Raw genomic sequence first — 57,149 nt, 5'->3', positions numbered from 1 at the left:
AGGTGCTCGGCGCACTGCGCGAGCAGGCGGTCGAGATACATCTCGTCGATCCGCTCCGGCGAGAACACCGCCTCCGCGATGCCCTGAGCCGGGTCCTGGTCGAAATTGATGTTGGCGGTGCCGAAGGCCAGGTCGAGGTCGGCGACGATCACCTCGGAGGTGAACAGCGACGACATTGCCCAGCCGACATTGTGGGCGATCGTCGAGGACCCGACGCCGCCCTTGGCGCCGACGAAGGCGATCGCCTTGCCGATGGGATCCGCGTCCGGGCCGACGAAGATGCCGGAAATGACCGAGAGGATGTCGACCAGCGTGATCGGCGCGACGACATATTCCGAGATGCCGAAGCGGATCAGTTCGCGGTAGAGCCACACGTCGTTGTAGTGGCCGATGACGATCACCCGGGTCGAGGCATCGCACACCTCGGCGAGCTGGCCGAGGGATGCCAGCAGCTGCCGCGGCTCCTCGCGAGACTCGATGATGATCAGGTTCGGCGTCTGCGCGTGCTGGTAGAACTCGATGGCGGTGGCGATGCCGCCCATGTGCACCTTGAGGTGCGCCTTTGCCATGCGCCGGTCGAGTGCGGCGCGCTCGATCGGTGCCGCCACGCCTTCCGTCTCGCAGAACGCCTGGATCGAAATGCGCGGAATTGGCCGCAGGTCGTTCAGAGCCGCCGAGTTTTCCTCGCGTGCGCCCTTCACGTCAAAGGCTAGACTGTTCATCGCTGCCCCCCACTACCGTCAGTATTCGACTTCGGAGTCCCAGCCCGACAGCCGGTCACGATAATCGTCGATCGTGACACCGCGGCGGGCCGCATCGATCTCGCCGGGCTGGCGCGGCCCGAGAAGGTCGGCCGGATTGGCGATCTGCGCTGCCAGGTTGTTCTGGTAGGAGCAGCCGAAATTCGCCCAGTGCTTGTTGTCGGAAGTGTCCATCAGGTCCTTTGGCCAGCGGCCGCACGGGCCGGTCGATGCCGCCATCTCGGAGTAAACGAGCCGGATCGGTGCCGATGCGCCGTATTGCGAAGCATCATAGGGCTGGTGGACGATGTGGCCCTCCGGCACGCCGCGCTTGCGCAGGCGCTTGACAATGCCCTCGGCGACGAGACGGGCTGCTGCCTGGTTGCCCGATCCGTGCGGCACCATCACCGACACTGCCGGTGCGGCCTTGCGGTCGTAGCCAGCGATGAAGCCGTCGACGATCGTGCTCTGCACGCGGGTGAGACCGCGATCCATGCTGCCCACCGGAATATCGACCTTCTTGTCGCGCTCACCGATCACGATCGGGTGGTTGGTGCGGTAGTCGTCCGGCACCGAGCCGACGGTGATGCTGTCGCGGTTGGCGCAGCCCACCACCAGAGCGGCGGCCGCGATAGCGGCAAGTGCCGACACGCGCTTGATGCGCAGTGCTGTCGTGAAAGCCCCTTCAGACATCTGTCCGTCCCCGATCACTTGTAAATGTAGCCAACCACGCCGTGGTAGCGCCCGGCAGGCTTGTCGGTTTTCATGCTTCCGTAGACGCGGTTGACGCGGTTCAGGAACATGCCGGCGCCATCGCTCGCCGGGTTGAAATTGTCGTCCGGCTTGGCGAGTGCGGTGCGCGCAACCGGCTTCGAGAGATAAGGCGTGACGATGATGACCAGCTCGGTCTCATTGCGTACGAAGTCGCGGCTGCGGAACAGCGTGCCGAGAACCGGCACCTTCGACAGGCCAGGCAGGCCGTTCGCCACCTGGCGCACGTCGTCGCGCACGAGGCCAGCGATCATCATGGAGCCGCCCGAGGGAAGCTCGATCGTCGTATCGGCAAGGCGCTTGCGCAGCGAAATCGTGTTGTAGGCCTCGCCGCGTCTACCAGAGCCGAATCCGGGCGACTCGTTGGTCGGCTCGGAGACCTGCGTGCGAACCTTCAGGCTAATGCGGCCGGGCGACAGCACGACAGGCATGAACTCTAGGCCGATGCCATACTCGATCTTGTTGTAGCTCAGCTTGACGTCGCCATTCTGGTTTTCGTCGTTGCGCAGCGAGTCGACGCCATTGAGGATGTTGAACTCGCCACCGACGCGGAAGGTCGCCTTTTCGCCGGACACCGCCGTCAGGGTCGGCTCGGCGAGCGTCTTCATCACGCCGGCCTGTTCCATCGCCTTGATGTAGCCGTCGATGAGACCGTTGCTCCAGCTGCGCGACAGGCTGACGCTTGAACCCGCGACGTTACCGAGGCCCATCGCCTGCTCGCTGATTGCGCCCCAGGTGATTCCATTTGAGTTACCCTCGGCCAACAATCCCACGCCCAGCTGCTTCATCACGTTGCGGCTGACTTCAGCGACGGTGACCTTCAGCGTCACCTGATCCTCGCCGACGATCTTCAGCATGTTGACGATGCGGCTGGTACGACGCTCGCTGTCCGGGTTGTTGATGTCGACACCGCCGGCTGCGTTGCCGCCGGCCGCGGTCATCGCGTACTGGCCGGTCGTCGCTTCACCGCCGGAGACGAAGATCCGCGCCAGTTCTTCGGCGCGCTTGGCGTCGAGCGGCGTCTGGACGGTGCCCGTCAGCACAACGTTGTCGTTGATCAGTTCGACGCTGATCTCGGATTCGGGAAGGAACTTCTTGAGGTGGCCCTCGAGCCCCGCGACATCGCGCTCGACCTGGATCTCCAGGCTCGCCACCTGCTCGCCGTTCGGGCCGAACACGAAGATGTTCGTCTCGCCGACCGTCTTGCCGAACAGGTAGATGCGTCGCGCCGTCCGAGTCACCGCGTCGGCGACTGCCGGGTTGGCGACCAGAATGTCATAGGCGTCGCGCGGCAGCTCGATCACCCGCGACTTGTTGAGGCCGAGCTTGATCCGCTGGTGCGCCGACTGCGGCGAGACCGTCACCGTACCCTGGGCAAACGATGCGGTCGGAAATGCAGTCAAAGCACTGCCTACTGCTAGCCATGTTGCGACTGCTGCCCCACCCAGCCGCAGAAACGTCATCCTTGCGGTCATTTGCCCGCCCCCACTTCCGTTACCTCGCCCGAACGGATCAGGCGCACCGTTCCGCGCCGCCCGCTGCCGGACAGCAAGTGATCTGCTTCTTCGTCGACTTTCTCGGTCGCATCCGCCACCGAACGCAGCGCAAGCGTGAGGCGATCAGCCATCTGTTGCGCCACCGTAATGATTTCCGCTTGCTGCGGTGTGAGCTCGAGCGTCGCGGTGTCGCCGACCCGGACTAGTTTGCCCTCCTCGTCCTCCTGCATGTTCTGGTCGATCGCCAGGACGCGGATGTTCTTCAGGATTGTTTCGGTGACGTAACCGCTCGCGCTGCCGCTGCCCTCTGGCGCCCGGCGCGTCATGATCACATCGACATTGTCGTTCGGCAGGATAAAGCCGCCGGCCGAGGTATCGGCCGCGATCTGCGTCGCCACCGCCCGTTTGCCTGCAGGCAGCACCGCGGACATGAAGCTGTGGCCCTCGCCGATCAGCTTGGAGCGTCTCAGCGGCTCGCCCGAGTAAAGCGGAACGCGTGCCAGCGCCCCGGTCAGTTCCTCAAGGGCGTTGGGATCCTGTTCTTTGGTGATGAAGGCATCATTGATGCCGTCGGACGGCCATGCCTGCCAGGTGATGTTCCCGCCGAGCGGCGCGCCCATCGGCACATCCGCGCTCAGCACCAAGACTTCCGTCAGGCTGATCGCTGGTTCTTGCTGTACGGATTCGGGAGTCGCTTCAGCCGGAGCCGGCGTCGCCATGTTCTTTGCGACATAGCCAGCCCCCACAGCTGTCGCTACAGCGACTCCGAGTATAATCACACGGGATGGTGCCATTCGTCCGGACCTCGTACTCGGCGCTCCACTAAGCCGATCCGGACATTGACCTCGCAATCGTCAAATTATGGTTAATTGAAACCTTACGGGGATGCTTAATTTTGTTTTTATCGCATCCTAGCCAGTAACAAGGCGCGCGACTGCCCAGTGCATCAGTTGTGTTGACGGATAAACCATCAAGCCAGCAGCACCCAATGCAATACCATATGGTACTCCAACGTGCTTATTCGCCAGATTGCGTGTAAAAACGTTATCCCCTGTAAATACGGCAGCCACAGAACCCCGGTAAAGAAGTATTCCCAAGGTGAGAATACCACCCAGTATCGCCGCCTGGACAAGATACTGCAGCAGCTCGAGCGAAAAGCCCATCCAGAGGGAAGTAGCGGCCAGCAGCTTCGCGTCGCCGCCGCCCATCGCGCGCAGCGCGAACAGCACAAAGGTCACGCACAGAACCAGCGCCCCTGCCCCGAAGTGCATCGCATAGGCCGACATGTCCATGCCGGTCAGCGGCGCGACTATGGCGAAGGTTGCTGCCAGAATCACCGGCACACGGTTCGCAATCGTCATCGACAGGATGTCCGACACCATCGCGTAGACCATGCAGAATGGAAAGACGACGAATATCAGCGCTTCAAGCATGACGACTCCTGGAAATCTCCGCGACGCGGATCTTTCCGCAAACAGCTTAACCTTTGGTGAGGGCTGAAACAAAAAAGGCCACCGCTGGGTGGCCTTTGCAAAACTGGATATTAGCGAATTAGCTGGTCTTCAGCTTGCCAGCGATATGATTGAACTGAGCGCTCAGGTTCTCACCAAGCGTCGTAGCACCGGCAACGATGGCGAGTGCGATAAGGGCGGCGATAAGGCCATACTCGATGGCAGTCGCGCCGGATTCATCCTTGATGAAGCGTGCGATAATCTTCGACATTAGAGGTCTCCTAGCTCCATGTGTTTACAGCACTTCCGTCAACGTTCTGCCGTGTCGATCGGATGCCCGGACATTACAGAGGAGCTGTTGCCACCTGCTTAAGAAACAGGATTACCGAAGTCTTTATTTCCGCGACTATTCGATTTGGTTAAATGGCAATGAAGTATTCGTACTGCTTTTAAAGCATTCGCGCACGTCCCGCGCAACTCTGCGCAATTTCCATTCGCAAGAACGCTTAACCGTTGATTCACCAATCTGATTCATCTTCCGGCAGGTGGTGGAGCGGGAGATCGCTGATAATGCGTCACGTGATGGCTAAGGCGGCTGCAGCCGCGCTGGGGTTTGTGGGATCGGCTCTTCTGGCGGGACACGCCAGCGCGGAGGCGATCGAGGTACAGATGAACCAGGCCAGGATCGTTAAGCTGGCGCGACCGGCTGACACCATCATTATCGGCAACCCGCAGATCGCCGACGCGTCCGTCCAGGATCCGTCGACCATCGTGCTCACCGGCAAGGGTTTTGGCGTGACCAACCTCGTCGTCATGGATGACAGAGGCAATGTCGTCGTCGACGAGCAGGTCGTGGTTTCGCGCAGCTTCGCCAATTCGGTGCGCATCTACCGGCGCTCGCAGGTGCAGACGCTGTCTTGCTCGCCGTTCTGCGAGAGCGCGTTCAAGAATGATGAAGAGCAGCGCTCGGAAGCTGCAATGAACGCGGGTTTCTGAGCCTCAGCAATCATCATCTGCCGCAAGCCAGTCTTTACACGCGCATTATTATAAAGAGTACGGGCGTTGCTTTAACCGCATCGCGGCCGCGGCCTTTAACGAAGTGTTGCTGCGGACGTCACAATTCTAATTGCGCTCAAAACGGGACATCAACACGGCTGGTGTAACGTCCTTCGAGATGTACGGTGGCGGGGGACAGCATGGTACACCTCAGGAACGGGCGGCCGTCGAAGTCGCGCTCGATGAAGATACGCAACTGGCTGCAGCGCTTCGCGCGCAACCGCGATGGCGCCATCGCGATCGAATTTGCGGCGCTGGCGCTGCCCTTCTCGCTCCTCGTTTTTGCGATCCTTGAGAGCTGCATCTCCTTTGCGGGGCAGCAGCTGCTGATGAACGCAACCGACAACGTCGCCCGCCAGTTCCGCACCGGCCAGATCAGGCCCGCCGACGTCGAGGCAAACAAGAACCTCGTCCGCAACAAGATCTGCGAGCAGATCCAGATCGTGGTGACCACGGGCTGCCCTGGCCTTCTCGTCGACCTCAAGAACTACACGACCTTCTCGCAGGCCGCCGCGGTCAAGATCAAGTACACGAGCGACGACGACATCGACGACACCGGCTTCGACATCAAGCCGGGCAAATCCGGCACGATCAACCAGCTGCGCGCCTTCTACCGCTGGCCGGTGATGACCGACCTCCTGCGCAAGTCAATGTCGAACCTCAAGGGCGGCAACACGCTCCATTTCGCCAGCGTCACCTGGCAGAACGAACCATTCGAAGACTGAGCGGCGGGGAACGGACAATGAGCATATTTGCCTTCTACTCCAAGCGTCTCGCCGGCAGGATAACGGCCGCAGTGTCATCGATGGTCCGCGACCGTCGCGGCGTCGCAGCCGTCGAGTTCGCGATGATCGCGCCGCTGCTGCTCGTGCTCTACTTCATGACCATGGAAGTGACACTGGCGCTGGAGACGAACAAGAAGGTCAGCCGTATTTCCTCGATGGTTGCCGACCTCGTTACGCAGCAGACATGCGTCAATCCAACTAAACTGGACAATATCATCGATATTGGCCAAGCGACGATCTATCCCTATGATCGCACGGTTCCCTCAATAGAAATTACCGGCATCAAGATCAGCGACGAAACCAACCCCAAGGCAACCGTCGACTGGTCCCGCAAGTCCGTCAACAACACCTCCTCTGCAGGAGCTCCGATCGGCAGCGAAGTATCTATTCCGGCCGCTCTTAAGATCAGGGGAACATATCTTGTTCGCGTCCAAACAAGCCTCGATTACCGCCCCATAATCGCCTGGGCTGCAGACGAGAAGGCGTCCCTCGGACTCATGTCGGCGTTCGATAACATCCCCATGGCGGAGACATATTACCTGCGCGGTCGCCTGAGTTCGGAAGTCAAATGGGATACGTCCACCTGCCCGAGCGCGTGAATGGCAATTTAATCTTCCGCGACTGCTGGCAGGAGTTCAATGCGGATTGCCAAGGCGGGACGGCGGTCATATCTCTGGTTGAACCTTCACCAGCAAGAGAAGCCGGATGTCCCGCGCAATCCTCGTCGTTCTGGACTCCTTCGGCATCGGCAACGCGCCCGATGCCGCCGCATTCGGCGATGACGGAGCTGATACCTACGGCCATATCGAAGCCGGCTGCGCCGCAGGCAAAGGCGATGCGGAAGGGTTGCGCTCCGGCCCGCTGAACCTCCCGCACATGACATCGCTGGGCCTTGCCCACGCGGCGGCGCTCGCCCACGGACGCGACCTTCCGGCCGCAACGACCTCGGGCTTCTTCGGCGCCGCCACCGAAACCTCGAGCGGCAAGGATACGCCGTCCGGCCACTGGGAGATCGCCGGCCTGCCGGTCCGCTTCGACTGGGGCTATTTCCCGGATACCCATCCGGCCTTCCCCGCTTCCTTCACCGAGGCGCTGATCCGCGAAGCGAGCCTTCCCGGCATTCTGGCCGACAAGCACGCCGCCGGGACGACCGTCATCGAGGAATATGGCGAAGAGCACCTGCGCACCGGCAAGCCGATCATCTACACATCGGTCGACTCCGTCATCCAGATCGCCGCGCACGAGGAGCGCTTCGGCCTCGAGCGGCTCTACGAGGTGTGCCGCATCGCCCGCCGGCTGGCGGACGAGCTCAAGATCGGCCGGGTGATCGCCCGCCCCTTCGTCGGCGAAACGCGCGAGACCTTCGTGCGCACCCCCAACCGCAAGGACTTTGCCACTCCGCCGCCGGAGCCCACCCTACTCGACCGAGTGGTCGAGGGCGGCCGCAAGACCCATGCCGTCGGCAAGATCGGCGACATCTTTGCCCATCGCGGCGTGTCAACGCTGCGCAAGGCGCCGAACAACATGCGCATGTTCGATGCGCTCCTGGAGGCGATGGACGAGGCCGGTGACGGCGACTTCATCTTCGCCAACTTCGTCGACTTCGACACCAATTTCGGTCACCGCCGCGACGTGCCGGGCTATGCCGCCGCGCTGGAAGCTTTCGACGCGCGCCTGCCCGAGGCTCTTTCGCGGCTGCGCGACGGCGACATGCTGATCCTTACGGCCGACCACGGCTGCGACCCGACCTGGCGCGGCACCGACCACACCCGCGAGCGCGTGCCGATTCTCGGCACCGGGCCGAAGCTGAAGGCGGGCTCCGTTGGCGTGCGACCGACCTATGCCGACATCGGCGAGACGGTTGCCGCCCATCTCGGCATCGCACCCGGCCGCCACGGCACTTCCTTCCTGGACCTCATTTCGTCAAATGCCTGAACTTCCCGAAGTCGAAACCGTCCGGCGCGGGCTGCAACCGGTGATGGAAGGCGCGCTCATCCGCAAGGTCGAGCAGCGCCGCCCGGACCTGCGCTTCCCCTTCCCGGAAAACTTCGTCGAGGCGCTGACGGGCCGGCGGATCGTCTCGCTCGGCCGGCGCGCCAAATACCTTATTATACATGTCGACCGCGACCCGGTGCTGATCTGCCACCTTGGCATGTCCGGCTCGTTTCGGATCCGTTCCGGTGAGAACGACGACGTCGTCGGCGACTTTCACCATGAGCGCTCGAAGAACGAGGCGCACGACCACGTCGTCTTCCACCTTGAGGACAGAGCGGGCGCGTACCAGCGCGTGATCTTCAACGACCCGCGCCGCTTCGGCTTCATGCTGTTCACCGATGCCGGTTCGCTCGACAGCCATCCCTCGCTTGCGGGCCTTGGCGTTGAGCCGACGGGCAATGCGCTGGATGGCCAGTTGCTCAGCCAGTTGCTCGGGGCTAAGCGCACGCCGATCAAGGCCGCCCTCCTCGACCAGCGGCTGATCGCCGGGCTTGGCAACATCTACGTCTGCGAGGCGCTCTGGCGCACCGGCATCAACCCGACGCGCGAGGCCGGCAGCATCGCCGCCGACGCATCGCTCTGCGAGCAGCTCTCCAGCGCCATCCGCGAGGTCATTGCTGAGGCGATCGAGGCCGGCGGCTCGTCGCTGCGCGATCACGTGCAGACCGACGGGTCGATGGGCTATTTCCAGCACTCGTTCCGGGTCTATGATCGCACCGGCCAGCCCTGCCTGCGGCCCGGTTGCGAGGGCACGATCGGCCGCATGGTCCAGGGCGGGCGCTCGACCTTCTACTGCACCTCATGCCAGAATTGAGTTTTCCAGGGAGACCACGCATGGCCTACGAAACAATCCTCGTCGAAACCCGCGGCAAAGTCGGCCTGATCACCCTGAACCGGCCGCAGGCGCTCAACGCGCTCAACACGAAGGTCATGGAAGAGGTGGTCGCGGCGACCCTGGCCTTCGACGCAGACGAGGGCGTCAGCGCGATCGTGCTGACGGGTTCGGAAAAAGCCTTTGCCGCCGGCGCCGACATCAAGGAGATGCAGTCGAAGACCTATGCCGATGTCTTCAGCGCCGACCTCTTCGCGGGCTGGGATGCCCTCCAGCGCATCCGCAAGCCGATCATCGCCGCGGTTGCCGGTTATGCGCTTGGCGGCGGCTGCGAGCTTGCGATGATGTGCGACTTCATCATCGCCGCCGACAACGCCAAGTTCGGCCAGCCGGAGATCACGCTCGGCGTCATGCCGGGCATGGGCGGTTCGCAGCGGCTCACCCGCTTCGTCGGCAAGTCGAAGGCGATGGACATGTGCCTGACCGGCCGCATGATGGATGCCGCCGAGGCCGAGCGCTCGGGACTCGTCTCGCGCGTCGTGCCGGTGGCCGATCTCCTCAACGAGGCAATTACTGCCGCCGAGAAGATCGCCAGCATGTCGCTGCCCGCGATCATGATGAACAAGGAAGCGGTCAACCGCGCCTACGAAACCACCCTTTCAGAGGGCCTGCGTTTCGAGCACCGGCTGTTCCACTCGATGTTTGCGCTCGATGATCAGAAGGAGGGCATGACCGCCTTCGTGGAGAAGCGGAAGCCCAATTTCACGAACCGCTGAGGCGGCGGATTCAAGCGTTGACGGATCGGGAAAGCTCCTCTATAAGCCAGCCCAACTGAGGCGGCCCACGGCCGCCCCTTGTGTTATAAAGTGTGCTCGTGTCGGTGCTTAACTGGTACGGACTTGCGAGCATAGACATCAGTTTCGAGAGAGAGGCACCATGGCCAACACGTCTTCGGCCAAGAAGGCTACGCGAAAAATCGCCCGCCGCACTGCGGTCAACAAGAACCGCCGCTCGCGCGTTCGCACCTTCCTTCGCAAGGTCGAGGAAGCGCTGGCACTGGGCAACAAGGAAGCAGCACAGGAAGCGTTCAACGCAGCTCAGCCGGAGCTGATGCGCGCCGCTTCCAAGGGCGTCATCCACCGCAACACGGCTTCTCGCAAGGTTTCGCGCCTTGCTAAGCGCCTGAAGACGCTCAGCGCGTAAGCTTTCGCTTCTCTTCATTCGCGTTTCACGAACCCGGTGCCTCGGCGCCGGGTTTTTTGTTGTCCGGATTTTCCTGGGCATAGCGTTTCGCTGCCCCTGCGGCAGCCGAAAATTTTCGCCGGCCAACGATTCCGGTTTCAAAAAATCCGGGTTTTTGTCGAATCCCGCGACCGCAATTTCCGCATAAAAAATCGTGCTTTTTCAATTGGTTATCTGCGGTTCAGATTCTTCACCAGATTCTCTCACGGGCTCAGCGCCGCTCCCGGAATGTCAAGAAGATTTTCTTGCTCGAGGGTGATTCTCGGCAAGCCTCGCGAAAGGTTTTGAATCAAAAAGACTTTGCGTTTCACGCCCGCTCGGCGGTTCGCGAGTCAAGACCCGAAGCGAAGCTGACTCGGCAAAAATTGCCAGAGGGTCACTTGCCCATCCAACGCCATTTTTTGTAGTGTCTGGGCATCGAAGGGCGAGGCCAAAAGCCTTGCTGATCAAGCCAGACAGCGGAGACAGTACGCGTGAACGCGAGTTCACGGCAGCCGTCTTTTGTCCTTCGGTACGAAGGGGACTACCTACCCGTAAGACATTTTGACTCAGGGCCCGCGCCCTGAGAGCGACATCTTTTGACTACCTTACAGCGGGGACCTGTCCTCGGGCTGGTGGGTTTGGTTTGACGAAAGGGAAAGCAGGGGACCAAGCGCAGGTTACGAAGGCAACGAATTTAACAGCGCGGCATCAAGCCGGGAAAACCCGACACGATCGGGATCCGACACAGACGATCGAGACACAATCGGCAGGGTCGCGCTCTGGGCGTCAAAGACAGGGATATTTTACATGCAAGGCGGCATGGCGGCGCGAGGCGAGACAGCCTCGCTGATTCAGGGCAGGGGTATTGACGAGGGTGATGGCATGACGCAGTCGAGCGGGCCCGAGGCAAACTTTGAGCGCGTGAAGGCGCAACTGAAGGCCCGGCTTGGCAATGACGTCTACTCCAGCTGGTTCGGCAGAATGCAGCTGGCAGAAGCCTCTCGTGGTCTGGTGAGACTGTCGGTTCCGACGGCGTTCCTGCGCCAGTGGATCAACAGCCACTATGTCGAGCTGATCTCGGAACTCTGGAAGCAGGGCGATCCGTCCACGCTCAAGGTCGAGATCGTGGTTCGTTCGGCGGCCCGTACGGTCGTCCAGCCGGTTGAGGAGCGGGCACCGGTCCGCACTCCGCAGCGTCCGGCAGCACCGGCAGCGGCCGCGGCGGCCCCTGCTCCAAGCGTTGAGCACACGGCAAAGCCGGCCGCGCCGCGGTCGCAGGCCGCATCTCAGGAACCGCAGGGCGGCAAGCAGTCCGTGCTCGGCTCTCCGCTCGACGCGCGCTACACGTTCGAGTCCTTCGTCGAAGGCCCGTCGAACCGCGTGGCACTCGCGGCAGCACGTGCAGTGGCTGAGTTCTCGCAGAACGCACTGCGCTTCAACCCGCTGTTCCTGCACGCGTCGGTCGGTCTTGGTAAGACTCATATCCTCCAGGCGATTGCCGCCGAGGCGATCCGTCGCCGTCCGCAGGCCCGCGTGGTGTACCTGACGGCCGAGTACTTCATGTGGCGTTTCGCAACCGCGATCCGCGACAACTATGCGCTGCACCTCAAGGAGCAGCTGCGCGACATCGACCTGCTGATCATCGACGACATGCAGTTCCTGCAGGGCAAGTCGATCCAGCATGAGTTCTGCCACCTCATCAACATGCTGCTCGACAGCGCTAAGCAGGTGGTGGTCGCGGCGGACCGTCCGCCCGCAGAGCTGGAATCGCTCGAGCCGCGCGTGCGTTCGCGCCTCAACGGCGGTGTGGCACTCGAACTTGCTGCTCCCGACTACGAGATGCGCCTGGCCATCCTGCGCCAGCGCTACGAGGCGGCAGCTGCGGAAGATCCGTCGCTGAAGCTTCCGGACGAGATCCTGTCGCACATCGCCCAGACCGTGACCGGCAGCGGCCGCGAGCTGGAAGGTGCGTTCAACCAGATCCTGTTCCGCCAGTCGTTCGAGCCGGAAGTGTCGATCGCGTGGGTCGACGAAGTTCTCGGGAACATGTACCGCTCGGGTGAACCCAAGCGCGTGCGGATCGAGGATATCCAGCGCATCGTCGCCCGGCACTACAACGTGTCGAAGGTCGAGCTGCTGTCGAACCGCCGCACGCGCACGATCGTCAAGCCGCGCCAGGTCGCCATGTACTTGGCCAAGGTCATGACCCCGCGCTCGCTGCCGGAGATCGGACGCCGCTTTGGCGGCCGCGATCACACCACCGTGCTGCACGCGGTGCGCAAGATCGAGGGCCTCACCGGCTCCGACAACACGCTCGCACAGGAAGTCGAGCTCCTGAAGCGTCTGATCAGCGAACAGACGAGCTAAACGCCGCGATCTGTTGAAAGATCGCCCACTGCGACGATCAAAACCGGCTGGATGGCTTGCCTTCCGGCCGGTTTCCCGTCAGGGTCATTTTCCATTTGCGCCAGCCAACGTCACTGGAAATACTGGCCTTTCTGTAAAACTTGCTGCGGGATCCTGCGTGTCATGCGTGTCATTCTCGAACGCTCCAACCTGCTGAAGTCACTCAACCACGTTCACCGCGTCGTCGAGCGACGGAACACGATTCCGATCCTGTCGAACGTCCTCTTGTCGGCCACGGGCGAAAGCCTCGAGATGAAGGCGACCGACCTTGACCTGGAAGTGACGGAAGCGACCGCGGCCAGCATCGAGCAGGCAGGCGCCACCACCGTTCCCGCGCATCTCCTCTACGACATCGTCCGCAAGCTGCCGGACGGCTCGGAAGTGATGCTCAAGCTCGACGAGAACGGCAATGCGATGACGGTCATTTCCGGCCGCTCGTCCTTCCGTCTCCAGTGCCTGCCGCAGGCCGACTTCCCGGAGCTGACTGCAGGCTCCTTCACCCACAGCTTCAGCATCGATTCCTCTGCCCTCAAGGGCCTGATCGAGAAGACGCAGTTCGCGATCTCGACCGAGGAAACGCGCTACTATCTCAACGGCATCTACTTCCACACGCATGAGGACGGCGGACGCCTGACCCTGCGTTCGGTCGCGACCGACGGCCACCGCCTTGCCCGCGCCGAGGTGGAGGCGCCTTCGGGCTCGGAAGGCATGCCGGGCATCATCATTCCGCGCAAGACCGTCAGCGAGCTCCAGAAGCTCGTCGATACGCCGGACGTTTCCGTCAGGGTCGAGCTTTCCGACACCAAGATCCGCTTCACCATCGGCACTGTGGTGCTGACCTCGAAGCTGATCGACGGCACGTTCCCGGACTACCAGCGCGTTATCCCGACCGGCAACGACAAGAAGCTGGTCATCGACCGCCAGAGCTTTGCCCAGGCCGTTGACCGCGTCTCGACCATCTCGTCGGAGCGCGGCCGCGCGGTGAAGCTGTCGATCGGCGACGGGCTCGTCACGCTCACCGTCAACAACCCGGATTCGGGCAGCGCGACGGAAGAAGTGGTGGCCGACTACAGTGCCGACCCGATCGAGATCGGCTTCAACGCCAAGTACCTGCTCGACGTCGCCGCTCAGCTTTCCGGTTCCGAGGCCTGCTTCCTGCTCGCCGACGCCGGCTCGCCGACCCTCATCCATGACACCAGCGACGAGCATGCGCTCTACGTGCTGATGCCGATGCGCGTCTAACCGCGCATCGTCCGCTGCCGTGATCGACGACCATGACAATGCGCCGCCGCTGGCGGAGCCGCAGACCTATGTCTCGCGGCTGCTGCTGACGGACTTTCGCAACTATCGCAGTCTGGCGCTCGATTTCCGGCCCGGCGCGGTCGTCCTCACCGGCGAAAACGGCGCCGGCAAGACCAATCTCCTCGAAGCGGTCTCGTTTCTGACGCCGGGGCGTGGCCTGCGCCGCGCCTCGCATGAAGACGTCGCGCGTGCGGGTGCGACCAACGGCTTTGCCATCCATGCGCGTGTCGAAGGTCCGTTCGGCGAGGTCGAGATCGGCACGGGAACAGCCGGCGACGGCGAAACGTCCGGGCGCAAGGTGCGCATCAACGGCGCCCCTGCCCGCTCCGCCGACGAGATGCTCGAATGGCTGCGCGTGATCTGGCTTGTGCCTTCAATGGACGCGCTCTTCACCGGTGCGGCCTCCGACCGGCGCCGCTTCATCGACCGGCTGGTACTCGCCATCGATCCGGCGCATGGCCGCCGCGCGCTCGACTACGAAAAGGCGATGCGCGGCCGTAACAAGCTGCTTACGGAAAATGCCCGCGACGACGCCTGGTTCGAGGCGATAGAGCGGCAGATGGCGGAGACAGGCACGGCAATTGCCGCCGCCCGCGTCGAGATGGTGCGCCTGCTCTCCGGCATGATCGAGCATCTGCCGGCCGACGGCCCATTTCCGAAGGCGGACATCGCGCTTGCGGGCACGCTTGAGGAAGCGCTTGCTTACCAACCTGCCGTCGACGTCGAGGAAGCGTTTCACCGCTCGCTTGCCGAGAACCGTTATCGCGACCGCGCAGCCGGCCGCACGCTCGAAGGTCCGCACCGCTCGGACCTCCTCGTCCGCCATAGGCCCAAGGACATGCCGGCTGAGCTTTGCTCCACGGGCGAACAAAAGGCGCTGCTTACCGGCCTCGTCCTCTCGCATGCCCGGCTCGTCGCGGAGCTGTCGCGCTCGGCGCCGATCCTTCTCCTCGACGAGATCGCCGCGCATCTCGATGCGGGCCGTCGCGCGGCCCTCTTCCAGATTCTCGAAGAGCTCAACTGCCAGGCCTTCATGTCAGGCACGGACGCCGCGTTGTTCTCCGCACTCGAAGGTCGTGCGCAGTTCCTGACCGTTTCGGGCGGCACGATCACCTCGCGCTGACATAACCGCCCCGAGCGGCTATGATCGGCGTATGAACCAGCCAACGCCCCCTCCCCTCACCGACGAGGAACTCGAGCGCTATGCGCGCCACATCGTGCTGCCGGAAATCGGCGGCGCCGGCCAGCAGAAGCTGAAGCGCGCGCGCGTGCTCGTCGTCGGCGCCGGCGGCCTCGGCGCGCCGATCCTCTACTACCTCGCTGCAGCGGGTGTCGGCACGCTCGGCATCGTCGATGACGATACGGTCTCGCTCTCCAACCTGCAGCGGCAGGTGATCCACGGCATGTCGTCGCTCGGCAAGACCAAGGTCGACAGCGCCGAGGAGGCGATCAGCCGCATCAATCCGAACGTGCGGGTCGAGAAGCACCCGATCCGCCTCACACCCGACAATATCGGCGAGATCGTCTCCCGCTACGATCTAGCCCTCGACGGCACGGACAATTTCGCCACGCGCTATGCCGTCGCGGACGCATGCGCCGCCGCCGAACGCCCGCTGGTGACCGGCGCGGTCGGAAGGTTCGACGGGTCGGTCACGGTGCTGAAGCCGTTCGAGAAGGGTCCTGACGGGCGGCAGAACCCGTCCTATCGCGATCTCTTCCCCGAGCCGCCTCCGGCCGGCCTCGTGCCGTCCTGCGCGGAGGCCGGTGTCGTCGGCGCGCTCGTCGGCGTCATCGGCACGCTGCAGGCGATGGAGGCGATCAAGCTCATCACCGGCATCGGCGAGCCGCTTGTCGGCCGATTGCTGATGTATGACAGCCTCGGCGCGTCGTTCGACACGGTGCGCTACCGCGCGAAGGCGTGATGCCCCTCAGGCCTTGAGGGGCAGGACGCGGTCCGGCGGACGGTGCCCGTCGAAGAAGGCGCGTATGTTGATGATGACCTTTTCGCCCATGTCGATGCGGCCCTCGATCGTGGCCGAGCCCATGTGCGGCAGGATCACCACCTTGCCCTTGGCGGCGAGCTTCACCAGCTTCGGCTTCACCGCCGGCTCGTGCTCAAACACGTCAAGGCCGGCGCCCGCGAGCTTGCCGGTCTCCAGCATCTTGATCAGCGCATCCTCGTCGATGATGTCGCCGCGCGCCGTGTTGACGAGGTAGGCCGACGGCTGCATCAGCGCGAGCCTGCGTGCCGAGAGCAGGTGGAACGTCGCCGGGGTCGACGGGCAGTTTACCGAGATGATGTCCATGCGGGCGAGCATCTGGTCGAGGCTTTCCCAGTAGGTTGCCTCCAGCGCGTCCTCGGTCGCGGGGGCTACGCGGCGGCGGTTGTGATAGTGAATCGAAAGGCCAAATGCCTTGGCGCGCCGCGCAACCGCCGTGCCGATGCGGCCCATGCCGACGATACCGAGTCGCTTGCCCCAGATGCGGTTGCCGAGCATCCAGGTCGGCGACCAGCCGGCCCACTTGCCGTCGCCCTTGAGCACGTTGGCGCCCTCGACCAGCCGGCGGGGCGTCGCGAGAATCAGCGCCATCGTCATGTCGGCTGTGTCTTCGGTCAGCACGTTCGGCGTATTGGTTACGACGATGCCCTTGGCCATCGCGGCGGCGATGTCGATCTTGTCGACGCCGTTGCCGAAGTTGGCGATCAGCTTGAGATTCGGCCCCGCCTGCTCGATCAGCGCGGCATCGATCCGGTCGGTAACGGTCGGAACGAGAACGTCGGCTTCCTTGACCGCGGCAACCAGTTCGGGCTGCGTCATCGGCCGGTCCTCGACGTTCAGCCTGGCATCGAAAAGCTCCCGCATGCGGGTCTCAATCGCGTCCGGCAACTTGCGGGTCAACACGACGAGAGGCTTTTTCCTGCCAGTCATAGCGTCCTCATATCCGGGTCTGTTGAGACCTCTTTAACCAAGATTGGCGACACTTGGAATTGGTGCCGGCAGCCTTCGGTCTCCGATCCTGTGTATCAAGCCGACCTGCCGATGACAAAGAAAAAGGGGCCCCGCGCCGCACGCTCGCGGGCCCGCACAAGAGTAGCTGAGCGTACTGGAAAAAATGGCCCCCCGCACGATGCTTCGAACCGTTGTGAACGCCACGATGGCGGCTTTCGCCGTCTTCCTCGCCGCGCTTCCGCTGTCTTCCGTCGCCTCCGCGCAGACGACCCAGGTCGGCCCGAGCGGCCTGCCGCTGCCGCGCTTCGTCAGCCTCAAGTCGAGCAAGGTGAACCTGCGCATCGGCCCGGGCCTCAACTATCCCGTCGAGTGGATGTACACCAAGGCCGGCATCCCGATGGAGATCATTCAGGAATTCGACAACTGGCGCCGAGTGCGTGATGCAGACGGCGCCGAGGGCTGGATCAACCAGTCGCTGCTGTCCGGTCGCCGCACCGCGATTGCCGCCCCGTGGCAGCGCGGCAAGGAAGCGGAGATCCTGTTGCGCTCCGACCGCGACACCAATGCGCGCATCGTCGCGCGTCTCGAGCCGGGCGTGATCGGCACGATCAAGGAATGCGACGGCCAGTGGTGCGAGATGGAGGTTGCCGGACATCGCGGCTGGATCAGCCAGACGCAGATCTGGGGCGCCTATCCGGGGGAAGTCTACAAGGACTGATCGCCGCCCGCATCGGCAAATCAAAAAGGCGCAGCGGATATCCGTCTGCGCCTTTGCTGTCTCAGGAAACTCAAAAAGCCGTCAGGACGACTTCGGCCGCAGCCTCACCACGATGTCGACATTGGCGATCTCCATCCCTTCCGGCGGCTCCGGCAGGTTGTGGACCGTCACCGCGCCGGTGTCGATGTCCATCACCCGGTTCTCGCCTTCGATGAAGAAGTGGTGATGGTCGGACGTATTGGTGTCGAAATAGGTACGGTTGCCCTCGACCGCGAGAATGCGCAGGAGTCCCGCTTCCGTGAACTGGTGCAGCGTATTGTACACCGTCGCCAGCGAGACGGCGACGCCCGCGTCTAGCGCTTCCTCGTGAAGCTCTTCGGCGGAAAGATGCCGGTCGCCCTTCGCAAACAGAAGGTCCGCCAGTGCGATACGCTGGCGCGTCGGGCGCAGACCTGCTGCGCGGACCCGCCGCTCCAACTCGCCTGACTTCATGTAATGCGTATCCGTCAAGACAGCACTTTCCTGTTGCTGATGGCGTCCAGCCCCATCATTTCGTTGTCAACATATATTCTGTTCGCCATATGCGATCAATAGCGGCACGTTGACCACCCGGCCTGTGCAGGGTAAGCCGCTGCGGCGATTTCCTGTCCCGAGCAGTCTATGATAGGGGATTGTCACGGATTATAAGCACGTGAAGACCGTGCCAATGCAAAGGGACCGCTACGGACGATGTTCGAACAGAAGTCGAGCTATGATTACGAAGAGCTGCTGGCCTGCTCTCGCGGAGAGCTTTTCGGGCCAGGGAACGCGCAGCTGCCAGCCCCGCCGATGCTCATGTTCGATCGCATCACCGAGATCAGCGAGACCGGCGGCGAGTTCGACAAGGGCTATGTACGCGCCGAGCTCGAGATCAAGCCGGACCTCTGGTTCTTCCCGTGCCACTTCCCCGGCAATCCGATCATGCCAGGCTGCCTTGGCCTCGACGCGATGTGGCAGCTCACCGGCTTCTTCCTCGGCTGGCTCGGCGAGCCGGGCAAGGGCATGGCCCTTTCAACCGGCGAAGTGAAGTTCAAGGGCATGGTCACGCCTTCGGTGAAGAAGGTCGAATACGGCGTCGACTTCAAGCGCGTCATGCGCGGCCGCCTCGTCCTCGGCACGGCTGACGGCTGGCTGAAGGCCGACGGGGAACAGATTTACAAGGCCACCGATCTGCGCGTGGGCCTGTCGAAGCAGGAAGCCGCTTAAGGCTTTTCCCGCCGCGCGGTTTGCAAGGAGCGCCATATGAGACGAGTTGTCGTCACCGGACTGGGGATCGTTTCCTCCATCGGTAACAACGCAGAAGAAGTCCAGGCATCGCTGTACGATGCCAAGTCCGGCATCACCTTCTCGGATGTCTTTGCCGAACACGGCTTCCGCTGCCAGGTCTGGGGCGCGCCGACGCTCGACCCGACCGATCTGGTTGACCGCCGCGCGATGCGCTTCCTGCACCGTGGCGGTGCATGGAACTACGTCGCCATGCAGCAGGCGATCACCGATGCCGGTCTGGAAGAGAACGACATCACCAACGAGCGCACCGGCATCATCATGGGTTCCGGCGGCGCCTCAACCAAGACGATCGTCGAAGCGGCCGAGATCACCAAGGCCAACAACAGCCCGAAGCGCATCGGACCGTTCGCCGTGCCGAAGGCAATGTCCTCGACCGCGTCCGCCACGCTCGCGACCTTCTTCAAGATCCACGGCGTCAACTACTCGATCTCGTCGGCCTGCTCGACCTCGGCGCACTGCATCGGCAATGCGTTCGAGCTGATCCAGTGGGGCAAGCAGGACATGGTCTTCGCCGGCGGCCACGAGGATCTCGACTGGACCATGTCGAACCTGTTCGACGCCATGGGCGCCATGTCCTCCAAGTTCAACGACCGCCCGTCGGTCGCCTCGCGCGCCTATGACGCCAACCGCGACGGCTTTGTCATCGCCGGCGGCGCGGGCGTGCTGGTTCTCGAGGAGCTGGAGCACGCCAAGGCGCGCGGCGCCAAGATTTACGCTGAGATCGTCGGCTACGGCGCGACCTCCGACGGCTACGACATGGTTGCCCCGTCGGGCGAAGGCGCGATCCGCTGCATGCGCCAGGCGCTGTCGACCGTGAAGGGCGACGTCGACTACATCAACACCCACGGCACCTCGACGCCCGTCGGCGACTCCAAGGAGATGGAGGCGATCCGCACGGTGTTCGGCGACAAGCTGCCGGCGATCTCGTCGACCAAGTCGCTGACCGGCCACTCGCTGGGTGCTGCGGGCGTCCAGGAATCGATCTACTCGATCCTGATGATGCAGGGCGGCTTCATCGGCGAGAGCGCCCACATCGAGACCTTCGATCCGGAATTTGAAGGAATGCCGGTGGTTCGCGAGCGCATCGACAACGCCAAGATCGACACCGTCCTTTCCAACTCGTTCGGGTTCGGCGGCACGAACGCGACGCTGGTGTTCCAGCGCTACCAGGGCTGACCGGGAGCATCAAATGACTGGACTGCTGAAGGGCAAGCGCGGCCTCATCATGGGCGTCGCGAACGACCACTCCATCGCCTGGGGCATCGCCAAGCACGCCGCTGAGCATGGCGCCGAGCTCGCCTTCACCTACCAGGGTGAAGCCTTTGGCCGCCGCGTGAAGCCGCTTGCCGACCAGGTTGGCGCCAAGCTGCTGCTTCCCTGCGATGTCGAGGACATCGCCACCGTTGACGGCGTCTTCGAGACGCTGAAGTCCGAGTGGGGCAAGCTCGACTTCATCGTCCACGCGATCGGCTTCTCCGACCGCAACGAGCTCAAGGGCCTCTACGCCGACACCACGCGCGAGAACTTCGTCCGCACGATGGTGATCTCGTGCTTCTCGTTCACGGAAGTTGCAAAGCGTGCAGCCGAGCTGATGGAAGACGGCGGCTCGATGCTCACCCTGACCTATGCAGGTTCGGTCCGCGTTATGCCGAACTACAACGTCATGGGCGTCGCCAAGGCCGGTCTTGAGGCCAGCGTCCGCTACCTCGCCAATGACTACGGCCCGCGCGGTATCCGCGTGAACGGCCTGTCGGCTGGCCCGGTGCGCACGCTCGCAGGCGCCGGAATTGCCGACTCGCGCCTGATGTACAACTACCAGCAGCGCAACGCGCCGCTGCGCCGCCCGGTGACGATCGAAGAAGTCGGCAAGTCTGCCCTCTACCTTCTGTCGGACCTTTCCACGGGCGTGACCGGCGAGATCCACTATGTCGACAGCGGCTACCACATCGTGTCGATGCCGACGCTGGACGAACTGAAGCGCACCGACCAGGACTGATCCTGCCGGACTTCACGGAAAAACAAACGGGCGTTCCATTGGGGCGCCCGTTCTGCTTTCAGGATATCGTTTTTCGCCTCAGCGGACGGCCCACAGGACCTTGAAGCGGTCGTCGCGGGTGATCTCCCCGTGACGGGCGAAAGCCGTCTCCAGCGTGTTCTCGTAGGGCAGCGAGCGGTTGGCGACGAGGTACAGCCTGCCGCCGGGCTTGAGCGCCGCCGAAGCTGCCCGGATCATCCCCTCGCCGATCGACGGCTCGGCCGCGCGGCCCTGATGGAAGGGCGGGTTCATGATGATGTTGTCGTAAACCCGTTCGAGCTTTTCGCTCAGCAGGTCGATCCACTGCACCCGGCACTCGATGTGAGCAGCGAGGTTGTCCATGTTGGCCTTCGCCGCCACGCAGGCCTGGAAGCTCGAATCGAACATGTCGATCGAGAACTGCTCCTTGGCGATAAGCGACAGCCGCACCGCAAGATAGCCCCAGCCGGTGCCGAAATCGGCGACGCGGCCCTTGATCGTCTCCGGCAAATTGTCGGCGAGCAGGCGCGAGCCCTGGTCCTCGTGCTCCTGCGAGAAGACGCCAGGAACGGTGAGGAAGCCGCCGTCGAGGATCAGCGGCGGGTTGGCCGCTTCCAGCGCCTCCACTGCCGCCACCGACTCTTCGGTTCGCGTCATCCAGAAGGCGATGCCGTGGTTCTTGGAGGCATGGTCGTCGACCTCGTGGAGACCGGCCATGCGCTTGCGCAGGCTTGCCGCACCGTCCGTCTTGCCGCCTGCGACAACCACCCGGCCGCCCATGCGGACGCGCTTCAGCGCCTCGGCGATCCAAAGCTCGTTCTGGCCACGATGGCGACCGGCCAGCACCAGCACGAGGTCATAGTCCTCGCCGACCGGTTGCGGCTGCACGACGTGCGCGCCGCCTTCCAGTGCCCGGAACAGCGGCCGCGATTCCTGCTGCAGCGTCATCGCTTCCGGAAAATCCTCCGGCAGCACGAAGCCCGGCGCGACATTGAAGAACAGGACGCGGGCTTCTGCACCCGGTCCTTCCAGCATGCCGCTCTCGAACGGATGGAACAGCGTCTTCAGCGAACCGTCATTCATACAATTGGCCCCTCTCAAGCGAAACGGGCGCAGACCTTCCGGTCGCGCCCGCCCCGTTCATTCTCAGGTCAGAAATCAGGCGTCAGCTTCTTCAGCGTCTTCCGACTTCTTCTCCTTGACGATTTCCTTGCCGGTCGTCTGGTCGACAACCTTCATCGACAGACGAACCTTGCCGCGCTCGTCGAAGCCCATCAGCTTGACGAAGACCTTGTCGCCTTCCTTGACGACGTCGGTGGTCTTCTGGACGCGGTTCTCGGCCAGCTGCGAGATGTGAACGAGGCCGTCACGCGGACCGAAGAAGTTCACGAACGCGCCGAAGTCGGCGGTCTTGACGACCGTGCCTTCGTAGATCTCGCCAACTTCCGGCTCGGCCACGATGGTGTGGATCCACTTCTTCGCCGCCTCGATTTCCTTGGCGTTCGACGAAGCGATCTTCACGGTGCCGTCGTCCTCGATGTTGATCTTGGCGCCGGTCTTCTCGACGATCTCACGGATGACCTTGCCGCCCGAGCCGATCACTTCGCGGATCTTGTCGGTCGGGATGGTCATGACCTCGATGCGCGGAGCGAACTCGCCGAGTTCCTTGCGGCCCTCGCTGATCGCCTTCGACATCTCGCCGAGGATGTGCAGACGGCCGCCCTTGGCCTGGTCGAGGGCGATCTTCATGATCTCCTCGGTGATGCCGTCGATCTTGATGTCCATCTGCAGCGAGGTGACGCCTTCGGCGGTACCGGCCACCTTGAAGTCCATGTCGCCGAGGTGATCCTCGTCACCAAGGATGTCGGAGAGAACCGCGAAGCGCTCGCCTTCCTTGATGAGGCCCATGGCAATGCCGGCAACCGGCTTGGCCAGCGGCACGCCGGCGTCCATGAGAGCCAGCGAGGTGCCGCAGACGGTCGCCATCGACGACGAGCCGTTCGACTCGGTGATTTCGGAGACAACGCGCAGCGTGTACGGGAACTGTTCCGCGGCCGGCAGCATCGGATGGATCGCGCGCCAGGCGAGCTTGCCGTGGCCGATTTCGCGGCGGCCCGGCGAACCCATGCGGCCGGTTTCACCGACGGAGTACGGCGGGAAGTTGTAGTGCAGCAAGAAGGTTTCCTTGCGGGTGCCGGTCAGCTCGTCGACATACTGCTCGTCCTCGCCGGTGCCGAGCGTGGCAACGACGATCGCCTGCGTCTCACCGCGGGTGAACAGCGCCGAACCGTGCGTACGCGGCAGGATGCCGACTTCCGCGACGATCGGACGAACCGTCGAAAGATCACGGCCGTCGATGCGCGAGCCGGTGTCGAGGATGTTCCAGCGGACGATCTTCGCCTGCAGTTCCTTGAATACGGTGGCGACCTGCTCCGGCGTCCACTTCGCTTCCTCGCCTTCAGCCGGGGTGAAGTGTGCCTTCACCTTGGCCTTCACTGCGTCGACGGCAGCGTAGCGCTCCTGCTTGACGGTGAGCTTGTAGGCGTCGCGCAGCTCGTTCTCGACGAGTGCGAGCATCTCGGCTTCGAGTTCCGAATAGTCCGGCGAGGTGAAGTCGCGCGGGTCCTTGGCGGCAACCTCGGCCAGCTTGATGATCGCGTCGATCACCGGCTGGAAGGCCTTGTGGCCGAACATGACGGCGCCGAGCATGACGTCTTCCGGAAGCTCCTGGGCTTCCGACTCGACCATGAGCACGGCTTCGCTGGTGCCGGCGACGACGAGGTCGAGCTTGGACTCGGCCATCTCGTCGAGATGCGGGTTCAGCTTGTACTCGCCGTTGATGTAGCCGACGCGGGCGCCGCCGATCGGGCCCATGAACGGCACGCCCGACAGGGTCAGCGCAGCCGAGGTCGCGACGATCGACAGGATGTCCGGATCGTTCTCGAGGTCGTGCTGGACGACGGTGACGATGATCTGGGTGTCGTTCTTGTAGCCGTCGGCGAAAAGCGGACGGATCGGACGGTCGATCAGGCGCGAAACCAGCGTCTCGCGCTCGCTCGGACGGCCTTCACGCTTGAAGTAGCCACCCGGGATCTTGCCGGCAGCGAAGGTCTTTTCCTGGTAGTTGACGGTCAGCGGGAAGAAGTCGAGGCCCGGCTTCGGCTCCTTGGCCGAAACGACGGTCGCGAGCACGACGGTCTCGCCGTAGGTTGCCAGCACCGCGCCGTCAGCCTGACGTGCGATCTTGCCGGTCTCGAGGATAAGCGGACGTCCGCCCCACTCGATTTCCACTTTGTGTTGGTTGAACATGTCTTGTCCTTAACTGCTGGTGCGGATCGCAATCCCTTGCGTCTCTTCGCACCTGGCTTCGTTCGGGGACGAGCCACGGGCAAGACAACATGACGCTTCCACGGGCTGGCGATGTTTCGCCGAAAGCGCCCTGCAATCCTGCCCCATGACCCTGTCCCGGGGCGTCCGCGCAACTTCATCTACTAAAACGCGCGAACTGTAGTGCGACCCCTTGGGGCCCATGCGATCGGCCGGCGCCCGCCTCGCGGCGGCGCCGGCCAAACTTTTTTAACGGCGCAGACCGAGCTTGCTGATCAGAGCCTGGTAGCGGGCCTCGTCCTTGCGCTTGAGGTAGTCAAGCAGGCTACGACGCTGCGAAACCAGTGCGAGCAGACCACGGCGGGAGTGGTTATCCTTCTTGTGGTCCTTGAAGTGTTCGGTCAGGTTCTTGATACGCTCGGAAAGGATCGCGACCTGGACTTCCGGAGAACCGGTGTCGCCCTTAGCGGTTGCGAATTCCGCCATCAGTTCCTTCTTGCGCTCAGCGGTGATCGACATCGCGTTTTTCCCTTTCTTATTTGAGGAAACAGGTCGCCCTCAGCCAGGATGTCGTCCAGCAGGGGCCGGTGAACATGCGCCCATTCAGGCGCACGATGCGCGGCATATAGTGCAAAATGCCAGCTTGCGCCAGTAATTTCGCGGAAACGGGCTTTCAGCCCGCCTTGTGGCCGTCCTCCAGCCCGGGCTCCAGCCTGGCCGCAGGCATGGTGACGCGACACTCGAGCCCGTCGCTGCGCAGCTGGCGCTCGATATGCGCCTCAAGCGTTCCGCCCAGCATGCGCTCGATCACCTCGGTGCCAAAGCCGCGCTTGCCGGCATCCGGGTCCAGCGGGTTCGGCACCCACTCGCGCCATTCGAACTCGACCTGGTCGCCAACACGCTTCCAGCTGACCTTCAGCCAGCCCTCGTTCGAGGCAAAGGCCCCATATTTGGCCGCATTCGTTGCAAGCTCATGCAGCGCCAGGCCCAGCGTCTGCGCCGCCTGGTTGGAGAGCCGCATCGGCGCGCCCTCGATCCTGACGCGGCGCTTGCCGCTCGGCCGGAACGGCTCCAGCTGCACCTCGACCAGTTCGCGCAGTTCGACACCGGCGACGCCGCCGGCGATCAGAAGGTCCGTCGAGCGGGCAAGGCCCTGCACGCGCTTCTGGAATGCGTCCTGGAACTCGTCGAAGCTGCCTGCATGGCGCGCCGTCTGCTTGGCGATCGAGGAAACGACCGTGAGCTGGTTCTTCGAGCGGTGCGCGATCTCGCGCATCAGGAAGCGGATCTCGTTTTCGGCATGGCGGCGTTCTGCCGATGCCTGTGCCAGCGCCTCCGACACCGTCGCGATTTCCGCGACCCGGTAGTCGACCGCGGTCACGTTTTCGCCGGCGCCAAGCCGGCGCGCATCGCGTGCCAGCGCCCTGATCGGCCCGGTGATCTGGCGGCCGAGCAGCCAGGCGAGCACCGTGCCGACCGCGATGATGGCAAGACCGCCCAGCGCGAATGAGCGCAGGGTACGTGTCATCGGCGCCCGCACCACCTCGGTCGGCGCCCAGACGATCGTCTCCCAGCCGCTTGCGGGTGAACGCGAGCGGATGATCTCGTAGGTGCGCCCGTTGACCTCCAGCGTATCATGCTGTGCGCTCGCCGACGTCTCCATCTCCTTGCCAAGGAAGAACGGCTTGCCGACATCCGAGGACATGAAGGACGAGGCGGCGACCACCCCGTCCGCATCGACGATCACGGCATTCCATCCGCCGCGCAAATTCTGGCTGGAGATCGAGCGGTCGAGCCCCTCGACCGGCTGKGSCMGCATCAAGAGCCGAACCGGCCCGCCGGTGTCGGGCAGCGGGTACATCACGTTGAAGACCCACCTCTGCGATGTCTCGTTGCGAAACAGGCCCGTCACCACCGGCTCCTTGCCGGCAAGCGCCTTCTGCACGAGGCTGGAATCGTCGATCTTGCCGAGCGGCGTGCCGAGGTCGAAGCGGGTGTCGAACACCTGCTCGAGGTTTTCGTCGATGCCTACGAGATAGGTGCCGGTGTCTTCGAGAGCGAGGCGCGCCCGGTCGTGGAACTGGCCAAGGTTTCCCGTCACCAGCGATTGCGCGGTGGCGAAGACCCGCAAATTGGTCGCCATGCCGGACACGTGGCGTTCGAGTGTCTGGGTAATGGATGCCGCCGTCGCCTCGGCAAGGGCGGTCACCATGGTCTGCTGCGCTTCGTCGTTGCGCTGCAGGAGGATGATCGCAAAGACGAGTGAAGGCACGATGATGGCCGCCATCAGCAGCGCCAGCATGGCGCCGACCGATATGGCCTTTGAAGTGCCCCGTCCGCCGTTGCGGGCTTCCACTTCGTCCGAGTGTTCGCTCGCGTTAGTCTGCAACTAAGATGTGCTCCGCAAGACCCCCGCGTCACCATCTGACGTAGCGATAGCCGTTCGCCGGAGCTTTTTCCAGACGAACGGCCAATTCAATGTCAAATCAGCTGGCGAAGACGCGCTTGGGGCGGAACATGCCGGCTTCGATCGAGCCGATCGCCAGCAGCTTGCCGTGCGAGAAAGCGCAGGCCTCGTCGGCCTCGACAGGCGCGTCGCGGCCGCGCACGATCGCCGGGTTGCCCGAGCGGATGCGCGCTGCCGTGTCGTCGCTGACGATGATCTGCGGCAGCGAATCGAGCGCAGCACCCGTGTCGAGCAGGAACTCGTCGAGCACCTTCCACTGGTCCGGGCCCGGACGCGGCGAGCGCGGACGCTCGTCACCCTCGACGGGCTCCGGTGCCGGCAGCGGCACGGTCGCAAGCGCTGCCTCGATCTCTTCCATCGTCACCATGTCTTCCGCGGTGAACGGATAGACTTCGGTGCGGCGCAGGCTGGAGATGTACCCGTAGCAGCCGAGGTCGCGGCCCATATCGCGCGCGAGCGAGCGGACATAGGTGCCCTTGCCGCATTCGATCTCGAACACAGTCGAGTTCTCGTCAGCGATTTCGATCAGGTCGAAACGGGCGATCTCGACTTCGCGCGCCGGAATGTCGACGGTTTCGCCGTCGCGGGCGATGTCATAAGCGCGCTCGCCGGCAATCTTGATCGCCGAGAACTGCGGCGGCACCTGCATGATGACGCCGGTGTACTTCGGCAGCAGCGCGCGGATTTCAGCCTCCGACGGGCGCTTGTCCGAACGCTTGGTCACCTCGCCTTCGAGGTCGTCGGTGGTCCGCTCCTCGCCCCAGGTGATGGTGAAGCGGTAGACCTTGGCGCCGTCCTGCACATAAGGAACGGTCTTGGTGGCCTCGCCCAGCGCCAGCGGCAGCATCCCGGAAGCCAGCGGATCGAGCGTGCCAGCATGTCCCGCCTTCTCGGCTCCGAACAGCCACTTGATCTTCGAGACCGCTTCGGTCGAACCCATGCGGTACGGCTTGTCGAGCACCAGCCAGCCGGAGACTGGCCGGCCCTTCTTCTTGCGTGGACGGGACATTAATTCTCTTCTTCTTTGTCGGTATTCAGGTCGCGGACGACCTCGGGAGAGCGCAGCAGCGCGTCGATCCGGGACATGTTGTCGTAGCTCGTGTCGAGGCGGAACCGGAACTCCGGCATGTATTTGAGCTGCCGGAGCGATCCCGAGACACGGCCGCGAATGAACTTGGCGTTGCGTGCCAGCGCCTTGATGACGGAGTCGTTGTCGGCGCCGCCGATCGGCGAAATGAAGGCAGTCGCGATCTTGAGGTCCGGTGACATGCGGACCTCGTTGATCGAGATCACCGCGTTCTCGATGACCTCATCGCGGATCTCGCCCCGCTGCAGCACGGCCGACAGGGCGTGACGCACCTGTTCGCCGACGCGAAGCTGGCGCTGGGATGGGCCGGAACTTGCAAACCGTGACATGGGTAGATTTCCCTTGCTCGGGGCAGCCGGAATGGAACCGGCGCCGCGATAGACGAACGCAAGGGGCGGCGGAATGTCCGCCACCCCCAGATCGTACTGTAAACGCCGCTGTTACAGCGTGCGCGTGATCATCTCGACGCGGAACGCCTCGATGACATCGCCCTGGCGGATGTCTTCGTAGTTGGCGAAGGCCATACCGCACTCCTGACCGGCCGGCACTTCGGACACTTCGTCCTTGAAGCGCTTGAGGGTCTTGAGCGTACCTTCGTGGATCACGACGTTGTCGCGGATCAGGCGCACGCCCGCGCCGCGCTCCATCCGGCCCTCGGTGACACGGCAGCCCGCCACCTTGCCGACCTTGGTGATGTGGAACACCTCGAGGATCTCGGCATTGCCGAGGAAGGTCTCGCGACGCTCCGGCGACAGCAGGCCCGACATGGCCTGCTTGATGTCATCCACCAGGTCGTAGATGATGTTGTAGTAGCGGATCTCGATACCGGCCTGCTCGGCAGCCGCGCGCGCCTGCTTGTTGGCGCGGACGTTGAAGCCGATGATGACGGCACCGGCGGTCTCGGCCAGCGACACATCGCTCTCGGTGATGGCACCTGCACCCGAATGGACGACACGTGCGCGCACCTCGTCGTTGCCGAGCTTCTCGAGCGCCACGTTGATGGCTTCGACCGAACCCTGCACGTCGCCCTTGATGACGAGCGGGAACTGCTTGAGACCCGAAGTCTGCAGCTGCGACATCATCTGCTCGAGCGAGCCGCGCTGGCCAGCAGCACGGGCAACAGCCTTCTCGCGGGCGAGACGCTGACGGTACTCCGAGATCTCGCGGGCGCGGGCCTCGGTCTCGACAACCGCGAAGCGGTCGCCGGCCATCGGCGTGCCCTGCAGGCCGAGGATTTCGACCGGCGTTGCCGGACCCGCTTCCTTGATCTGCTCGCCGCGATCGTTGATGAGCGCACGCACGCGGCCCCACTCGTTGCCGACGGCGAGGATGTCGCCGACCTTGAGCGTACCGGTGTTGACGAGAACGGTCGCAACCGGGCCGCGGCCCTTGTCGAGCTTTGCCTCGATGACAACGCCTTCCGCCGTGCGGTCCGGATTTGCCTTCAGGTCGAGAATTTCGGCCTGCAGGAGAACCGCCTCGAGCAGCTTGTCGATGTTCATCTTCTTGGTCGCCGAGATCTCGACGTCGAGAACCTCACCGCCCATCGACTCGACGAACACCTCGTGCTGCAGCAGCTGGGTGCGAACCTTCTGCGGGTCAGCCGACGGCTTGTCGATCTTGTTGATCGCCACGATGATCGGAACGCCCGCCGCCTTGGCGTGATTGATGGACTCGATCGTCTGCGGCATCACGCTGTCGTCAGCGGCAACCACCAGGATGGCGATGTCCGTGACCTGCGCGCCGCGGGCACGCATTTGCGTGAAGGCAGCGTGGCCCGGCGTGTCGATGAAGGTGATCTTCTGGCCGTTCTGCTCAACCTGATAGGCACCGATGTGCTGGGTGATGCCGCCGGCTTCGCCCTCGGCCACCTTCGCATTGCGGATCGCATCGAGCAGCGAGGTCTTGCCGTGGTCGACGTGACCCATGATGGTCACCACCGGCGGACGCGACTTCAGATCCTCTTCACGGTCTTCGATGTTGAACATGCCCTCTTCGACGTCGGACTCGGCAACACGCTTGACGGTGTGGCCGAATTCAACGGCGACGAGTTCAGCGGTATCCGCGTCGATCACGTCGCCGGGCTTCATCATCTGGCCCTGCTTCATGAAGAACTTGACGAGGTCTACCGCACGCTCGGCCATGCGCTGTGCAAGTTCCTGCAGCGTGATCGTCTCGGGGATGACCACCTCGCGGGAGATCTTCTCGCGCGGCTCGTTGATCATTGAGCGCTTGAACTTCTCCTGACGGCGGCGCATCGACGACAGCGAGCGGCCGCGGCCCTCGTCACCCGACAGGGCGGAGGTCAGCGTCAGCTTGCCGCGACGGCGGTCGCCTTCAGGCTTCTTGACGGGCTTCGGCGCAGCTTCCGGCTTGGCGGGACCGCGCTTGACAGCGGCGGCACCGCGGCGGCGCTCGTCCTCATCATCGTCATCCACGACAACCGGCTTGGCGGGAGCTGCAACCTTCGGCTTCTCCTCGGCCGGAGCGCGGCGCTTGGCCTCTTCCTCGGCGCGGCGCTTGGCCTCGGCCTCGGCGGCAAGCCGTGCCTCTTCCTCGGCCTGGCGGCGTGCGGATTCTTCCTGCTCCTTGCGGCGGCGCTCTTCTTCCTCGGCGCGGCGCGCGGCTTCCTCGGCAGCGCGCTTGCGCTCCTCGACCTCACGCAGACGTGAATCCTGCAGGGCGCGGCGGCGCGCCTCCATTTCTTCGCTCGACAGCGTGTTCAGCACCATGCCACCACGCGGCTGCGTCGGCGCCGGGCGCGGGGCCTGCGGCGTCGGAGCCGGAGTCGTCGGTGCAGCCTGCGGCGCACGCGGCTTCAGGGTGACTGTCGGCGTCGGGCTCTCCTGCTTTTCGCCAGGCAAAGAGAACTTGCGCTTCTTTGTCTCAACGACGACAGCCTTCGAACGCCCATGCGAGAAGTTCTGGCGCACAGTGCCCTGCTCGGAGCCGGGGCGCTTCAGCGTCAGAGTCTTCTTTGAGTTGACGCCCAGCGTCTTGTCGTCTTTCGTATCGCTCATTCCGTATCCTCTGCGGCGTCATCATGATCGCCGGTCGCCGCCAACATCGCCCGGTCTTCGGGGGAACCGCCCCTGTAACGGTCAAGCGCCACCATGCGCTTCAGCACAGCCTTGCCCGTGTCACCGGCGAGCACGGCTGCATGTATCACATTTGTCCCCCCTAATGCCAAACCCAATTCGGCTTCCGAAAAGAGTTTATAGGCGGGGATCGACGGGCCATCTTGAAATACGACCCACCGACGGGCCTGATCGATCTTTCTGACGCCGTCCGGCGCTGCCTCCAGGGCATGCAGGACCAGCATCGCCTTGCCCGACCGAACGGAGGCTTCAACCTTGGCAGCCCCCATCACAACCTGGCCCGCCTTGCGGGCGAGGCCAAGCGAGCCGAGGACAGACTGCTTCAGCAGCCTGTCCACCATCTCCGGAAGATCGTCCGGAGATGTTACCTTCATCTTGAGAGCACGGGCGAAGATGTTCTTCTTCGCCGCCTGCTCTACATATTGCCTTTCAGCAGTGACCCAGCAGCCGCGTCCGGGGAGCTTGCGCTTGAGGTCGGGGACAACGGACATGTCCGGTCCCGCGACGAAGCGCAGCAAACCATCCGGCTCGCCGACCTGCCGCGTTACTATACATGTGCGTTCGCTCATATCTTTCAAGCACTACTCCATCCGGAAGCATCATCATGCTCCGGCTTCGTCCTCTGCCTGGGCAGCTTCTTCTTCGCCCTCGGCGACAAGATCGTCCTCGCTCAGCCAGCCCATCTTCAGGCGGGCAGCAACGACCATCTGCTCTGCGTCGGCACGGGTGACACCGAACTCGGACAGAACGCCCGAGTAGAACTTGGTCTCGCCGTCCTTGCGTTCCTTCCAGCCGACCAGATCGTCGATGGCATAGCCGGCGAAGTCCTCGAGGGTCTTCACGCCATCCTTGCCGATCGCGACCAGCATCGCGGTGGTGATCCCCGGCAGCTCGCGCAGCTCGTCCTCGACGCCGAGTTCACGGCGCTTGGCGTCATGCTCCGCCTCGATGCGGTCGAGATATTCGCGCGCACGGGTCTGGATTTCCTCGGCGGTCGACTCGTCGAAGCCGTCGATCGACGAAATCTCGTCGGCGTCGACATAGGCCACTTCCTCGACCGAGGTGAAGCCTTCCGAAGCCAGCACCTGGCCGACCATCTCGTCGACGTCCAGCGCATCCATGAACAGGTTCGAGCGCTCGACGAATTCCTTCTGGCGGCGCTCGCTCTCTTCCTGCTCGGTCAGGATGTCGATATCCCAGCCGGTCAGCTGCGAAGCAAGGCGCACGTTCTGGCCGCGGCGACCGATTGCCAGCGACAGCTGGTCATCCGGAACCACGACTTCAATACGCTCGGCGTCCTCATCGAGAACGACCTTGGCCACTTCCGCCGGCTGAAGCGCGTTGACGATGAACGTCGCGGCATCCGGCGACCACGGAATGATGTCGATCTTTTCGCCCTGCAACTCGGCCACGACCGCCTGCACGCGGCTGCCGCGCATACCAACGCAGGCGCCGACCGGGTCGATCGAGGAGTCGCGCGAGGTCACGGCGATTTTGGCGCGGCTGCCCGGGTCGCGGGCGACCGACTTGATCTCGATGATGCCGTCGTAGATTTCCGGCACTTCCATGGTGAACAGCTTCGCCATGAACTGCGGATGAGTGCGCGACAGGAAGATCTGCGGACCGCGCTGCTCGCGGCGCACGTCGTATACATAGGCGCGGACGCGGTCGCCATACTTGTAGTTCTCGCGCGGGATCAACTCGTCGCGGCGGATGATGCCCTCGCCACGGCCGAGGTCCACGACCACATTGCCGTACTCGACGCGCTTGACGGTGCCGTTGACGATCTCGCCGACGCGGTCCTTGTACTCGTCATACTGGCGGTCGCGCTCAGCCTCGCGCACCTTCTGGACGATGACCTGCTTGGCCGACTGGGCAGCGATGCGGCCGAAATCCATCGGCGGCAGCGGCTCGGCGATGAAGTCGCCGATCTGAGCGTCCGGGTTGCGCAGGCGCGCATCAGCCAGCGAAATCTCGCGAGCGTATTCCTCGACGTTCTCGACGACCTCGAGCAGGCGCTGCAGCTTCATCTCACCCGTGTTCGGGTTGATGTCGGCGCGGATATTGGTCTCCTGACCGTAGCGCGAACGCGCGGCCTTCTGGATGGCGTCGGCCATCGCCTCGATGACGATCTTCTTGTCGATCGACTTCTCGCGCGCGACAGCATCCGCGATCTGCAGAAGCTCCAGCCTGTTTGCACTGACTACCATGTCGGTCTCCTCGGACAACTCCGTCGGCTTAGCGCCGGGTGCTCGTCTCAGTTTGCGTTATCGTCATCATCCTGCGCATCGGCGTCTTCCGCCTCGCGCTGCTTCTTGGCCAGCTTGTCGCGCCGGAACGCCTCGGCAATCAGGTCGTCGGTCAGGACGAGCTTGGCTTCGGCAATCGCATCCCACGGGATGGTAACGTTCGGTTCTTCACCATAGCTGACCTGGTCGCGCGCGATCGTGACGCCTTCGTCGGCCACTGCGATGATCTTGCCGCGGAAACGCTTGCGGTCGGCAATCATGACCGCGGTTTCCAGCTTTGCCAGGTGCCCCAGCGCAGCCTCGAAGTCCGACTTCCTCACCAGCGGCCGGTCGATGCCCGGGGAGGAAACTTCGAGATGATAAGCCTTGTCGATCGGATCTTCCACATCGAGCGCGGGCGAAATGGCGCGGCTGAGTTCCTCGCAGCCTTCGACATCCATGGTGCCGTCTTCGCGCTCGGCCATGATTTGCAGCGTCAGCCCGTTCTGTCCGAGCAGCCGTACGCGTACGAGCCTGTAGCCCGCAGCAGCAATGACAGGCATCACGATGGCAGCCACGCGCGCGTCGATGCCGGTTTCCCTGATGATGCGGCCGTCGCCGGTATTCACTTCAACCATAGTCTCTCCACGGGCCGGCTAACAAAAAAGAGCGGGACCGGGTGGACCCACTCTTCGCCATACCGACCAAGAATTTGAGCCGTATATATACCCGCGGGTCCGGTTTATCAAGCATCAGCGACATTGGTGGCCACGTTAACCACTGCTAGAAAGATCGGGGTGATTCGCGGGAGCCTGATACATGGAGCGCCTGGCCGGCTGGGTAATACTTCAATCGGGATGGCGTCGGGCGCTGACCGCTTTCATCGCGGGGGCACTAGGCGCCTTCGCACAGCCGCCTTTCGACTTCCCCGCCGCCTGCTTCATCGCCTTCCCGATCCTCGTCTGGCTGCTCGACGGCGCGGCCGGCTATCCGGGCCAGTCGTTCCTCAGACGGCTTGCCCAACCCTTCTTCATCGGCTGGTGGTTCGGCTTCGGCTATTTCCTCGTCGGCCTGTGGTGGATCGGCAATGCACTTCTTGTTGAAGCGGATTTGTTCGCCTGGGCCTTGCCCTTCGCCGTTCTCGGCCTGCCGGCGCTGATCGCGATCTTCTACGGCTTTGCCGCAGCCCTTGCCCGCGCCTTCTGGAGCGACGGCATCGGCCGCATCGCCGCGCTTGCCGCCGCCTTCGGCTTTTCCGAATGGCTGCGCACCTTCGTGCTCACGGGCTTTCCATGGAACGCCATAGGCCAGGCGGCAATGCCCGTGCCGGAGATGATGCAGTCGGTCACCGTCATCGGCATGGCCGGCATCAACACGCTTGCCGTCTTCGTGTTCTCGGTTCCGGCGCTGCTTGCCGCCCGCAAAGGCCGCGCCGCCGGCTTCCTGCTCGCCGCCCTCATCGCCGCTCTTCACATCGGCTACGGCTTTGTCCGCATCGGCATGGGCGACGCCACGCCCGAAAAGACCATCCAGGTCCGGCTGGTGCAGCCCTCGATCGACCAGAGCGAGAAATGGAGCGAGGAGATGCGCGAGCGCATCTTCCAGACCTATCTCGACCTGTCCTCTGCCGAACCCGCCAATGGCGCGCCCCAGCCTTCGCTGATCGTCTGGCCGGAAACGTCGGTTCCCTTCATCCTCTCGCAGCAGCCGGAAGCCCTCACCCGGCTTGCCGACATGATCGGCGACAGGCAGGATCTTCTTGCCGGCGCTGTGCGCATCGAGGGCAAGGGAGCCGACGCGCGCTTCTACAATGCGGTGGTTGCGATCAACTCCGGCGGCGAAATCTTCGACGCCGTCGACAAGATCCGCCTCGTTCCCTTCGGCGAATACCTGCCCCTCGCCGACATTCTGTCACGCGCCGGGCTGCAGAAGATCGTCGACAACGTCTCCGACTTTTCCCCAGGCGGGCAGCGCCGCGCCATCCGTCTTTTGGATGAAGTGCGGATACTCCCCTTCATCTGTTATGAGATCATCTTTCCGGGTATTGCGGGTTACGGCGACGCCGACGCCGACGTGATCCTCAACATCACCAACGACGCCTGGTTTGGCGACACGCCCGGACCCTACCAGCACTTCCGCCAGGCGCAGATCCGCGCCGTCGAGGCGGGACGTCCCCTTATCCGTTCTGCAAATAATGGAATTTCCGGCGTGGTCGACGCCTACGGACGGGTGATCGACGCTTATGCGATCGACGCCGTCGGCGCGCTCGATGCGGCCGTTCCGCTGCAACGCGTACAACCTCTGGTTACACGGCCCGATATCGTCGGGGCGGCGATCATCGTCATCCTAACCGTTTGGGCAGGGGCTTCGGCACTACGCTCCCGCCGCCGATCGATTGACAGCTAAAGGTTCGGAATCCATAGTAAAGCTACCTTTTGGCGAAGGATTCGCGCCGCCGGAAGCAATCAGGTAGCTGAGCATTCCGTTGATGCGGTGAGGACATGATGCCGGATCAGAAAAAACAACCTAACCCGATTGACGTCTATGTCGGCAGCCGAATCCGCATGCGCCGGAACATCCTTGGCATGAGCCAGGAAAAACTTGGCGAGCACCTCGGCATTACCTTCCAGCAAATACAGAAATACGAGAAGGGTACCAACCGCGTTGGCGCCTCGCGCCTGCAAGCGATTGCCTCGATTCTGGAGGTTCCGCCCTCCTTTTTCTTTGACGGCGCCCCTGGCGGACAAGAAGGCCTGATGGAAGAAAGCCAGTCGACCTACATGGTAGATTTCCTTTCGAGCACCGAGGGCATCCAGCTCAACCGCGCCTTCGCGCGCATCGACGACCCGAAGGTGCGCCGCAAGGTCATCGACCTCGTGCGCGCCCTTGCCGGCGAAGAATAGCGCCGGCCTCTACGGTTTTCGATCATGACCTTTTATTGGCGTCACCCTGCTGGGACCCTTTGCGCCTTGACGCGGCATTCCCCGGACAGATAACAGAATGTGCATGTGTCGATCTGATCGACTTTCTTTCAAGAGGGGATACCCGTGGCACGCCAGAACTACCTTTTCACGAGCGAGTCGGTTTCCGAAGGTCATCCGGACAAGGTCTGCGACCGCATCTCGGATGAAATTGTCGATCTCGTCTATCGCGAAGCCAAACGGACTGGCGTGGACCCATGGAGTGTCCGCATTGCCTGCGAGACGCTGGCAACCACCAATCGCGTGATCATCGCCGGCGAGGTACGCCTGCCGGACTCGCTGATGAAGCTCGACAAGAACGGCAACAAGGTCATCAACCCGGCCAAGTTCAAGTCGATCGCCCGCAAGGCGATCCGCGCCATCGGCTACGAGCAGGACGGCTTCCACTGGAAGACGTGCAAGATCGACGTCCTGCTGCACTCGCAGTCGGCCGACATCGCGCAGGGCGTGGACAACGCCGCCGACCGCCAGGGCGAGGAAGGTGCCGGCGACCAGGGCATCATGTTCGGTTATGCCTGCAATGAGACGCCCGACCTGATGCCGGCGCCGATCTACTACGCGCACAAGATCCTCGAGCTCCTCTCGGAAGCCCGCCACAAGAAGGAAGGCGAAGCCGCCAAGCTCGGCCCGGACGCCAAGAGCCAGGTCACCGTCCGCTATGTCGACGGCAAGGCGACCGAGGTGACGCAGATCGTGCTTTCGACCCAGCACCTCGATCCCTCCTGGGATTCGAAGAAGGTGCGCGATGTGGTCGAGCCCTACATCCGCAAGGCGCTGGGCGACCTCAAGATCGCCGACAACTGCAACTGGTACATCAACCCGACCGGCAAGTTCGTGATCGGCGGCCCGGACGGCGATGCCGGCCTCACCGGCCGCAAGATCATCGTCGACACCTACGGCGGCGCGGCCCCGCATGGCGGCGGCGCGTTCTCCGGCAAGGACACGACCAAGGTCGACCGCTCGGCCGCCTATGCCGCGCGCTACCTCGCCAAGAACGTCGTGGCCGCCAAGCTTGCCGACCGCTGCACGATCCAGCTTTCCTACGCCATCGGCGTCGCGCAGCCGCTGTCGATCTATGTCGACCTGCACGGCACCGGCAAGGGCGTCAACGAGGCCCAGGTCGAGGAAGCGCTGCGCAAGGTTATGGATCTGTCCCCAACCGGCATTCGCCGCCATCTTGACCTGAACAAGCCGATCTATGCAAAGACGTCGGCCTACGGCCACTTTGGCCGCAAGCCGGGGCGCGATGGTTCGTTCTCCTGGGAAAAGACCGACCTGACCAAGGCTCTCAAGGACGCGATCGCGGCCTGAGCCACAGACGAGAGTACCGAGAACGACATGACGGCCGAGAGACCTTCACGCAGCACAGAAGCGTTTTTCGGCCGCAGGCACGGCAAGCCGCTGCGCCCGCACCAGGCGGGCGCCATGGCGCGCATCCTGCCGGAGCTGAAAGTTGACCTGAAATCTCCGGCTCCCGCCGACCTCAAGACGCTGTTCCCGGTGCCCGTCGAGGCCGTCCGCCTCGAAATCGGCTTTGGCGGCGGSGAGCACCTGCATCATGAGGCCAGCCGCTTCCCGTCGGCCGGCTTCATCGGCGTCGAGCCGTTCGTCAACGGTATGGCGAAGATGATCGCAAAGCTCGACGAGACGCCGCTCCCGAACCTTCGACTGCACGATGACGACGCGACCCAGCTGCTCGACTGGCTGCCCGACGCCTCGATCGACGGCATCGACCTGTTTTACCCAGATCCGTGGCCGAAGAAGCGCCACTGGAAGCGCCGCTTCGTCAGCGAGGTCAATCTCGACCGCTTCGCGCGGGTGATGAAGCCCGGCGCACGCTTCCGCTTCGCCTCGGACATCGACACCTATGTCAACTGGACGCTGCTGCACTGCCGCGCCCACGAGGCGTTCGAGTGGCAGGCACAGTCGCCACTCCACTGGCGCACGCCCTACGAGGCATGGCCCGGCACGCGCTACGAGGCAAAGGCCCTGCGCGAAGGCCGTGTCCCGGCCTACCTCACCTTCATCCGCAAGTAGATTTTGTCCGGCTTCGGCCGGAAGACACGTTACAAACTGAAACGGCCCGGTATCCTCTCGGACGACCGGGCCGTACATCTGTCATGCATGGCGACTTTGCCGTCGCACCTGCTGCTCGCTGTTAGTAGCGGCGGATCTCGCGGAAGCGCTGCGGGTCGATGCCGAGGCGCTGCAGATCGGATGCGCGTGCCTGACGGCCTTCGCGGGTCGCGGCCGAAACGGCGACCGCGCTGCCTACGATATCGAGAAAATCGGAAATTCCCCTGGCGAACTTGCTCATTGTTCTTGCGCCTTTCGTTGTGCGTTGCAACAAAGATAGGAGCGCCCCTGCCGTTCCGGAAGAGCGGAATCCGCATGGCATCCATGCATTTGTGCAACGCAACATCACCGGGGCATAAAAAAGCCGCCGTGGCGGAGGGAACCACGGCGGCCCTTAAAAAATGGGGCGGGAGCCCGGAGAGGGGGATGAGGCTCCCGCGGTGTCCGGTACAGGCGGGGGACGGGCCTTCTCCGGACTCGGCGTCTAATTGCCGATAGGCTGAATTTGGTCCCCGGATAGTGGCGATTCAAGGGCACGGAACATTACACTTCTGTAACATGAGCGTGATCCTAAAGCGGTACCCCGCCTCGGCTGTGCAGGCCGATCACTCCTGACGCTTTGGGATGGACATGCCGTGCCGTCCCGCGCTACCCGTTCAGGCCATGAAAAAGGGTGATCATCTCTTCCTCGTCGACGGCTCGGGCTACATTTTCCGCGCCTATCACGCACTGCCGCCGCTCACGCGCAAGTCCGACGGCCTGCCGGTGGGTGCCGCCGCGGGCTTCTGCAACATGCTCTGGAAGCTGATGCAGGACGCGCGCAATACCGACGTGGGCGCAACGCCCACGCACTTTGCCGTGATCTTCGACTATTCGTCGAAGACGTTCCGCAACGAGCTCTACCCAGAATATAAGGCAAACCGCTCCGCGCCGCCGGAAGACCTCATCCCGCAGTTCGGTCTGATCCGCCACGCGACCAAGGCTTTCGACCTGCCCTGCATCGAGATGGAGGGCTACGAGGCCGACGACCTCATTGCCACCTATGCACGCCTTGCCTCGGAAGCCGGCGCCGAGACGACCATCATCTCGTCCGACAAGGACCTGATGCAGCTCGTCACGCCGGCCGTGTCGCTCTACGACCCGATGAAGGACAAGGAGATCGGCATCCCCGAGGTGGTCGAGAAGTGGGGCGTGCCGCCGGAAAAGATGATCGACCTGCAGGCGCTGATGGGCGACTCGGTCGACAACATTCCCGGCGTTCCCGGCATCGGCCAGAAGACCGCCGCGCAGCTCCTGGAAGAGTTCGGCGATCTCGACACGCTGCTGGCGCGCGCGCATGAGATCAAGCAGAACAAGCGCCGCGAGACGCTGATCGAAAACCGCGACAAGGCACTGCTGTCGCGCGAGCTGGTGCGGCTGAAGAACGACGTGCCGGTCGCCGAGCCTCTCGACTCGCTCGTGCTCCAGCCGCCAAACGCGCCGAAGCTGATCGGCTTCCTCAAGGCGATGGAATTCACGACGCTCACCCGCCGCGTGGCCGAGGCCTCCGGTGCGGACGCGTCTGCCATCGAGCCGGCGCATGTGCCGGTCGAATGGGGCACCGAGGCGCATGGCCCGGATCTCGACGTCGCGTCAGACCCGGCTGCGGTATCCTCAGGCGGCGAAGCTGCGCCCGCCGCTTCGACCTCTCAGGCTCCGGCCGGCTTTACCCCGGCAGCGCTGGCCGCGGCGCGGGCATCTGAAGCGGCCGCCACGCCGATCGACACCTCGGCCTATGAGTGCGTGCGCGATCTCGCCACGCTCACCCAATGGATCGCGGAAGCCCGCGAGGCTGGCCTTGTCGCCTTCGACACCGAGACGACATCGCTCGATCCGATGCAGGCCGAGCTATGCGGCTTCTCGCTCGCCACTCGCCCCGGCCGCGCCTGCTACGTGCCGCTCAACCACAAGTCGGGCGAGACCGACATGTTCGGCGGCGGGCTCATCGAGAACCAGATCCCGATCCGCGACGCGCTTGCAGCACTGAAGACGCTGCTCGAAGATCGTTCGGTCCTCAAGATCGTCCAGAACCTCAAATACGACCTCGTCGTCATGCACCGTCACGGCATCGACATTACGCCGTATGACGACACCATGCTGATGTCCTACGTGCTGGAGGCCGGAATCAATGGCGGCCACGGCATGGACGCGCTTGCCGAGCGCTGGCTCGGCCACAAGGCCATCTCCTACAAGAGCGTCGCGGGCTCGGGCAAAAGCGCGCGCACCTTCGACCTGATCGAGCTCAGCCAGGCAACCTGCTACGCCGCCGAGGACGCGGACGTCACGCTGCGTCTGTGGCGCGTGCTCAAGCCGCGCCTCGTCGAAAAGGGCCTCGTCAGCGTCTACGAGCGGCTGGAACGGCCGCTGGTGCCGGTGCTGGCCCGCATGGAGCAACGCGGCATCTCGATCGACCGTCAGATCCTCTCCCGCCTCTCGGGCGAGCTCGCGCAGGGCGCGGCAGCACTGGAGGAAGAGATCCAGCAGCTTGCCGGCGAGCGCTTCAATGTCGGCTCGCCGAAGCAGCTCGGCGAAATCCTGTTCGGCAAGCTTGGCCTGCCGGGCGGCACCAAGACGAAGACCGGCCAGTGGGCGACCTCGGCGCAGATCCTCGAGGACCTTGCCGCGGAAGGCCACGAGCTGCCGCGCAAGATCGTCGACTGGCGCCAGCTCACCAAGCTCAAGTCCACCTACACCGACGCCCTGCCCGGCTTCATCAACCGGGAGACAGGCCGCGTCCATACCTCCTACGCGCTTGCCGCGACCACGACCGGCCGCTTGTCCTCGTCCGATCCCAACCTGCAGAACATCCCGGTCCGCACCGCCGAGGGCCGGCGCATCCGCACCGCCTTCATTGCCGATCCCGGCAACCTGCTGATCTCGGCCGACTACAGCCAGATCGAGCTGCGCGTCCTTGCCCACGTCGCCGACATTCCGCAGCTGCGCCAGGCCTTTGCCGACGGCATCGACATCCACGCGATGACCGCCTCCGAGATGTTCGGTGTTCCGGTCGAGGGCATGCCGAGCGAGGTGCGCCGCCGCGCCAAGGCGATCAATTTCGGCATCATCTACGGCATCTCGGCCTTCGGCCTTGCCAACCAGCTGTCGATCCCGCGCGAGGAAGCCGGCGCCTCCATCCGCAAGTATTTCGAGCGGTTCCCCGGCATCCGCGACTACATGGAAGCCACCAAGGCAACGGCGCGCGACAAGGGCTATGTCGAGACCATCTTCGGCCGCCGCGCGAATTATCCTGAAATCCGCTCGCCGAACCCGTCGATCCGCGCCTTCAACGAGCGCGCGGCAATCAACGCGCCGATCCAGGGCTCGGCCGCCGACATCATCCGCCGCGCCATGATCCGCATGGAGGACGCGCTGGAACAGGCGGGGCTCACCCAAACCCGCATGTTGCTTCAGGTGCACGACGAACTCATCTTCGAGGCGCCGGAAGCAGAAGTCGAAGCCGCCATCCCCGTCATCCGCAAGGTGATGGAAAATGCGGCAATGCCGGCGGTAGCGATGAAAGTCCCGCTGCATGTCGACGCACGCGCGGCAAGAAATTGGGACGAAGCGCACTGAATTAGCGGAAGTTATTTTACTTAACGCGAAATTAAGCTGCAGTCGCCAAGTTCTCTCTACTAGTCCGCGGGGGAGAACACGGATGAATGTTGCGGCCATGCGTCTGCACGAGGATGCAGATGCACACTTGCACGACGCCAGTATCGCCGCCATCGGCGAGCGCGGCAGCCGCCTCGGCGTCGAGATCGCAGATCTTGCCGGGCTGATCGAGGACGTCGGCGCATTGGGTCACCAGCAGATCCAGACGCTGCGCGACGTGGTCCGCTCGGCCCAGAGTTCCAAGGAAATCAACGCCCAGCTGCAGTCTTCCATGCAGGAGGTCGGTGCGGCCGCATCGCAGACCCGCGCCGTGCTTCCCCAGAGCGCCGACACGGTCGCCGGCACGCTGGACGACGCCGTCTCCAACATGAAGGCGCTCAGCGACGGCGTCATGGGCTTTTCGGCGACGCTCGAGAAGGTGACCGAGACGATCAAGCGGGTGCGCGAGGTGTCCGCCTCGATTAACGAGATCGCGCGCGAGACTCAGCTTGTCGCCATCAATGCCTCGATCGAGGCCGCGCGGCTCGGCGACGCCGGCAAGGGCTTTGCCGTCATCGGCTCCGCACTTAAGGCGCTGGCCGATCAGGTCGGTGCCGCTGCCAAGCGTAACGAGGAAAGCCTGTCCGCGCTTCAGGTCACGCTCGGCGAACTCACCGAGAATGCCAATTCCAGCGTCGGCACCGCCGAGGCCGCCATCGCCGCATCAGGCCGCGCCAGCGACGCGACGCGCACGATCCAGTCGCTCGTCCAGACCGTCGAGGAGCTCGCCGACAACATCGACCTGATGGCCGAGCCGGTCCGCCGCAACATCGAGGCGGCCGACGAGCTGCGCGGGCACCTGCGCTCGATGGTTCAGGTCGCGAAGGAAAGCGACGCGAAGCTCACCACCGCCGGCGAACGCTCGCAAACCATCCTCGACATCTCCGAGGACTTCATCCTCTTCATCGCCAGCTCCGGCATCGAGATGCCGGACAGCAACCTGATCGAGATAGCAAAATTCAGGGCAGGCGAAATCGCCGCCCTGTTCGAGCAGGCGGTCGACGGCGGCCGCATCAGCATGACGGACCTGTTCGACGAGAACTACCGGCCGGTGCCCGGCACCAATCCGGAGCAGGTGCTGACGCGCTTCACGCCCTTCACCGATGCGGTTCTGCCGGCGATCCAGGAGCCGGTGCTGCAGCTGGACGAGCGCATCGTCTTTTGCGCCGCCATCGACCGCAACGGGTACCTGCCGACGCACAACCTGATCTATTCGAAGCCGCAGAGCAGCGATCCGGTCTGGAACGCCGCCAACTGCCGCAATCGCCGCATGTTCAAGGATCGCACGGGCCTGGGCGCCGGGCGCAACACGCGCCCGTTCCTGCTGCAGACCTACCGCCGCGACATGGGCGGCGGCAATTTCGTGCTGATGAAGGACGTGTCGGCGCCGATCTTCGTCAAGGGCCGCCACTGGGGCGGCTTCCGGATCGGCTACCGCGTCTGACTTAGACGGCGCGTCCCGAGGCGAGGTCCGCCGCGTTGCGGATCGCCTCGATATTGCGCGCATAGGCTTCCTGCGAATTGCCCTTGAAGACGGCCGAGCCGGCGACGAGCACATTGGCGCCGGCAGCCGCCACCAGCGGCGCCGTTTCGGGCGTCACACCGCCGTCGATCTCGATGTCGATCGGCCGGTCGCCGATCATCGCCTTCACGCGACGCACCTTCTCCACCACGGGCGGAATGAACGCCTGACCGCCGAAGCCCGGGTTCACCGTCATCAGCAGCACGAGGTCAAGGCGGTCGAGCACGTATTCGATCACCGATTCCGGCGTCGACGGGTTGAGCGACACGCCGGCCTTCTTGCCGAGCGCCTTGATCGCCTGCAGCGAGCGGTCGAGGTGCGGGCCAGCCTCGGCATGGACCGTGATGATATCGCAGCCGGCATCGGCGAAGGCCGCCAGATACGGGTCCGCCGGCGCGATCATCAGGTGGCAGTCGAACACCTTGTCGGTGCGGTTGCGGATCGACTTGATGATCTGCGGGCCGAAGGTGATGTTCGGCACAAAATGGCCGTCCATGACATCCAGATGGATCCAGTCCGCGCCGGCGGCGGCGACGGTCTCGACTTCCTCGCCAAGGCGGGAAAAGTCGGCGGAAAGGACGGATGGCGCGATGATGGTTCCGGTCATGGCGGGCAGCTCCTTGCTCTGCCCGCCCGCCTAACGCGTGAGGCCGCGCTTGTCGAGAGCAGACTGGCGCGGCTATTCGATTCCCATCATCTGGCGCAGCGCCTTGCGGTCGACACCGCTGTCGGCGAAGTCGTCGAAGGCCTTTTCTGTCACCTGGATCAGGTATGCCTCGATGAACGGCGCACCCTCTGCCGCACCCTGCTCGGGATGCTTGATGCAGCACTCCCATTCGAGCACCGCCCAGCGGTCGTAGCCGTACTGCGTCAGCTTCGAGAAAATGCCACCGAAGTCGACCTGTCCGTCGCCGAGCGAGCGGAAGCGGCCGGCGCGGTTCACCCAGCCCTGGTAGCCAGAATAGACGCCCTGGCGGCCCGTCGGGTTAAACTCGGCATCCTTCACGTGGAAGGCCGAAATCCGCTCGTGGTAGATGTCGATGAAGGCGAGATAGTCGAGCTGCTGCAGCAGGAAGTGCGAGGGATCGTAATTGATCATGCAGCGCTTGTGACCGCCGACCGCGTCGAGGAACATCTCGAAGGTCGCGCCGTCGAACACGTCCTCGCCCGGATGGATCTCGAAGCCGACGTCGCAGCCTGCATCCTCATAGGCATCGAGGATCGGCTTCCAGCGGCGGCCAAGCTCGGCAAACGCCTCCTCGACCAGTCCGGCCGGGCGCTGCGGCCACGGGTAGAGATACGGGAAGGCGAGCGAGCCGGTGAACGACACCGAGCCCGACAGGCCGAGATTCTTCGAGGCCTTGGCGACCTTCATCATCTGGTCGACGGCCCATTCCTGCCGCGCCTTCGGATTGCCATGCACGCTCGCCGGCGCAAAGCCGTCGAATTGCGAGTCGTAGGCCGGATGCACAGCGACCAGCTGGCCCTGCAGGTGCGTCGACAGCTCGGTGATCTCGACGCCCGCGTCGGCGCAGATGCCCTTGATCTCGTCGCAGTAGGTTTTCGACGTCGCCGCCTTGTCGACGTCGAACAGCCGTGGGTCGAAGGTCGGGATCTGCACGCCCTTGTAGCCGAGGCCGGCAGCCCATTTCGTGATCGATGCGAGTGAATTGAACGGCGCCTCGTCGCCCGCGAACTGCGCCAGGAAAATTCCGGGGCCCTTGATCTGTGTCGCCATGAAATCCTTCCTCCAAAAATCAGGCCGCGCCGGGCGCCAGCCTCTCATAGGTAAACCAGTCGAAGTCGGCATGCGCGCCGCGTCCTGATGTGTCGAACGCGGCCATTCCGATGAATGCTCCGGTGAAGGAGCCGTGCTCTCCCCGGCCACCTTCGTCAGAAATCACGCTCGCGTCCAGCACCCCGCCCGCCTGCTGCCACTCGCCATCCACTGCCGCGAAGTGGAAGGCGAGCTCTGCCCCGCGAACCTCGGCTGCAAGCCCCACCGGTCCATCACCCGGCAGCCGCACCGGCTCGGCCATCGGAAAGGTCAGACGCCCGTCCGGCCAGTCGCCGGGGCAGCTCATCACGGTGAGCACCCGCCCGCTTAGCCGCGCATCATGGGTGATGGCGAGGAAATGAAACTTGTGGCGGTTGTAGTAGTGGACGATCCCCGCCGCCTGCTGGAAACTCGTTGGCGTAAACTCCACCACCGTCTCGGCGCGAAAGTCGAACGCGTCCTGCCGGCGCGCGACCAGCGCCTGCTCGAACCAGCTGCCGATCGACTCGCGCCCGTAGAGGCGCAGGTGCCCTGCCCTCGCCTCCAGCGAAAACAGCCGCTGCCATTCGGGAATGCGCAGCCACTGGAAGTCGAGCGGAAGCTTTGCCTCGTCGAAATCGTAGCGTTCGATGCGCGGCAGCGGCTTCGGCTCCGCCGCACCGCGCGGCGCGGGCACCTCGACGGCGGGCACCTGCCCGCCATGTTCGAGATAGAGCCAGCCGTCGTCCTTCCAGACGCATTTCTGGATCGCCGTCTCGCGCCCCAGGGGCGAGCGCCGCGTGCCGGGCAGCGGGCGCGAGCACAGATGCGTGTGGTAGATTTCGCCCGCCGGCGTCACGACCAGCTGGCCGTGACCTGCGCGCTGCAGCACTGCCTCCGGCGCGTCCTTCGAGGTGATGAGATGCACGTTGGGGTGCATCTCGTACGGCCCGGCAATGTTGCGCGAACGCGCCATCGTCACCGCATGGCCGTAGCCGGTGCCGCCCTCGGCGGTCGTCAGATAGTACCAGCCGTCGCGCTTGAAGAGATGCGGTCCCTCGACCAGCCCGAGCGGGCTTCCCTCGAAGATGTTGACCGCCTCACCGATCAGCCTGCCCGCGGCCGGATCGTATTCCTGCAGCAGGATGCCGGCAAAGGACGGATGCTTCGGCTGGCCGCCGACGCCAGAGGAAACATGGTTCCACAGCATGTTGAGGAACCATTTTTTCCCGTCGTCATCGTGGAACAGGGAGGGGTCGAAGCCCGACGAGTTCACATAGACGGGGTCCGACCATGGCCCTTCGACCGAAGGGGCCGTGACGATGTAGTTGTGCGTGTCCTTGAACGCGCCGTCGAGCCGCTTCACGTCCGTGTAGACCAGCCAGAACAGCCCGTCCGCATAGGACAGGCACGGCGCCCAGATGCCGCCGGAATCCGGGTTGCCGCGCATGTCGAGCTGGCTCTTGCGGTCGAGCGCACGCCCAACCAGCCGCCACTTCACCAGATCCCGCGAGTGGTGCAGCTGCACGCCCGGATACCATTCGAAGGTCGAGGTGGCGATGTAGTAGTCGTCGCCAACCCGGCAGATCGACGGGTCCGGATTGAAGCCTCGCAGGATCGGGTTGCGGATCATCTTGCTCCCTACTTCCTCGGCGGTCCCTTCCGCTCCGCGGATGCCGCCCAGATGTTGATGTTGGCGTCGCGCGCGTATCGGTCGATCTCGGCCAGTTCCTCGGCGCTGAATTCGCGGTTCGCCAGCGCCCCGACACAGTCCTCGACCTGGCCCGGCCGGCTTGCGCCGATCAGCGCCGTGGTGACGCGATTTTCCCGCAGCACCCAGGCCAGCGCCATCTGCGCCAGCGTCTGGCCGCGGCGCTTGGCGATTTCGTTGAGGGAGCGGATGTTGGCGATCGTCTCGTCGGTCAGGAATTCGGGCCGCAGCGACTTGCCCTTGGCCGCGCGCGCGTCCTCAGGCACGCCGTTCAAATACTTGTCGGTCAGCATGCCCTGCGCCAGCGGGGAGAACACGATCGAGCCGATGCCGAGCTCGTCGAGCGTATCGAGGAGCCCGTCTTCCTCAACCCAGCGATTGATCATCGAATAGGACGGCTGGTGGATGAGGCACGGCGTCCCGAGTTCCTTCAGGATCGCCACCGCCTCGCGCGTGCGCTTCGAGTTGTAGGACGACAGGCCGACATAGAGCGCCTTGCCGGAGCGCACCGCGTGGTCAAGCGCCATTATCGTCTCTTCGAGCGGCGTGTCGGGATCGAAACGGTGCGAATAGAAGATGTCGACATAGTCGAGCCCCATCCGCTTCAGGCTCTGGTCGAGCGAAGCGAGCAGATATTTCCGGCTGCCCCACTCGCCATACGGTCCCGGCCACATGTTGTAGCCGGCCTTTGTCGAGATGATCAGCTCGTCGCGATGGCCGGCGAAGTCGGTGCGCAGGATCTCGCCGAACGCGATCTCGGCAGAGCCCGGAGGCGGGCCGTAATTGTTGGCGAGGTCGAAGTGGGTGATGCCGAGATCGAACGCCTTGCGGCAGATGGCGCGCTTGGTCTGGTGCGGCGTGTCCTCGCCGAAATTGTGCCACAGGCCGAGGGAGATCGCCGGCAGCTTGAGGCCCGATCGCCCGCACCTGTTGTAGGTCATCGTGTCGTAGCGGTTGGCTGCTGGCTGGTAGGACATGGACTTTCCTCTTCGATCTGACGAAGGCGTATTGGTAGCTAGTTGTGCCTCGCCAGCATAGCCTTCGCGTCCTTCGGCGCCAGCGCCTGCGGCCGCTCGCAGGTCGTCTCCATGTCGACGAACTTGCCCGTTTCGCCCGATTTTAGGATCCCGGTCATCACCTCAACCGCATGCAGCGCCAACTCTGCCGAGCAGCGGTGCGGCCGGTTCTCGATGATGCCGAGCGCCATGTCGGCAAGCCCGCAGGCGCGGTAGTTGGCCAGCATGCCAGACGGGTGCTGATGGTTCGGCATCGAGAACGGGTGCTCCCACTTCGGCAGCTTCTTTGCCGGCTCCACCTTGTCGGTTAGCCGCACCTCGCCGCCGAAAAAGTTCGGGTCCGGCACGAACACCGATCCCTCCTCGCCATAGAGTTCTATCGGCGCATGGCCGTGCTTCCAGACGTCCCAGCTGGCATTCAGCGTAATGACCGCGCCGTTGCGGAATTCGAGCAGCGCGTGGATCGTCGTCGGCGTGTTGACCCTGATCTTCTCGCCAAAGCGCGGCTGCGAGGTGATCGTGCGCTCGACCGCGGGCGTTGCCGTCAGCGCCGCCACCCGCGCCACCGGCCCGATCAGCTGGACGAGGTTGGTGATGTAGTAGGGCCCGATGTCGAGCACCGGACCCGCGCCCGGCTGGAAGAAGAAATCCGGGTTTGGATGCCAATGCTCCATGCCATGGCTCATCACCGTGCAGGTGCCGCTGGTGATCTTTCCGAGGCGGCCGCTGTCGATGATCGCGCGGACGAACTGGTGCGCGCCACCAAGGAACGTGTCGGGTGCCGAGCCGATCCTGAGCCCTTTAGCCGCCGCGCGCTGCGCAAGGTCCCTGCCCTCCTTGACCGAGAGCACGAACGGCTTTTCCGAGTAGACGTGTTTGCCGGCATCGAGCACCGCCTTCGACACCTCATAATGCGCGGCCGGAATGGTGAGGTTGACGACGATGTCGATGTCGTCGGCGGCAAGCAGCCCCTCAACCGTCTCCGCCCGCACGCCGAACTCCTCCGCCCGCGCCTTCGCCACCTCCGGCACGAGATCGGCGCCTGCCCGCATCTCGATGCCCCGAAACAGCGGGCCGAACCTGAAATAGGCAGCCGAGATGTTGCCGCAGCCGATCACGCCGACGCCGAGCTTCCTTCCCATCCGGACCTACTCCTGAAACGCGCGAAGGGAAGCGATCGACCGGCGCGCGAACCGCGCGGCATCGCCCGGATTGTCATGCTCGACGATTAAGTGCCTCGCCGGCGTCTTCGCCCTCAGCGACTCCAGTAGCCCCGGCCAGTCGACGGTGCCGTGGCCGACATCGGCCCAGCCGTCCTCGTCGGCGTTCTCGCCTGCGGGCGCGATGTCCTTGACGTGGACGGCGACGATGCGCGACCCGTAGCGGCCGATCCATTCGTTCGGATCGCTGCCGCCGCGTATCACCCAGGCGACGTCGATTTCCCAGCCAATACTCGGCGCTTCCTCGAGAATGATCTTCTGCGGGATCGTGCTATCGGCGAGCGAAACAAACTCAAAGTCGTGGTTGTGCCAGGCAAAGCCGAAGCCGGCATGGCGGCAGCGCTGGCCGACTGTCTCCAGCTTCCGCGCAAAGTCGCGCCAGCCCGCGGCATCGCCCGGCCGCTTCTCCGGCATCAGGAACGGGCAGACCATTGTGGTGATACCCAGCGTCTTCGCGATCTTCTCCGCCCCGGTAAAATCGCTCTCGAGCAGATCGAGCGCAAAATGCCCGGTCGGCATTATCAGCCGGCTGCGGTCGAGAAGCTCGCGCAGCCGCGCCGGCTCGATGTCGGCATAAAGCGCGCCAAAACCCTCGACCTCGGCGTAGCCCGCCTCCGCCACCATGGCGAGGACCTCTTCCCAAGGTGTGAACTTGCGGGCGGAGTAGAGTTGGAAGGACCAGTTCATCATCTAAAATCCTGCAGGAATCCGGGTTCAAAGTCGCTCGCCGGTCTCGGCGTCGAAGAGGGAAGCGCGAAGCGGGTCGAAGCCGACCGTGGCGCGCTGGCCGGCGCTCGGCGCGCGCTCCGTCGCCATGCGGACCGAGAAGTCGTGGCCGGCGACCTTGGTCCAGACCAGCGTGTCCGAGCCCATTGGCTCGACCACCTCGACACTCGTCTCGACCTCGAACGGCCAGCCCTCGCCGGTGTTGAGGCCGACATGCTCCGGCCGCACGCCGAGCGTCGCCGCGCGAGGCGACAAGTTCGTCTCCTGGAACGGATAGGTCGCAAGTGGCACGCGCAAATCCGCCGCCTCGAACACCCAGGTCCCGTCATGCTGCGCCAGCTGTCCCTCGATGAAGTTCATCGACGGCGAGCCGATGAAGCCGGCGACGAAGCGGTTCTTTGGCCGCGAATAGATCGCCTGCGGCGTGTCGAGCTGCTGGATGATGCCGCCGCGCATGACCGCGATGCGGTCGGCGAGCGTCATCGCCTCGATCTGGTCGTGAGTGACGTAGATCATCGTGTTGCCGAGCTTCTGGTGCAGGCGCTTGATCTCGACGCGCAGCTCCGAGCGCAGCTTGGCGTCGAGGTTCGACAGGGGCTCATCGAACAGGAACACGTCGACGTCGCGCACCAGCGCGCGGCCGATCGCAACGCGCTGCCGCTGCCCGCCCGACAGCGCCGAAGGCTTGCGCTTCAGAAGCGGCTCGATCTGCAGGATTTCGGCCGCCCGCGCGACGCGCTTCGCGATCTCGTCTTTCGGCACGCCGGCGTTCTTCAGGCCGAAGGAGAGGTTCCCCTCCACCGTCATCTGCGGGTAGAGCGCGTACGACTGGAACACCATGCCGATGCCGCGATCCTTCGGCTCGTCCCAGGTCACGTTCCGTCCATTGATGAAGATCTGCCCGGCGCTGACGTCCAGAAGTCCCGCGATGCAGTTCAGCAGCGTGGATTTTCCGCACCCCGACGGGCCAAGGAGGACGAGGAACTCGCCCTTGTCGACCTCGAGGTTGAGCGATTTCAGCACCTCCACGACACCGAAGTTCAGCGATACATCGCGGATGACGACGCTCGGCATCGGCGGCCCTCCTAACCCTTGACCGCGCCGGCAGCGATGCCGCGCACGAAAAGCTTGCCTGAAACGAAGTAGACGATCAGCGGCACCAGGCCCGTCAGCAGCGTCGCCGCCATGTTGACGTTGTATTCCTTCACGCCCTGGACCGAGTTGACGATGTTATTGAGCTGCACCGTCATCGGGTAATATTCGGGGCGCGTGTAGACGATGCCGAACAGGAAGTCGTTCCAGATGCCGGTGACCTGGATGATGATCGCCACCACGAAGATCGGCAGCGACATCGGCAGCATGATCTTGAGATAGATCGCCCAGAACCCGGCGCCGTCGACGCGCGCGGCCTTGAACAGCTCCTCCGGCAGCGACGTGAAGTAGTTGCGGAACAGCAGCGTCAGGATCGGCATGCCGAAGATCGTGTGCACGATCACCAGCCCCCACAGCTCGCCATAGAGGCCGAGCTCCCGCAGCATGATGACGATTGGGTAGAGCATCACCTGATAGGGGATGAACGCGCCGAAGATCAGGATCGTGAAGAAGACGTTCGCGCCCCTGAAGCGCCAGTTGGCGAGCGCGTAGCCGTTGATCGAGGCGATCAGGATCGACAGAATCACCGAGGGTACGGTGATGCGCACCGAATTCCAGAAGCCGCGCGAAAGCCCGTCGCAGTTGAGGCCGGTGCAGGCCTGCGCCCATGCCTTCACCCACGGCTCGAACGTGATTTCGACCGGCGGGGCAAAGACATTGCCCATGCGGATTTCGGGCAGCCCTTTCAGTGAGGTCACGATCATCAGGTAGAGCGGCAGAAGGTAATAGACCGATACCAGCAGCAGCGTGCCGTAGATGAAGACGTTGCGGCGCGAGATCGCCCGGCGCGGCCGGCGGCCGGAGGGGCCGGCGAGTTCCGCCGGGCTGATTGCGGTGACGTCAGCCATGGCGCTTCCTCCCGCCGAATTCGAGATAGGCCCACGGGATCAGCACGATGAGGACGGACAGCAGCATCATGGTCGAGGCCGCGAAGCCCTGGCCGAGGTTCTGCGCCTCGAACATCATGTTGTAGACGTACTTGGCCGGCACTTCCGACGAGATGCCCGGCCCGCCGCCGGTCTGCGCGACGACGAGGTCGTAGACGCGCACGATGCCGGAGGCGATCAGCACCAGCGCGGTGATGAATACCGGCCGCATCATCGGAATGACGATGAAGAGGTAGGTCTTCCACATCGGGATGCCGTCCACGCGCGCGGCTTTCCAGATGTCCTCGTCGATACCGCGCAGGCCCGCCAGCATGATGCACATGACGAGCCCCGTGCCCTGCCACAGCGCGGCGATGAGAATGCCATAGATGACGATGTCCTGATTGTAGAGCGGATCGAAGGTGAAGCTTTCCCAGCCCCACGAGCGCACTAGCCCCTGAATGCCGAAGTCGGGATTGAGCAGCCACTGCCAGACGAGGCCGGTGACGATGAAGGACAGCGCGAACGGATAGAGGAAGATCGTGCGGAAGGTGTTTTCGAAGCGGATCTTCTGGTCGAGGAGAGCCGCCAGCAGAAACCCGATCGCCAGCGAGAAGATCAGCGACAGCGTGCCGAAGATGGCCAGGTTCTCGATCGAGATCAGCCAGCGCGGCGTGCGCCACAGGCGTTCGTACTGGTCGAGGCCAACGAACCGCAGCCGCGGCAGCAGGCGGGAGTCGGTGAAGGAATAGACCACCGTCCAGATCGTGCCGCCGACGAACACGCACAGCGCCGTCAGTACCATCGGGATCGATGCGATCTTCGCGCTGAGATTGCGCAATAGCCGGTTGGGACGCGACTGCCCAGTCATTGGCGCCTCTCGTTCAAGCCGTCAGAATTTTGGGGAGGGAATGCCGCCGGAGGAGGTCGGCATTCCCTACGCCGGCGCGGGGCCTAGTCAGCGCCAGCGATGATGTCGGCGAAGCGGGTCTGGGCGTCCGCCTCGCTCATCTCGGAGCTGAAGAACTCGACCATCAGATCGTTGATCTGGGTGATCGTGTCCTGGCTCAGCAGCTGCTCGGGCGCGGGAACGGTCTTGCCGGCCGCGAGGATTTCGAGGCCCTTCTTCATGCAGTCATTGGCGGCATTGAGGTCGATGTCGCCACGAACGGGGAGCGATCCCTTCTTCAGGTTGAAGGCGACCTGCACCTCCGGCGAGAGCATGAGACGGGCAAGGTCGACCTGCGCCTTGCTCTTTTCCTCGTCCTTGAGAACCGGGAAGTAGAAGGCGTCGCCACCGGTCGCAATCACCTCGTTGACGCCGAGGCCCGGCAGGCACGAATAGTCTTTGCCGGCCACCTGACCGGCGACCTGGAAGTCGCCCTGCGCCCAGTCACCCATCACCTGCCCGCCGGCCTGGCCGGTGATGACGAGGTTGGTCGCCTGGTTCCAGTCCTGCACGTTGGAGCCCTTGGCCATCTCGCGGGCATCGCCCGCCGCTGCAAAGACGCGCTTGATTTCTTCGCCGGCCGCCGCCTCCGCGTCCTTGTCGCCATAGACCTTGTTGAAGATCTCCGGCCCGCCGAGCGAGGCCATCAGCACCTGGAACAGGCCGGCGGACTGCCACGGCTGGCTGCCGAGGGCGAGCGGGAGCTTGCCCGCCTCGCGCAGCTTCGGCGCGGCGGCCACGAACTCATCCCAGTTCTTCGGGACAGGCAAGCCGACATCCTCGAATGCCTTGTGCGACAGCCACAGCCACTGCCAGGAGTGGATGTTGATCGGCACGCAGTAGATCTTGCCGTCGACCGTGCAGCCATCGAGCAGCGTCGGCGGGTTGATGACCTCGAGCCACTTGTCCTCGGTTGCGATGTCGGTGAGGTCGCGCATCAGCCCGGCCTCCACCAGCTCCTCGGCCTGACGGCCGTGATTGAACTGCGTCGCGCCCATCGGGTCGCCGCCGGTCAGGCGGCTGACGAACACGGTGCGGGCGTTCGGGCCGCCGCCGCCGACGGCGCCGTCGATCCATTTGTGACCTGATGCGTCGAAGGCTTTCGCGAATTCGGCGACCGCCGCGGCTTCGCCGCCTGAAGTCCACCAGTGCGTCACTTCCAGTTCAGCGGCGTATGCAGAGACATGCAGTGCCGACGACAAGGCGAAGGCAGCAGTCAACAACCCGTAGCGCATCAGATCTCCTCCCTGAAAACTGTAACGTTACAGATGGAACGATAGGGCAAGCTTCGAGATCGCGCAACATCTCGGCAGCTATTAATTTCGCGACTCGAACAAATCGGGTGGCAGCAGCGATCGACCGACTCGCTTCAGAAGCAGCGCATATTCCTGATTCTTAATGATGAAACGTACGGCCTTGCGTAGGGTGCCGTTGGATGCTGACAGCGACGCGCCGGTTGATGAGCTTCAATTTTCCCTGTGCAGCGGCGAAAAATCCTGTAACGATACAGTGACCGAGAATTGGACTGCACATCATGACTGATGTTGAGAAGGCCGGGGCCACTGAAGCCGCACCTCAGAGCGCCCCGCCGACGCTGAAGACAATCGCCTTCATGACCGGGCTTGGCGTGACGACCGTTTCGCGCGCGCTGAAGGATGCGCCGGAAATCGGCGAGGAAACTAAGCGTCGCGTGCAACTTGTCGCGCGCCAGGTCGGCTACCGGCCGAATCGCGCCGGCGTGCGCCTGCGCACCGGCAAGACGAACGTCATCTCGCTGATCCTCAACACCGACGAGCAGCTGATGGGCTTCATTTCCGACATGATTGCCGGTGTCGCCGCCGAGCTTGCCGGTTCGCCCTATCACCTGATCCTGACGCCCTATTCCGGGTCCGAGGACCCGATGACGCCCGTGCGCTATGTCGTCGAGACCCACTCGGCCGATGGCATCATCCTGTCGCAGACGCGGCCGGATGATCCGCGCGTGCGTTATCTCACCGAGCACAATTTTCCATTCGCCACCCATGGCCGCACGCAGATGGGCATCGCCCATGCCTGGCACGACTTCGACAACCATGCCTTCGCGCTGAAGGCGGTTCGGGCGCTCGCTGCGGCCGGACGCCGGCGCCTTGCGCTCGTGAGCCCGCCGCCGCATCTCACCTACAACCGCCACATGAGCGAGGGGTTTACCGAAGGCTTAGCCGAGTGCGGCTGCACGGAAATCCCGTTCCGCGATGCCTCGATCGACCTGCCGATCGAGGAGCTCAAGGAACGTGCGCTGCAGCTCCTTCACCGGCCAAATGCGCCGGACGGCATCGTTTGCGGCAGCGGTGCGGCAGCCTTTGCCGTCGTGTCGGCGCTGGAGGAAGTAGGTTTGCGGCTCGGCCGGGACATCGATGTCGCCACCAAGCAGTCGAGCAAGCTCGTAAAGATTTTCCGGCGCGAGCTGTTGACCGTCAACGAGGATTTCCGCCTCGCCGGGCGCCAGCTTGCGAAGGCCGTCAAGGCGCGCATCGACGGCATTCCCGCCGATACGCTCCAGACTTTGGCTGCGCCGGACGATCCGTCCTGATCAGAGGCCCGAGCCCCACGGGCCGTGATGCTCGCCGTCCTGGTCGATGCGCTCGAAGCCGTGGGCGCCGAAATAGTCGCGCTGCGCCTGGATGAGGTTCGCGGTGCCGCGCGCCTGGCGGAACGAGTCGAAATATCCGAGTGCCGCCGACAGTGCCGGGACCGGCAGGCCATTGACGGCCGCATGGGCCACAATGCGGCGAAGCGACGGATGCGCCTCCTTCATCATCTCGACGAAGTCGCCGATCAGGAGCAGGTTTTCGGCATCCGGGTCTGCCTCGAACGACTTTGCCAGCGTTCCAAGGAACTGCGAGCGGATGATGCATCCCGCACGCCAGATGCGCGCGATCGTCGGCATCGGCAGGTTCCACTGGAACTCCTCCGAGGCCTGGTCCATCACCGCAAAGCCCTGCGCATAAGCCGCGATCTTGCCAGCGAACAGCGCGAGCTCGAGGTCGCGGATGAAGTCCGCATCCGGCGTCGTTCCGCTGGCAGCCGGCGTGCCCCCATAGGCCTTGGCAGCCATCTGGCGCAGGCCGCGCTCAGCCGAGAGGCTGCGCGCAGCGACAGCGGATTCGATGGCCGTTGCCGGCACGCCCATCATCTGCGCTTCGATGGCCGACCAGCGGCCGGTGCCCTTCTGGCCGGCGCGGTCGAGGATGCGGTCGACGATCGGAGCGCCGGAATCCGGATCTTCCGTCTCGAGGACGGCAGCCGTGATCTCGACGAGGTAGGAGTTGAGACGGCCCTTGTTCCACTCGGAGAAGATGGCGCCGATGTCGCTCGCCGCCATGCCGAAGCCGTCGCGCAGGATGCCGTAGATCTCGGCGATCATCTGCATGTCGGCATATTCGATGCCGTTGTGGATCGTCTTGACGAAGTGGCCGGCGCCGCCGTGGCCGAGCCAGGCGCAGCACGGCTCGCCCTCGAACTTCGCCGCGATCGACTTCAGCACGCTCTCGACGCGCTCATAAGCCTGCTTCTCGCCGCCGACCATGATCGACGGGCCATGGCGCGCGCCTTCCTCGCCGCCCGACACACCCATGCCGATGAAGGTCAGGCCCGAATTCTCGAGTTCGTCGAAGCGGCGGATGGTATCGCGGAAATTGGCGTTGCCGGCGTCGATGATGATGTCGCCGGGCGAAAGGAAGTCGCGCAGGCCCTCAATCTGCTCGTCGACGGCCTTGCCGGCCTGCACCATCAGGATGATCGGCCGCGGCGGCTTGATCTGGGCCGCGAACTCTTCGAGCGTCGCGCAGGGAACGATGTTCTGGCGCAGTTCGCCCGCATTTTCGAAGAAGGTGCCGGTTCGGGAGGTGGTCCGATTGTATACGGCGACCGGGTAACCCTTTTCGGCGATGTTCAGGGCGAGATTGGCTCCCATCACACCGAGGCCAATCAGGCCGATTTCAGCTTTGGACATCGACGTTCCTGCTCCGAAACTTTGGCGTTTTGGAAGAATGTGCATCGGCGGTCCCGAGCGTCAACCGCTGCAGCTGCATACCAGCCATGAGGCATGACTTTCGGATAAGCTGAAAAACCCCGGTTCCCTACAGCGATTGAGCATGTTGCGGTGCAAATTAACGTCCGCGCAACTTGTGGCTTCGTATACAACCGACCCAGAGCGACGGAAGATCTGCTC

At 63.8% G+C, this 57,149-nt stretch carries 53 protein-coding genes (1 of these 53 running past the window's edge); 22 read left to right on the top strand and 31 right to left on the bottom strand.

The window, feature by feature from the left end; all coding sequences use genetic code 11:
• The 6 genes from L610_RS02075 to L610_RS02050 all read right to left on the bottom strand — a co-directional run.
• Positions 1-722, bottom strand: partial view of a CpaE family protein gene (locus L610_RS02075; protein ID WP_144702022.1) — the 5' portion only. 547 nt of this gene lie to the left of the window's left edge; the window shows 722 of its 1,269 coding nt (coding positions 1-722); it begins with the start codon at positions 720-722; its stop codon lies off the left edge, out of view.
• 18 nt (positions 723-740) lie between these two features.
• On the bottom strand, positions 741-1,433 hold the full coding sequence (locus L610_RS02070; protein WP_024846311.1) for a CpaD family pilus assembly lipoprotein: 693 nt from the start codon (positions 1,431-1,433) through the stop codon (positions 741-743).
• 14 nt (positions 1,434-1,447) lie between these two features.
• The gene (locus L610_RS02065) at positions 1,448-2,974 is read right to left on the bottom strand and encodes a type II and III secretion system protein family protein (RefSeq protein ID WP_144702037.1); all 1,527 of its coding nucleotides are present in this window, start codon (positions 2,972-2,974) and stop codon (positions 1,448-1,450) included.
• An 8-nt stretch (positions 2,975-2,982) separates the two neighbouring features.
• On the bottom strand, positions 2,983-3,801 hold the full coding sequence (gene cpaB / locus L610_RS02060) for a Flp pilus assembly protein CpaB (protein WP_144702019.1): 819 nt from the start codon (positions 3,799-3,801) through the stop codon (positions 2,983-2,985).
• A gap of 117 nt (positions 3,802-3,918) precedes the next feature.
• Positions 3,919-4,440 (bottom strand): prepilin peptidase, encoded by a 522-nt coding sequence (locus L610_RS02055; protein WP_144702016.1) that lies wholly within the window; start codon positions 4,438-4,440, stop codon positions 3,919-3,921.
• 118 nt (positions 4,441-4,558) lie between these two features.
• Positions 4,559-4,729, bottom strand: a complete 171-nt coding sequence (locus tag L610_RS02050; RefSeq protein ID WP_144702013.1) for a Flp family type IVb pilin — start codon at positions 4,727-4,729, stop codon at positions 4,559-4,561.
• Between the two features lie 299 nt (positions 4,730-5,028).
• Between L610_RS02050 and L610_RS02045 the strand changes: the two genes are divergently transcribed.
• From L610_RS02045 to rpsT, 7 genes are all read left to right on the top strand, one after another.
• Complete coding sequence (locus L610_RS02045; protein WP_024846315.1) at positions 5,029-5,454, top strand: pilus assembly protein N-terminal domain-containing protein; 426 nt, start codon at positions 5,029-5,031, stop codon at positions 5,452-5,454.
• 200 nt (positions 5,455-5,654) lie between these two features.
• Positions 5,655-6,239, top strand: a complete 585-nt coding sequence (locus L610_RS02040; RefSeq protein ID WP_245263621.1) for a TadE/TadG family type IV pilus assembly protein — start codon at positions 5,655-5,657, stop codon at positions 6,237-6,239.
• 17 nt (positions 6,240-6,256) lie between these two features.
• On the top strand, positions 6,257-6,898 hold the full coding sequence (locus L610_RS02035) for a TadE/TadG family type IV pilus assembly protein (RefSeq protein WP_024846317.1): 642 nt from the start codon (positions 6,257-6,259) through the stop codon (positions 6,896-6,898).
• 106 nt (positions 6,899-7,004) lie between these two features.
• Complete coding sequence (locus L610_RS02030) at positions 7,005-8,234, top strand: phosphopentomutase (protein WP_024846318.1); 1,230 nt, start codon at positions 7,005-7,007, stop codon at positions 8,232-8,234.
• Positions 8,227-9,108, top strand: a complete 882-nt coding sequence (mutM, locus tag L610_RS02025) for a bifunctional DNA-formamidopyrimidine glycosylase/DNA-(apurinic or apyrimidinic site) lyase (protein WP_024846319.1) — start codon at positions 8,227-8,229, stop codon at positions 9,106-9,108. Before L610_RS02030 ends, mutM begins: the two co-directional genes overlap by 8 nt.
• 20 nt (positions 9,109-9,128) lie before the next feature.
• Positions 9,129-9,902, top strand: a complete 774-nt coding sequence (locus L610_RS02020; RefSeq protein ID WP_144702010.1) for an enoyl-CoA hydratase — start codon at positions 9,129-9,131, stop codon at positions 9,900-9,902.
• Positions 9,903-10,062: 160 nt separating this feature from the next.
• Positions 10,063-10,329 carry a 30S ribosomal protein S20 gene (gene rpsT, locus L610_RS02015; RefSeq protein ID WP_024846321.1) on the top strand — a complete coding sequence of 89 codons (267 nt, stop codon included), beginning with the start codon at positions 10,063-10,065 and terminating at the stop codon, positions 10,327-10,329.
• A 25-nt stretch (positions 10,330-10,354) separates the two neighbouring features.
• On the opposite strand, the gene L610_RS02010 is transcribed toward rpsT, so the two are convergent.
• Entirely contained in the window at positions 10,355-10,534 is a 180-nt protein-coding gene (locus tag L610_RS02010; RefSeq protein ID WP_144702007.1) for a hypothetical protein, read from the bottom strand.
• 698 nt (positions 10,535-11,232) lie between these two features.
• On the opposite strand from L610_RS02010, the gene dnaA reads away from it, so the two are divergent.
• From dnaA to L610_RS01990, 4 genes are all read left to right on the top strand, one after another.
• Positions 11,233-12,717, top strand: a complete 1,485-nt coding sequence (gene dnaA, locus L610_RS02005; protein ID WP_246658894.1) for a chromosomal replication initiator protein DnaA — start codon at positions 11,233-11,235, stop codon at positions 12,715-12,717.
• A 162-nt stretch (positions 12,718-12,879) separates the two neighbouring features.
• Positions 12,880-13,998 (top strand): DNA polymerase III subunit beta, encoded by a 1,119-nt coding sequence (gene dnaN / locus L610_RS02000; protein ID WP_144702001.1) that lies wholly within the window; start codon positions 12,880-12,882, stop codon positions 13,996-13,998.
• Between the two features lie 22 nt (positions 13,999-14,020).
• Positions 14,021-15,181 (top strand): DNA replication/repair protein RecF, encoded by a 1,161-nt coding sequence (gene recF, locus L610_RS01995; protein WP_246658893.1) that lies wholly within the window; start codon positions 14,021-14,023, stop codon positions 15,179-15,181.
• Positions 15,182-15,212: 31 nt separating this feature from the next.
• Positions 15,213-15,980: a molybdopterin-synthase adenylyltransferase MoeB gene (locus tag L610_RS01990; protein ID WP_024846325.1), complete on the top strand. Its 768-nt coding sequence runs from the start codon at positions 15,213-15,215 to the stop codon at positions 15,978-15,980.
• Positions 15,981-15,986: 6 nt separating this feature from the next.
• On the opposite strand, the gene L610_RS01985 is transcribed toward L610_RS01990, so the two are convergent.
• Positions 15,987-16,988 carry a D-glycerate dehydrogenase gene (locus L610_RS01985; protein WP_024846326.1) on the bottom strand — a complete coding sequence of 334 codons (1,002 nt, stop codon included), beginning with the start codon at positions 16,986-16,988 and terminating at the stop codon, positions 15,987-15,989.
• A 199-nt stretch (positions 16,989-17,187) separates the two neighbouring features.
• On the opposite strand from L610_RS01985, the gene L610_RS01980 reads away from it, so the two are divergent.
• Complete coding sequence (locus L610_RS01980) at positions 17,188-17,727, top strand: SH3 domain-containing protein (protein WP_024846327.1); 540 nt, start codon at positions 17,188-17,190, stop codon at positions 17,725-17,727.
• Between the two features lie 81 nt (positions 17,728-17,808).
• Here L610_RS01980 and irrA read toward each other — a convergent pair whose 3' ends face one another.
• Positions 17,809-18,219, bottom strand: coding sequence for an iron response transcriptional regulator IrrA (irrA, locus tag L610_RS01975; RefSeq protein ID WP_034329063.1), 411 nt, complete (start codon positions 18,217-18,219; stop codon positions 17,809-17,811).
• A 237-nt stretch (positions 18,220-18,456) separates the two neighbouring features.
• Between irrA and fabA the strand changes: the two genes are divergently transcribed.
• From fabA to fabI, 3 genes are read left to right on the top strand one after another with little or no spacing between them, the layout of a single operon-like run.
• A complete protein-coding gene (fabA, locus tag L610_RS01970; protein ID WP_024846329.1) occupies positions 18,457-18,972 on the top strand; it encodes a 3-hydroxyacyl-[acyl-carrier-protein] dehydratase FabA in 516 nt (171 codons plus the stop codon).
• Between the two features lie 36 nt (positions 18,973-19,008).
• Entirely contained in the window at positions 19,009-20,229 is a 1,221-nt protein-coding gene (gene fabB, locus L610_RS01965; RefSeq protein ID WP_024846330.1) for a beta-ketoacyl-ACP synthase I, read from the top strand.
• A gap of 13 nt (positions 20,230-20,242) precedes the next feature.
• Positions 20,243-21,049 carry an enoyl-ACP reductase FabI gene (fabI, locus tag L610_RS01960; RefSeq protein ID WP_024846331.1) on the top strand — a complete coding sequence of 269 codons (807 nt, stop codon included), beginning with the start codon at positions 20,243-20,245 and terminating at the stop codon, positions 21,047-21,049.
• A gap of 78 nt (positions 21,050-21,127) precedes the next feature.
• Here fabI and L610_RS01955 read toward each other — a convergent pair whose 3' ends face one another.
• From L610_RS01955 to rimP, 10 genes are all read right to left on the bottom strand, one after another.
• The gene (locus tag L610_RS01955; RefSeq protein WP_024846332.1) at positions 21,128-22,150 is read right to left on the bottom strand and encodes a class I SAM-dependent methyltransferase; all 1,023 of its coding nucleotides are present in this window, start codon (positions 22,148-22,150) and stop codon (positions 21,128-21,130) included.
• A gap of 75 nt (positions 22,151-22,225) precedes the next feature.
• Entirely contained in the window at positions 22,226-24,376 is a 2,151-nt protein-coding gene (gene pnp, locus L610_RS01950; protein WP_024846333.1) for a polyribonucleotide nucleotidyltransferase, read from the bottom strand.
• A 267-nt stretch (positions 24,377-24,643) separates the two neighbouring features.
• Entirely contained in the window at positions 24,644-24,913 is a 270-nt protein-coding gene (gene rpsO, locus L610_RS01945; protein ID WP_024846334.1) for a 30S ribosomal protein S15, read from the bottom strand.
• Positions 24,914-25,067: 154 nt separating this feature from the next.
• Positions 25,068-26,783 carry a sensor histidine kinase gene (locus tag L610_RS01940; protein ID WP_246658891.1) on the bottom strand — a complete coding sequence of 572 codons (1,716 nt, stop codon included), beginning with the start codon at positions 26,781-26,783 and terminating at the stop codon, positions 25,068-25,070.
• A gap of 97 nt (positions 26,784-26,880) precedes the next feature.
• Entirely contained in the window at positions 26,881-27,870 is a 990-nt protein-coding gene (truB, locus tag L610_RS01935) for a tRNA pseudouridine(55) synthase TruB (RefSeq protein WP_024846335.1), read from the bottom strand.
• Positions 27,870-28,277, bottom strand: coding sequence for a 30S ribosome-binding factor RbfA (gene rbfA, locus L610_RS01930; RefSeq protein ID WP_024846336.1), 408 nt, complete (start codon positions 28,275-28,277; stop codon positions 27,870-27,872). Before rbfA ends, truB begins: the two co-directional genes overlap by 1 nt.
• A 111-nt stretch (positions 28,278-28,388) precedes the next feature.
• Complete coding sequence (gene infB / locus L610_RS01925) at positions 28,389-30,968, bottom strand: translation initiation factor IF-2 (protein WP_024846337.1); 2,580 nt, start codon at positions 30,966-30,968, stop codon at positions 28,389-28,391.
• A complete protein-coding gene (locus tag L610_RS01920) occupies positions 30,965-31,615 on the bottom strand; it encodes an RNA-binding protein (RefSeq protein WP_024846338.1) in 651 nt (216 codons plus the stop codon). Before L610_RS01920 ends, infB begins: the two co-directional genes overlap by 4 nt.
• Before the next feature lie 33 nt (positions 31,616-31,648).
• Entirely contained in the window at positions 31,649-33,256 is a 1,608-nt protein-coding gene (nusA, locus tag L610_RS01915; RefSeq protein WP_024846339.1) for a transcription termination factor NusA, read from the bottom strand.
• A gap of 47 nt (positions 33,257-33,303) precedes the next feature.
• Positions 33,304-33,912, bottom strand: a complete 609-nt coding sequence (gene rimP / locus L610_RS01910) for a ribosome maturation factor RimP (RefSeq protein WP_024846340.1) — start codon at positions 33,910-33,912, stop codon at positions 33,304-33,306.
• A 181-nt stretch (positions 33,913-34,093) separates the two neighbouring features.
• Here rimP and lnt point away from each other — a divergent pair, with 181 nt between their 5' ends.
• The 4 genes from lnt to L610_RS01890 all read left to right on the top strand — a co-directional run bounded on the left by lnt (position 34,094) and on the right by L610_RS01890 (position 38,292).
• Positions 34,094-35,680 (top strand): apolipoprotein N-acyltransferase, encoded by a 1,587-nt coding sequence (lnt, locus tag L610_RS01905; RefSeq protein WP_144701998.1) that lies wholly within the window; start codon positions 34,094-34,096, stop codon positions 35,678-35,680.
• 98 nt (positions 35,681-35,778) lie between these two features.
• Complete coding sequence (locus L610_RS01900; protein WP_024846342.1) at positions 35,779-36,177, top strand: helix-turn-helix domain-containing protein; 399 nt, start codon at positions 35,779-35,781, stop codon at positions 36,175-36,177.
• 144 nt (positions 36,178-36,321) lie between these two features.
• Entirely contained in the window at positions 36,322-37,566 is a 1,245-nt protein-coding gene (gene metK / locus L610_RS01895; protein WP_024846343.1) for a methionine adenosyltransferase, read from the top strand.
• 27 nt (positions 37,567-37,593) lie between these two features.
• Positions 37,594-38,292: a tRNA (guanosine(46)-N(7))-methyltransferase TrmB gene (locus tag L610_RS01890; protein WP_144701995.1), complete on the top strand. Its 699-nt coding sequence runs from the start codon at positions 37,594-37,596 to the stop codon at positions 38,290-38,292.
• A 121-nt stretch (positions 38,293-38,413) separates the two neighbouring features.
• Here the strand turns inward: L610_RS01890 and L610_RS20095 are convergent, their stop codons facing one another.
• Positions 38,414-38,572, bottom strand: a complete 159-nt coding sequence (locus L610_RS20095) for a hypothetical protein (RefSeq protein WP_186441279.1) — start codon at positions 38,570-38,572, stop codon at positions 38,414-38,416.
• Between the two features lie 422 nt (positions 38,573-38,994).
• Between L610_RS20095 and polA the strand changes: the two genes are divergently transcribed.
• Entirely contained in the window at positions 38,995-41,943 is a 2,949-nt protein-coding gene (gene polA / locus L610_RS01885; RefSeq protein WP_144701991.1) for a DNA polymerase I, read from the top strand.
• Positions 41,944-42,025: 82 nt separating this feature from the next.
• Positions 42,026-43,465: a methyl-accepting chemotaxis protein gene (locus tag L610_RS01880; RefSeq protein ID WP_024846346.1), complete on the top strand. Its 1,440-nt coding sequence runs from the start codon at positions 42,026-42,028 to the stop codon at positions 43,463-43,465.
• Between the two features lies 1 nt (position 43,466).
• Here L610_RS01880 and rpe read toward each other — a convergent pair whose 3' ends face one another.
• The 10 genes from rpe to L610_RS01830 form a co-directional block, all read right to left on the bottom strand.
• Positions 43,467-44,150 carry a ribulose-phosphate 3-epimerase gene (gene rpe, locus L610_RS01875; RefSeq protein WP_144701985.1) on the bottom strand — a complete coding sequence of 228 codons (684 nt, stop codon included), beginning with the start codon at positions 44,148-44,150 and terminating at the stop codon, positions 43,467-43,469.
• A gap of 72 nt (positions 44,151-44,222) precedes the next feature.
• On the bottom strand, positions 44,223-45,281 hold the full coding sequence (locus L610_RS01870; protein WP_024846348.1) for a sugar phosphate isomerase/epimerase: 1,059 nt from the start codon (positions 45,279-45,281) through the stop codon (positions 44,223-44,225).
• A 19-nt stretch (positions 45,282-45,300) separates the two neighbouring features.
• Positions 45,301-46,932: a glycoside hydrolase family 43 protein gene (locus L610_RS01865; RefSeq protein ID WP_024846349.1), complete on the bottom strand. Its 1,632-nt coding sequence runs from the start codon at positions 46,930-46,932 to the stop codon at positions 45,301-45,303.
• Between the two features lie 8 nt (positions 46,933-46,940).
• Positions 46,941-47,987: an L-glyceraldehyde 3-phosphate reductase gene (mgrA, locus tag L610_RS01860; protein WP_024846350.1), complete on the bottom strand. Its 1,047-nt coding sequence runs from the start codon at positions 47,985-47,987 to the stop codon at positions 46,941-46,943.
• Between the two features lie 38 nt (positions 47,988-48,025).
• Positions 48,026-49,168: a Gfo/Idh/MocA family protein gene (locus L610_RS01855; RefSeq protein ID WP_024846351.1), complete on the bottom strand. Its 1,143-nt coding sequence runs from the start codon at positions 49,166-49,168 to the stop codon at positions 48,026-48,028.
• Between the two features lie 6 nt (positions 49,169-49,174).
• The gene (locus L610_RS01850) at positions 49,175-49,933 is read right to left on the bottom strand and encodes a sugar phosphate isomerase/epimerase (RefSeq protein ID WP_024846352.1); all 759 of its coding nucleotides are present in this window, start codon (positions 49,931-49,933) and stop codon (positions 49,175-49,177) included.
• Positions 49,934-49,960: 27 nt separating this feature from the next.
• The gene (locus tag L610_RS01845) at positions 49,961-51,046 is read right to left on the bottom strand and encodes an ABC transporter ATP-binding protein (RefSeq protein WP_144701982.1); all 1,086 of its coding nucleotides are present in this window, start codon (positions 51,044-51,046) and stop codon (positions 49,961-49,963) included.
• A gap of 11 nt (positions 51,047-51,057) precedes the next feature.
• Positions 51,058-51,972: a carbohydrate ABC transporter permease gene (locus L610_RS01840; RefSeq protein WP_144701979.1), complete on the bottom strand. Its 915-nt coding sequence runs from the start codon at positions 51,970-51,972 to the stop codon at positions 51,058-51,060.
• The gene (locus L610_RS01835; protein ID WP_144701976.1) at positions 51,965-52,861 is read right to left on the bottom strand and encodes a carbohydrate ABC transporter permease; all 897 of its coding nucleotides are present in this window, start codon (positions 52,859-52,861) and stop codon (positions 51,965-51,967) included. Before L610_RS01835 ends, L610_RS01840 begins: the two co-directional genes overlap by 8 nt.
• A gap of 83 nt (positions 52,862-52,944) precedes the next feature.
• On the bottom strand, positions 52,945-54,174 hold the full coding sequence (locus L610_RS01830; protein ID WP_144701973.1) for an ABC transporter substrate-binding protein: 1,230 nt from the start codon (positions 54,172-54,174) through the stop codon (positions 52,945-52,947).
• A gap of 299 nt (positions 54,175-54,473) precedes the next feature.
• Here L610_RS01830 and L610_RS01825 point away from each other — a divergent pair, with 299 nt between their 5' ends.
• Complete coding sequence (locus tag L610_RS01825) at positions 54,474-55,508, top strand: LacI family transcriptional regulator (RefSeq protein WP_144701970.1); 1,035 nt, start codon at positions 54,474-54,476, stop codon at positions 55,506-55,508.
• Here the strand turns inward: L610_RS01825 and gndA are convergent, their stop codons facing one another.
• Positions 55,509-56,930, bottom strand: a complete 1,422-nt coding sequence (gene gndA, locus L610_RS01820; protein WP_144701967.1) for an NADP-dependent phosphogluconate dehydrogenase — start codon at positions 56,928-56,930, stop codon at positions 55,509-55,511.
• Between the last annotated feature and the right edge of the window lie 219 nt (positions 56,931-57,149).

Source organism: Aminobacter sp. J44 (assembly GCF_007829415.1).
GTDB lineage: Bacteria > Pseudomonadota > Alphaproteobacteria > Rhizobiales > Rhizobiaceae > Aerobium.
The sequence above is the reverse complement of the archived record's forward strand: the minus strand, read 5'-3'. Positions and strand labels throughout refer to the sequence as shown.

What these genes read in the sequence shown, in the direction of transcription:
- L610_RS02070 (WP_024846311.1), bottom strand. Translation starts at nt 1,433, where the DNA reads ATGTCTGAAGGGGCTTTCACGACAGCACTGCGCATCAAGCGCGTGTCG.
- L610_RS02065 (WP_144702037.1), bottom strand. Translation starts at nt 2,974, where the DNA reads ATGACGTTTCTGCGGCTGGGTGGGGCAGCAGTCGCAACATGGCTAGCA.
- cpaB (WP_144702019.1), bottom strand. Translation starts at nt 3,801, where the DNA reads ATGGCACCATCCCGTGTGATTATACTCGGAGTCGCTGTAGCGACAGCT.
- L610_RS02055 (WP_144702016.1), bottom strand. Translation starts at nt 4,440, where the DNA reads ATGCTTGAAGCGCTGATATTCGTCGTCTTTCCATTCTGCATGGTCTAC.
- L610_RS02050 (WP_144702013.1), bottom strand. Translation starts at nt 4,729, where the DNA reads ATGTCGAAGATTATCGCACGCTTCATCAAGGATGAATCCGGCGCGACT.
- L610_RS02045 (WP_024846315.1), top strand. Translation starts at nt 5,029, where the DNA reads ATGCGTCACGTGATGGCTAAGGCGGCTGCAGCCGCGCTGGGGTTTGTG.
- L610_RS02040 (WP_245263621.1), top strand. Translation starts at nt 5,655, where the DNA reads ATGGTACACCTCAGGAACGGGCGGCCGTCGAAGTCGCGCTCGATGAAG.
- L610_RS02035 (WP_024846317.1), top strand. Translation starts at nt 6,257, where the DNA reads ATGAGCATATTTGCCTTCTACTCCAAGCGTCTCGCCGGCAGGATAACG.
- L610_RS02030 (WP_024846318.1), top strand. Translation starts at nt 7,005, where the DNA reads ATGTCCCGCGCAATCCTCGTCGTTCTGGACTCCTTCGGCATCGGCAAC.
- mutM (WP_024846319.1), top strand. Translation starts at nt 8,227, where the DNA reads ATGCCTGAACTTCCCGAAGTCGAAACCGTCCGGCGCGGGCTGCAACCG.
- L610_RS02020 (WP_144702010.1), top strand. Translation starts at nt 9,129, where the DNA reads ATGGCCTACGAAACAATCCTCGTCGAAACCCGCGGCAAAGTCGGCCTG.
- rpsT (WP_024846321.1), top strand. Translation starts at nt 10,063, where the DNA reads ATGGCCAACACGTCTTCGGCCAAGAAGGCTACGCGAAAAATCGCCCGC.
- dnaA (WP_246658894.1), top strand. Translation starts at nt 11,233, where the DNA reads ATGACGCAGTCGAGCGGGCCCGAGGCAAACTTTGAGCGCGTGAAGGCG.
- dnaN (WP_144702001.1), top strand. Translation starts at nt 12,880, where the DNA reads ATGCGTGTCATTCTCGAACGCTCCAACCTGCTGAAGTCACTCAACCAC.
- L610_RS01990 (WP_024846325.1), top strand. Translation starts at nt 15,213, where the DNA reads ATGAACCAGCCAACGCCCCCTCCCCTCACCGACGAGGAACTCGAGCGC.
- L610_RS01985 (WP_024846326.1), bottom strand. Translation starts at nt 16,988, where the DNA reads ATGACTGGCAGGAAAAAGCCTCTCGTCGTGTTGACCCGCAAGTTGCCG.
- L610_RS01980 (WP_024846327.1), top strand. Translation starts at nt 17,188, where the DNA reads ATGCTTCGAACCGTTGTGAACGCCACGATGGCGGCTTTCGCCGTCTTC.
- irrA (WP_034329063.1), bottom strand. Translation starts at nt 18,219, where the DNA reads ATGAAGTCAGGCGAGTTGGAGCGGCGGGTCCGCGCAGCAGGTCTGCGC.
- fabA (WP_024846329.1), top strand. Translation starts at nt 18,457, where the DNA reads ATGTTCGAACAGAAGTCGAGCTATGATTACGAAGAGCTGCTGGCCTGC.
- fabB (WP_024846330.1), top strand. Translation starts at nt 19,009, where the DNA reads ATGAGACGAGTTGTCGTCACCGGACTGGGGATCGTTTCCTCCATCGGT.
- fabI (WP_024846331.1), top strand. Translation starts at nt 20,243, where the DNA reads ATGACTGGACTGCTGAAGGGCAAGCGCGGCCTCATCATGGGCGTCGCG.
- L610_RS01955 (WP_024846332.1), bottom strand. Translation starts at nt 22,150, where the DNA reads ATGAATGACGGTTCGCTGAAGACGCTGTTCCATCCGTTCGAGAGCGGC.
- pnp (WP_024846333.1), bottom strand. Translation starts at nt 24,376, where the DNA reads ATGTTCAACCAACACAAAGTGGAAATCGAGTGGGGCGGACGTCCGCTT.
- rpsO (WP_024846334.1), bottom strand. Translation starts at nt 24,913, where the DNA reads ATGTCGATCACCGCTGAGCGCAAGAAGGAACTGATGGCGGAATTCGCA.
- truB (WP_024846335.1), bottom strand. Translation starts at nt 27,870, where the DNA reads ATGTCCCGTCCACGCAAGAAGAAGGGCCGGCCAGTCTCCGGCTGGCTG.
- rbfA (WP_024846336.1), bottom strand. Translation starts at nt 28,277, where the DNA reads ATGTCACGGTTTGCAAGTTCCGGCCCATCCCAGCGCCAGCTTCGCGTC.
- infB (WP_024846337.1), bottom strand. Translation starts at nt 30,968, where the DNA reads ATGAGCGATACGAAAGACGACAAGACGCTGGGCGTCAACTCAAAGAAG.
- L610_RS01920 (WP_024846338.1), bottom strand. Translation starts at nt 31,615, where the DNA reads ATGAGCGAACGCACATGTATAGTAACGCGGCAGGTCGGCGAGCCGGAT.
- nusA (WP_024846339.1), bottom strand. Translation starts at nt 33,256, where the DNA reads ATGGTAGTCAGTGCAAACAGGCTGGAGCTTCTGCAGATCGCGGATGCT.
- rimP (WP_024846340.1), bottom strand. Translation starts at nt 33,912, where the DNA reads ATGGTTGAAGTGAATACCGGCGACGGCCGCATCATCAGGGAAACCGGC.
- lnt (WP_144701998.1), top strand. Translation starts at nt 34,094, where the DNA reads ATGGAGCGCCTGGCCGGCTGGGTAATACTTCAATCGGGATGGCGTCGG.
- L610_RS01900 (WP_024846342.1), top strand. Translation starts at nt 35,779, where the DNA reads ATGCCGGATCAGAAAAAACAACCTAACCCGATTGACGTCTATGTCGGC.
- L610_RS20095 (WP_186441279.1), bottom strand. Translation starts at nt 38,572, where the DNA reads ATGAGCAAGTTCGCCAGGGGAATTTCCGATTTTCTCGATATCGTAGGC.
- polA (WP_144701991.1), top strand. Translation starts at nt 38,995, where the DNA reads ATGAAAAAGGGTGATCATCTCTTCCTCGTCGACGGCTCGGGCTACATT.
- L610_RS01880 (WP_024846346.1), top strand. Translation starts at nt 42,026, where the DNA reads ATGAATGTTGCGGCCATGCGTCTGCACGAGGATGCAGATGCACACTTG.
- rpe (WP_144701985.1), bottom strand. Translation starts at nt 44,150, where the DNA reads ATGACCGGAACCATCATCGCGCCATCCGTCCTTTCCGCCGACTTTTCC.
- L610_RS01870 (WP_024846348.1), bottom strand. Translation starts at nt 45,281, where the DNA reads ATGGCGACACAGATCAAGGGCCCCGGAATTTTCCTGGCGCAGTTCGCG.
- L610_RS01865 (WP_024846349.1), bottom strand. Translation starts at nt 46,932, where the DNA reads ATGATCCGCAACCCGATCCTGCGAGGCTTCAATCCGGACCCGTCGATC.
- mgrA (WP_024846350.1), bottom strand. Translation starts at nt 47,987, where the DNA reads ATGTCCTACCAGCCAGCAGCCAACCGCTACGACACGATGACCTACAAC.
- L610_RS01855 (WP_024846351.1), bottom strand. Translation starts at nt 49,168, where the DNA reads ATGGGAAGGAAGCTCGGCGTCGGCGTGATCGGCTGCGGCAACATCTCG.
- L610_RS01850 (WP_024846352.1), bottom strand. Translation starts at nt 49,933, where the DNA reads ATGAACTGGTCCTTCCAACTCTACTCCGCCCGCAAGTTCACACCTTGG.
- L610_RS01845 (WP_144701982.1), bottom strand. Translation starts at nt 51,046, where the DNA reads ATGCCGAGCGTCGTCATCCGCGATGTATCGCTGAACTTCGGTGTCGTG.
- L610_RS01840 (WP_144701979.1), bottom strand. Translation starts at nt 51,972, where the DNA reads ATGGCTGACGTCACCGCAATCAGCCCGGCGGAACTCGCCGGCCCCTCC.
- L610_RS01835 (WP_144701976.1), bottom strand. Translation starts at nt 52,861, where the DNA reads ATGACTGGGCAGTCGCGTCCCAACCGGCTATTGCGCAATCTCAGCGCG.
- L610_RS01830 (WP_144701973.1), bottom strand. Translation starts at nt 54,174, where the DNA reads ATGCGCTACGGGTTGTTGACTGCTGCCTTCGCCTTGTCGTCGGCACTG.
- L610_RS01825 (WP_144701970.1), top strand. Translation starts at nt 54,474, where the DNA reads ATGACTGATGTTGAGAAGGCCGGGGCCACTGAAGCCGCACCTCAGAGC.
- gndA (WP_144701967.1), bottom strand. Translation starts at nt 56,930, where the DNA reads ATGTCCAAAGCTGAAATCGGCCTGATTGGCCTCGGTGTGATGGGAGCC.